Below are 57671 nucleotides of genomic sequence, written 5' to 3'. Positions count from 1 at the left end.
AGTAGCCAACGTTAGGCGCATCGTAGAACACAGCGTCAACGGCGCCTGACATAAGCGCCATGTACATGTCTGAACTGCCTGGGTAGGGCGTTACGCCGTCATTTTCGTCCAGCGTTTTCATCAGGTAGTCGTAGCTGGTGCTGCCGATCTTGGTGCCGATCTTCACACCTTCGAGGTCTGAAATTTCCTCGACTTTTCCATTGTCCTGGCGCACCAGGATGCGCAGGCCGGAGTCGTAATACGGATCGGAGAAATCAACGATTTCTTCACGCTCTTCGGTGATGGTGATCCCGGCAATGGCGATGTCCACGTTGCCCGTCTGCAGGGCAGGGATGATGCCGTTAAAGTCCATGGTGTTCAGGTCGATCTCAAAGCCGGCACGGTCTGCCACTTCGCGGATGATCTCCATGTCGAAACCGATCATCTCGCCGGTTTCCTGATCCATCATCTCGAACGGCACGAAGCTGGGGTCGGTGACGACGCGCAGGGTCTCTGCGCTGGCAGTGCCTGCGGCAACGGTAAGTGCCAGTGTTGCGCCAACCGTCTTAAGCCATTTGGTGCTCATACAATCTCCTGTTTTTACTTTTGTTGCCCGTGCACCCGGTGGAGTGCTCCAGAAATGCGGGCTGATCAAGCCTGTTCTTTCCGGGGGCGGTTTGTGGAACTGCAACCCTTACACTTTAGACCATCAGGCGGAGAAATGCAGAAAATCAAATGGTTGGAGGGGGAGCCCTCTCCCATGGAGGGAGAGGGTTTGGGGAGCGTTGGGGAAAGCAGCGAATCTTAAAACGCAATCTTCTCCCGCTCACCAATTCCCAGGTTTTTCCAGATACTCTGGCTTGGTTCCGCCTGGTTCAGGGTATAGAAGTGAAGCCCGGGCGCCCCGGCGGCAAGCAGTTTCGCGCACATTTCGGTGACCACTTCCTCACCAAACTTGCGGATGCTGTCGCTGTCGTCGCCGTAGGCTTCCAGCTGCTTGCGGATCCAGCGGGGGATCTCCGCACCGCACATGTCCGAGAAGCGGGTCAGGTTGGAGAAGTTGACGATGGGCATAATGCCCGGCACCACCGGAATGGTAACGCCCATCTTCTCCAGACGGTCGATAAAGTAGAAGTAGCTGTCCGCGTTGAAGAAGTACTGGGTGATGGCGCTGTTGGCGCCTGCTTCAACCTTGCGGGCGAAGTTTTTCAGGTCGTCTTCCGCGGTGCGGGCCTGGGGGTGGAACTCCGGGTAGGCCGCGACTTCAATATTGAAGGTATCGCCGCTGTACTCGCGGATAAAACTCACCAGCTCATTGGCGTAACGCAGTTCACCGGCGGCGCCCATGCCGGATGGCATGTCGCCTCGCAGGGCGACGATGCGGTTGATGCCGTTGTCGCGGTAAACATCCAGCAGCTCCGCAATGCTGTCGCGGGTGGCGCCCACGCAGGACAGGTGCGGCGCGGTGGACACGCCCCGTTTGTGAAGGTCCAGCACCGTCTGCACGGTGCGGTCCCGGGTGGAGCCGCCGGCACCGAAGGTGACCGAGAAGAAATCCGGGTCAACCTCGGCCAGCGTATTGCGCACGCCCTGCAGCTTTTCCCAGCCCTTGTCGGTCTTGGGCGGGAAAAACTCAAAGCTGAAGCGGCGTTTGAACTGTTTCTGGGTTTCCATGCTGCTACCTGATCAGTACTTGTAACTTTCCGGCTTGTACGGGCCTTCGACCGGTACCCCAATATACTTCGCCTGCTCAGGCGTCATCCTGGTGATCACGCCACCAAAGCCTTCCACCATGGCGCGGGCCACTTCCTCGTCCAGATGCTTGGGCAGAACCTGAACATAGATACCCTTTTCGCGGGCCTCTTCGGGAAGGTCGGCGAACTTGCGCTCGAACAGGTACATCTGCGCCAGCACCTGGTTGGCGAAGGAACCGTCCATGATCCGTGACGGGTGACCGGTGGCGTTACCCAGGTTCACCAGGCGGCCTTCGGACAGCAGGATCAGATGGTCGTTGGCGGCCTTATCGCGATACACCACGTGCACCTGCGGTTTGACCTCATCCCACTCCCAGTTCTTGCGCATGTAGGCGGTGTCGATTTCGTTGTCGAAGTGGCCGATGTTGCACACTACGGCGCCGCTCTTGATCGCCTTGAGCATGTTGGCATCACACACGTTCATGTTGCCGGTGGTGGTGACCAGCAGGTCGGTGTTCTGCAGCAGCGCCTTGTCCACGCCGGCTTCGGTGCCGGTGTTAACGCCATCCAAGTATGGCGACACCACTTCGAAACCGTCCATGCAGGCCTGCATGGCGCAGATCGGGTCGGCTTCGGTCACCTTCACGATCATGCCTTCCTGACGCAGGGACGCAGCAGAACCTTTGCCCACATCGCCGTAGCCGATGACCAGCGCTTTCTTGCCGGAAAGCAGATGGTCGGTGGCGCGCTTGATGGCGTCGTTCAGGCTGTGGCGGCAGCCGTACTTGTTGTCGTTTTTGGACTTGGTCACTGCGTCGTTGACGTTGATGGCCGGCACTTTCAACTTGCCGTCCCGCAGCATTTCCTGCAGGCGGTGTACACCGGTGGTGGTTTCCTCGGTGACACCGTGGCAGTTAGCCAGAATCTCCGGATACTTTTCATGGAGCAGGGCCGTCAGGTCGCCGCCGTCGTCCAGAATCATGTTGGGTTCCCAGCCCTCTACGTCGGCGCCAACGGTGCGTTCGAGGCACCAGTCGTATTCTTCGTCGGTCTCACCTTTCCAGGCGAAAACAGGGACACCACTCTCGGCAATAGCGGCGGCTGCCTGATCCTGGGTCGAGAAGATGTTGCACGATGACCAGCGCACTGTGGCGCCAAGTTCAACCAGTGTTTCGATCAGCACGGCGGTCTGGATGGTCATGTGAATGCAGCCCATGATGTTGGCGCCTTTCAGCGGCTGCTCGGTTTTGTATTTCTCACGCAGGGCCATCAGCGCAGGCATTTCGCCTTCGGCGATGTTGATTTCCTTACGGCCCCAGCCCGCGAGAGAGATATCGCGAACTTTGTAATCATCGAATTGCTTCAGTTTTTCTGCCGGAGTGCTCATGGTGTTCTCCCGTCGTATAAATAGTGGTGATGGTCGTGTGTACGACCGGTCTTCAAATCAAATACCAGCGGCATCCTTCAACAGGTCAGCCCGATCTGTCTTCTCCCATGGGAAGGCAGTAAACGTCTTGCCGCCAACCGTCATCTCCACCGGCTCACGCCCGAAGTGGCCGTAGGCCGCGGTGGCCCGATACATCGGGTGTAGCAGGTCCAGCATGTTGGTAATTGCATACGGGCGCAGGTCGAAGTGCTCGCGGACCAGCTTGATGATCTTGTCGTCGCTGATCTTCCCGGTGCCGAAGGTATTCAGGGAGATGGATGTTGGCTGCGCCACGCCGATGGCGTAGGACACCTGGATCTCGCATTTCTCAGCCAGGCCAGCAGCGACAATATTCTTGGCCACGTAACGGCCGGCATAGGCCGCGGAGCGGTCCACCTTGGAGGGGTCCTTGCCGGAGAAGGCGCCGCCGCCGTGACGGGCCATGCCGCCGTAGGTGTCGACAATGATCTTGCGACCGGTCAGGCCGCAGTCGCCCACAGGGCCGCCGATCACGAACTTGCCAGTCGGGTTGATGTGGAACTGGGTATCCTTGTGCAGCAACTCCGCCGGCAGAGCGTGCTTGACGATCAGTTCCATGACGGCTTCTTTCAGATCTGTCTGGGACACGTCTTCGTCGTGCTGGGTGGACAGAACAATGGCGTCGATGCCGGTGACCTTGCCGTTTTCATAGCGGCAGGTGACCTGGCTTTTCGCATCGGGGCGCAGCCATGGCAGCAAGCCGCTCTTGCGGGCTTCGGCCTGGCGTTGTACCAGACGGTGGGAGAAAGTGATCGGGGCCGGCATCAGCACGTCGGTTTCGTTGCTGGCGTAGCCGAACATCAGGCCCTGGTCGCCGGCGCCCTGGTCTTCCGGCTTCTGGCGGTCAACGCCTTGGGCAATGTCCACGGACTGCTTGCCGATGATGTTGATAATGCCGCAGGTGTCACCGTCGTAGCCCACGGTAGAGGAGGTGTAGCCGATGTCCTTGATCACGCCGCGCACCAGGTCTTCCAGATCCACCCAGGCGCTGGTGGTGATTTCACCACCGACGATAGCGACCCCGGTCTTTACCATGGTTTCGCACGCAACCCGGGCATGGGGGTCATCAACCAGAATGGCGTCGAGGACGGCATCGGAAATCTGGTCAGCCAATTTATCAGGGTGGCCTTCAGAGACCGATTCGGAGGTAAAGACGCTGTAATCAGACATAGGGTTGCTCCTCTGTGAGCGTTGCAAATTCGGGCCGGCAATGGATTTTTGATTGAAGCCGGCAGTTGTGATGTTGGTATCGTAAATCAGTTTTCAGAGTCTGCATATTTCTATATCAAAAAAAATTGATACAGTTTTGATTTCTGTCCTATGTGGACTCTGCGGTTTTCCAGAATTCTCTCACCTGCACCTGGAAGCCGTTTCTCAGCCCGATGAACAGCGACTCACCAGCAACCAGGCCTGCATCGGTGGCCCAACTGGTAAGCTCTTCCGGTTCAAAGCCCAGCCACAGATCGCCGCAGGCTTCCTTCGCCCAATCCTGGTCATGGCTGCACAGATCGCTGACGAACAGGCAACCTCCGGCGTTCATCAATGCTGAGGCATCGAGAAAAATGTCCGCGGGGCTGGGTACGTGGTGTAGGACCATGTTGGCCACCACCAGATCAAAATCGTCACCACGAGCCAACAGGTTGTCGGTGACACCTTCAATCAGATCGACATTGTTCAGACGTTCTTCGATGCAGGTACGGGTGGCCTTGGCCAGCATGTCGCGGGAGTTATCCAGTGCCACCACGTGCCTGCAGATCTTCGAGAGCACCGGCAGGAATGCACCTTCACCGGAACCGATTTCCAGGGCCGTTTTCCAGTCATGACGCTCGGAACGATTACGAATCAGATTCGCCACCGGTTCGGCATAGAGGTCAAACGCGGCAATGAGTTCCTGTTGCTCCCGGAATTTTTCGGCGTAACGGGAGAAGAAGGCCTGGGACTGGTCCGCGCGCTGATTGCGGATGGCTTCGATCTTTTCCTGCAGATGCTCAGGCAGCGGAATACGGTCCACGCTCTGGAAAACCTGGCGGATGGTCTGGTCCGTCAGCTTGTCGCTTTCGAGGTTCAGGGGGCGCCGGTAGAAAATGGCGTTGCCTTCCCGCTGGGGTTCCAGCAGTCCTGCCTTGTGCATCACCTTCAAATGATGACTCATGCCCGACTGGCGCATCTCGAAGAGCTGGCTCAGTTCCAGTACACCGAAGGTGTCCCGACGCAACACCCGCAGAATCTCCAGGCGTAACGGGTCACCGCTCGCTTTGAAGATCGGTGCCAGGGCGTCCACGGAGGACAGGTCAGTTGCAGGTGTGGTCATGGATGTCATGGGAAAGAAGTGTAGGCATGTCTTTCCGGGCAATCAACATCTATATCAAAATAAATTGATATAGATTTAGATCTGTTTGAAAAATCAGATAAAATTTCTGTGCAAAAATTCCGGCGTTGAAAACATCCGTAAAACTTCCATAAAAAGAGTGTCGCCGATTTGCCCCGGTGGTCACTAATCGGCGAAAATACGCGCCTTCTTTTTAACCGTTCACCTTTTGCCGACCAAAAACTGGAGAAACGTCAATGCCGTCTCGCACAGATCTCGCCAACGCCATTCGCGCGCTGAGCATGGATGCGGTTCAGAAAGCCAAATCCGGCCACCCGGGCGCTCCCATGGGTATGGCGGACATCGCCGAGGTCCTCTGGAACGATTTCCTTAGCCACAACCCGGCAAATCCCAATTGGGCTAACCGTGACCGGTTTGTGCTGTCCAACGGCCATGGCTCCATGCTGCAGTATTCCCTGCTGCACCTGAGCGGCTATGACGTCTCCATCGACGACATCAAGAACTTCCGTCAACTGCACTCCAAAACCCCGGGCCACCCTGAGTACGGTTATACACCGGGCGTTGAAACCACCACGGGGCCGCTCGGGCAGGGTATTGCCAATGCGGTCGGCTTTGCGCTGGCGGAGAAAACCCTGGCGGAGCAGTTCAACCGCCCTGGCCATAATGTTGTTGATCACTACACCTACGCCTTCCTGGGCGATGGTTGCCTGATGGAAGGCATTTCCCACGAGGTGTCTTCCCTGGCTGGCACATTGGGCCTTGGCAAGCTGATCATGTTCTACGACGACAATGGCATCTCCATCGACGGTGAAGTGGACGGCTGGTTTACCGACGACACACCCAGGCGTTTCGAAGCTTATGGCTGGCAGGTCATTCCCGAGGTTGATGGCCATAACCCGGAGGCCGTTCGCGCTGCGATTGAGGCCGGCCGGGCGAACACAACTCAGCCCACACTGATTTGCTGCAAGACCATCATTGGTTTTGGTTCCCCCAACAAGCAAGGCACCGAAGCCTGTCACGGCGCTGCGCTGGGTGAGGACGAAATTGCACTGACCCGCGAGAAGCTGGGTTGGAACCACGGTGCTTTCGAGATCCCGTCGGAAGTATACGGTGCCTGGGATGCCCGTGAAAAAGGCGCTGCCGCGCAGACCGAGTGGGAACAGGCATTTGCCGCCTACGAAAAGGCGGAACCGGAACTGGCCGCTGAGCTCAAGCGTCGTATGGCCGGAGAACTGCCGGCGGACTTCTCCGAGAAGGCCCAGGCGTATATTCAGGAGTGCCAGGACAAAGGCGAAACTGTTGCCAGCCGCAAGGCGTCCCAGAACACCCTGAACGCCTATGGCCCGATGCTGCCGGAATTGCTGGGTGGCTCTGCCGACCTGGCAGGCTCCAACCTCACTATCTGGAATGGCAGCAAGCCACTGACCAAAGAAGACGCCAGCGGTAACTACGTTTACTACGGTGTTCGCGAATTCGGCATGGCAGCCATTATGAACGGCGTCGCCCTGCATGGCGGCTTCGTACCTTACGGCGCTACCTTCCTGATCTTTATGGAGTACTGCCGTAACGCCGTGCGCATGGCCGCGTTGATGAAACAGCGCTCCATCTATGTGTTCACCCACGACTCCATTGGTCTGGGCGAAGATGGTCCTACGCATCAGCCCATCGAGCAGTTGGCGAGCCTGCGCACCACGCCTAATATGAGCACCTGGCGCCCGGCGGATGCCGTTGAGTCAGCGGTCGCCTGGAAAGCTGCCCTGGAGCGTGTCGATGGCCCGACTGCGCTGGTCTTTTCCCGTCAGGGACTGCCGCACCAGCAGCGTGATGCCGAGCAACTGGCCAACATCGCCAAGGGTGGCTACATCCTGTCAGACAGCGAAGGCACGCCGGACCTGATTCTCATCGCCACTGGTGGTGAAGTGGGGCTGGCTCAGGACGCGGCCGAAGCGCTGCGCCAGAAGGGTAACAAGGTTCGCGTGGTGTCCATGCCATCCACAGACACCTTCGACGCCCAGAGCGCCGCGTATAAGCAGGAAGTGCTGCCGCTCGAAGTGACCAACCGGGTCGCCGTCGAGGCCGCTATTGAAGATTACTGGTACAAGTACGTTGGCCTGGACGGCCGCGTGGTGGGCATGAGCACCTTCGGTGAGTCTGCGCCTGCCGGTGAGCTGTTCAAGGAATTCGGCTTTACGGTAGACAACATTGTCGCTGTGGCCGGGGAGTTGCTGGAAGCCTGATGAGCACCGCTGCACCGTATCGCATCGCCATCAATGGATACGGCCGTATCGGCCAGTGCGTCTTGCGTGCACTCTACGAGAGTCGTTTTCGCGATCACCTTCAGGTGGTCGCGATTAACGAGCTGGCGGACATCGATACCATTGCCCATCTCACCCGCTACGATTCCACCCATGGTCGATTCCAGGGTGAGATAAACGTTGAGGGCGATTCCCTGCTGGTAAACGGGGACCGTATTCGCGTCGTCCGTTGCGCCGAAGCATCGGAGCTGCCCTGGGACGAGCTGGGCATTGATCTGGTGCTGGAGTGCTCCGGTGCTTTCACCGACCGTGCGACGGCCGAGCAACACCTGAAGGCTGGTGCTGAACGCCTGCTGTTCTCACAACCAGCGGAATCCGATGTGGATCGCACCATTGTTTATGGCGTGAATCAGGACCAACTGGCCGAGTCTGATCGTATCGTGGCTGCTGCCTCCTGCACCACCAATTGCCTGGTGCCGGTTATCCAGGTACTTGATGACGCATTGGGGGTGGAGCACGGCACGACAACCACTATTCATGCGGCCATGAATGACCAGCCGGTGATCGACGCCTACCACCATCAGGACCTGCGCCGAACCCGCAGCGCCCTGCACAATATTGTTCCGGTCGACACAGGCCTTGCGAAGGGCATTGAGCGCTTGCTGCCTCACATGGAAGGCAAGTTCAGCTCGGTGGCCATGCGGGTGCCCACCATGAACGTGTCGGCAATCGACATGGTGGTGAATGTCAGAGAAAACACCTCGGTGGAGGCGGTGAACAACTTACTAAAAAACGCCGCCCATGGCCCGCTGAAACACATTCTGGGCTACACCGATGAGCTTCTGGCCAGCTCCGATTTCAACCACGACGCCCACTCCGGCATCGTGGACGGAGGCCAGACGCGCGTAACCGGCGGCACCATGGTAAAGGTGCTTTGCTGGTTTGATAACGAGTGGGGGTTCGCTAATCGGATGCTGGATGTCAGTAAACACTGGCTCTCCAGCCACTGACACATTTTTTGATCAGGGGATGAACAACGATGACTATCAAGAGAATGACCGATCTGGACCTCGCAGGTAAGCGGGTGCTGATTCGTGAAGACCTCAACGTACCGGTAAAGAACGGCGAAGTATCCAGCGACGCCCGCATCCGCGCCTCGCTGCCCACCATCAAGGCCGCAAAGGATGCAGGCGCGAAGGTCATGCTGATGTCCCACCTCGGCCGCCCGGAAGAAGGCGTTTACGACGAAGCCTCCTCCATGAGGCCGGTAGCCGACCACCTCAGCAAGGTTCTGGGCCAGGAAGTCCGCCTGATCACCGATTATCTCGAGGGCGTTGATGTAGCCGACGGCGAAGTCGTCCTTTTCGAAAACGTCCGCTTCAACAAGGGCGAGAAGAAAGACGACGAAGAGCTTTCCAAAAAGTACGCGGCCCTGTGCGATGTGTACGTGATGGACGCCTTCGGCACCGCCCACCGCGCCCAGGCCTCCACCCATGGTGTTGCCCGTTTCGCGCCCGAAGCCTGCGCCGGCCCGCTGCTGGCAGCAGAGCTCGAAGCCCTCGGCAAGGCCCTGGATAACCCGGCCAAACCCGTGGTTGCGATTGTCGGCGGCTCCAAAGTGTCCACCAAACTGGACGTACTCAACGCCCTGGAAAAAGTCTGCGACTCCATCATCGTCGGTGGCGGCATCGCCAACACCTTCCTGGCGGCCGCCGGTCACCCGGTCGGCAAATCCCTGTGCGAACACGACCTGATCGACACGGCCCGGGAAATCGCCTCCCGCGTTGAAATACCGCTGCCTGTGGATGTTGTGGTTGCCAGCGAATTCGCGGAAACCGCGACCGCCACCACGAAGAATATCTCCGACGTCAGCGATGATGACATGATCCTCGACGTTGGCCCGGAAACCGCTGGCCAGTTCGCCGAGCTGCTAAAAAGCGCCAAAACCATCCTCTGGAACGGCCCGGTTGGTGTTTTTGAATTTGATCAGTTCAGCAACGGCACCCAGTCCCTGGCGAAAGCCATCGCCGAAAGCGACGCCTTCTCCCTGGCTGGCGGCGGTGATACCGTTGCTGCCGTTGACAAGTACGGTGTGAGTGACAAAATCTCGTACATTTCCACCGGTGGCGGTGCTTTCCTGGAATTTGTGGAAGGAAAGACGTTGCCAGCTGTCGCAGTTCTTGAAGAGCGCGGCGTATAGCACAAGCTTGAATCGCAAGGAGGGCAGAGAAGCTCTTCCGGGACCGTAAAAAACAGGGATGTTTTTTACGAGCCTACAGGGACGTATTCACGGCGTGTCCCGGAAGAGCTTCTCGGCCCTCCGCAGCAGGCTCCAAACTAGGTAAGTCTGCCAAAGACATTGTTTAATAAACCAAGGAGACAACCCCAATGGCCCTGATATCGATGCGGCAACTGCTGGACCACGCCGCCGAGCATGGTTACGGTGTGCCGGCGTACAACGTGAACAACCTTGAGCAGATGCGCGCGATCATGGAGGCGGCCGACAAGACCGACTCTCCGGTGATTGTTCAGGCCTCTGCCGGCGCCCGCAAATACGCCGGCGCCCCCTTCCTGCGTCACCTGATTCTGGCGGCCATTGAAGAGTTTCCCCATATTCCGGTGGTTATGCACCAGGATCACGGCACCAGCCCGTCCGTATGCCAGCGCTCCATTCAGCTAGGCTTCAGCTCCGTAATGATGGACGGCTCCCTGGGTGAAGACGGTAAGACTCCTACCGACTACGAATACAACGTCGACGTCACCCGCCGCACTGTGGAAATGGCCCACGCCTGTGGCGTCTCTGTAGAAGGCGAACTGGGATGCCTGGGCTCACTGGAAACCGGGCAGGCCGGCGAAGAAGACGGTATTGGCGCAGAGGGCACCCTGGACCACAGCCAGATGCTGACCGACCCGGAAGAAGCGGCGGATTTCGTCAAGAAAACCCACGTGGACGCCCTGGCCATAGCCATCGGAACCAGCCACGGTGCTTACAAGTTCACCCGTCCGCCGACCGGTGACATCCTGGCCATCGAGCAGATTAAAAAGATCCATGCCCGCATCCCGGACACCCACCTGGTTATGCACGGCTCCAGCTCCGTGCCCCAGGAGTGGCTGAAGATCATCAACGAATACGGCGGTGAAATCCCGGAAACCTACGGTGTGCCGGTTGAGGAAATCGTTGAAGGCATCAAGCACGGTGTTCGCAAGGTCAACATCGACACCGATCTGCGCCTGGCCAGCACCGGCGCAACCCGTCGTTTCCTGGCCCAGAACCCGGCCGAATTCGACCCGCGTAAATTCCTGAAGGAAACCATGAAGGCGATGACGGAAGTCTGCGTCGCCCGCTACGAAGCCTTCGGCACAGCCGGCAACGCCAGCAAGATCAAACCGGTTAACCTTGAACGCATGTTTGAGCGGTATGCTTCTGGTGAGCTGGATCCCAAGGTTCGATAAGCCCTGGGGTTTGCCTCTGTAGCCCGCTGACATGGCGGGCGTGCAGCGGTGGCAGAGACTGTTCAGAAAACGCCCTTAAATACCTCCATCTAGGGCTTGGTTGCGCCATCCCTGGCGCTCCACATTTCTGAGCAGTCTCTCAGTGGCTATCGGTTCCAAAAATCCGGTTGATGGTTCCGTCCTGTTTCATGTCCTCCAGTGCCTCATCGAAGCGAGCAACCTCTTCCCCGATCGGTGACGACTTTGACAGACCAATGAAGAATGGAACCGCCTCGAACGGCCCCCGGTGGTGAGTGAGCTTTTTCCGCAGGTTCGGGCGGTCTTCAATGGCCGATTCACCGGCAACCCGATTGACAAAAAAGACGTCGATTCGCCCCAGAGCAAGCCTCAACAAATTGCTCAGGATGGTTGGGCCCGGGTCTACCTTCAGCCGGTATTCCTCAACTGCCTGGTCAAAGGCCTCTCCATAGTTGAATCCTTCCGTCAGCCCTATCCTCAAGCCCTGAAAGTCTTTGAATGTTCGGAAGTCTCGCTCAAAAGTACGGTCCTTCAAAGCCCAGACCACGTTGGCATCCTGGTGGATCGCCACGGTGAAATTCAGATATCGGGATCGATCCTTATTGCGGGTCAACAACATCACGCCATCGTATTTGCCTTCTTTAGCCCATAAGAGGCAGCGTTTCCAGGGCAAAAGCCTGAGATGCAACGTCATGCCCAGGCGTTGTTCCAGTTCCTCGAACAGTTCAACGGCCATGCCGGCTTTGGGTGGCATGCTGATTTCGCCGACGGTGTAGGGGGCCCAAGGGTCTTCGCAAAATCGGTAGGTGGGCTGACGCTGATCGTTAGCGGCAGAATGGAAGCTGAGAGCCGCAAGCAATGGCATCAGTATGGATCTGACGAAACGCCGTAATGTATGGGTCATGATGCCATCTGTTTTCTATATAGACCGATTTACCGCAAAATACGTTTTATCCTTTGGTGGAAAGTTTTTCAATCTCTGCGTAAATTTTCTCCGCCTCCTCCATCAACGTGCCATGGGTACGTAAGTCACCATTGCGCTGGGCATGCAGCGCCTTCTGAAGCTTGGCTTCGTATTCCTTCTGCAGTTTCTTCTTTGGATCGCCCTTCAGGAATCCCAGCATTTTTTCACCTGTTTTCATTGATGTGTCTGGGAGCTTACGCCAATTGGGCACGAAAGTTCACAAACGAGTCCCCGTCATACTAACGGTACTCGTCTGCCGGATTCTCAGTTTCAAAGAATTTCACCGGGCCGTTACAAAATCCGTACATGATTGCGTCACTCCGTGGTCCGGGTTTTGCTCTATAGTCAATCATAAGTCTGGACGGGCAGGCCGAGCCCTGCCGCCGGAATGTGTGATTCACACGTGTTGATGGAGCCCGTATGACCCCTCGTTTTCTGAAGGCGCTGGTAACGAGCCGCTTGCTGCGACCTGTTTTCCTGATTCTGATCGTTGCCGGTGTGGTGCAGGTCGCCATGAGCCAGTGGCTGATATCCAATCAGGTGGACAGCCTGGTGGAGACCGCCGGTTCCGCCCTTGAGGCCAGCAGCCGTGAAGTCAGTGGGTCGTTTGGTGACACGCGCGAAGACGTCCGTAATCGCCTGCAGCTCATGCAGCAGAGGACCACGGAAGAGTTGGCGGGTGAATTGACGCGCCAGCAGACGGCTCAGCAGGAGCGGGTGGCGAACAACGTTCGGTCGGCAGTGATGTCTGAAGCGCAGGGGCTGGCGGAGGTGCTGGCCGCGGTTGCCGCGCCGCTGATCTGGGATCGGGACGTGCCGCGGTTGACGGATCTCATTGAGCTGGCGGATGCCCGGGAGTCGGTTCTTTTTGCAGTCTATTACGATCAGTACGGGGAAAGGCTGACCCGTTATGTCGATCGCACCGATGATCGCGTACGCACCTTAATGGAGCAGGGGGAGGGCCGTGGTGCGGCAAATAAGGTCCTGGATGCGGCAAGCCGCGACCCCAACGTGGTGATTATCACCGCCGATATCAAACCTCAGGGCACAGCGATTGGTCAGCTGAAAATGGGGCTCTCACTGGAAGGGATCAACCGTGATCTCGCTGCTCTGGAAGAAGAGTTCAGTGAGACCATCACCGACAGTATCGACGCGCTGCGCCAGACTTTGGAGGCTGAGACCGGGGAGGTCAACCAGCGCCTGCAGCAACAGCTTGCCACCATGGGTGGAGACACGCAGGCACGTATTGATAGCACCGTGGAGGCACTGGACCGTGAGGCGGGGAGCCTTGCCTCCAATCTCTCATTCCTTGCCATCGGTTCTGTGGTTGTACTGATCGTTCTGGTGGCGGCCGTGCTCGGCGGCGGCCTTCTTCCCCGTGTGCTCCGGTTGAGTTCGGCGATCTGGCAGATAGCCGACGGTGAGGCCGATCTGACCCGACGGGTATCCCTCAAGGGCCGCGACGAACTGACGGAAATGGCACGGGGCATGAACCAGTTCATTGCGCGCATCCAGGAGTTGGTGTCAGAGGTAAAGTCGTCCGCCGAATCAGCCGCTGAGAGAGCCAGAGAACAAGGTCAGATCAGCCGCGATGCGGTATCGGCCGTTAATCGCCAGCAGCAGGAAGTGGCGGAGGTGTCGGAGACCATGTCGGCAATGTCGGGCAGCATTGCCGAAGTGGCTGACAGCGTCCAGGAAATAGCCGGTTCCGTCCAGAACGTAAACGCGGAGAGTGAGGCAACGGCATCGATTTCCCGTGATGTAAGAGGGCGTCTGGATCAGGTTGTTGCTAACGTGGAGCAGGCCGTCGCGGCGGTCAATGAGCTGAACAGCCAGAGTACGGAAATTGATTCCGTGCTCTCGGTAATCGGAGCTATTGCTGAGCAGACCAACCTGTTGGCGCTCAACGCTGCCATTGAAGCGGCGAGGGCGGGCGAATCCGGGCGCGGCTTTGCGGTCGTGGCCGATGAAGTGCGTACCCTGGCAAGCCGCACCCAGGAATCCACCACGGAAATTCAGGGCATTATTGATCGCCTTCAGCGGGGCAGCCGCCAGGCCGTGACCGTGATTGATCAGGTTTCGGGGCAGGTGGCGGAATCGTCCGCCGAATTCCGTCGCGCCGACGAGCACTTCGACCAGATCAACCAAATGCTGGGTAGTTTGCAGAAACGCGCGCTTGAGATTTCGGCGGTTGCGGAAGAGCAGAGCAGGAATGCGGGGGAAGTCAGCGTCAGCGTGACGGACATTGCCCGCCTGTCCGGTGAAACCGTTGACGCCATTGAGCGCTCAGATCAGGCCAGCGGGCAGATCGGGGAACTACTGGACACCCTGCAGGGCAAGGCATCCCAGTTTCGGGTATAAGTGCGCTCGGCGGCTCTACTCACAGAGCCGCGCACGGGCACGTCGATATTCATCACCAATTCGCCCGACAAGATCGCTGACCGATACAACATCGGTGATCTGGCTGACGCCCTGGCCGGCGGACCAGACGGTTTTCCAGGCTTTGGCTTCGTCGTCCACGGGCTTGAGCTTATCGCCGTAATTCAGCTCACCGGCCTGGTTCAGCTTATCCATGGGATAGCCGGCGGCTTCCAGACTCTGACGCATAAAGTTGGCGGGAATCCCTGACACCGCCGGTGTGTGGATAATGTCGCCGGATACCGCCTCGATGATCATGTTCTGATAGGCTGCTTCCGCCCGCGATTCGGTGGTATTGATAAACCGTGTGCCCAGATAGCACAGGTCCGCGCCCATGGCTTGAGCCGCCAGGAGGTCTTCGCCGTTGGAAAGCCCGCCGGCGAGCAGGATCACGCCATCGAACACCTCGCGGATTTCGTGCACCAGCACGAATGGATTAATGGTGCCAGCGTGGCCGCCGGCACCGGCAGACACCGCGATAATGCCATCCACGCCTGCTTCGGCCGCTTTGCGGGCGTGTTTCTGGTTGGTGACATCGTGGAAGACCAGGCCGCCGTAACTGTGCACTGCTTCAGTCACCTTGGTGGCGGCTCCCAGGGAGGTGATCACTATGGGCACCTGGTGTTTGACGCACAGGTCCAGATCGGCCTCCCAGCGCGGGTTCGTGCGATGAACGATGAGATTCACGGCGTAAGGCGCGGCTGTCTGGCCCGGATGGGTTTCCCGGAAGTCCTTCAGGCCTTCGTTCATCTGAATCACCCATTCCTCGAAGCCTTCGCTGGTGCGCTGGTTCAGGGCCGGGAAGCTGCCAACGATGCCCTGCTTGCAGCAGGCCAGCGCCATCTCCGGTCCGGAGATCAGAAACATGGGTGCCGCCACCAGCGGGAGACTCAGCGATGTCTTCAGGGATTCAGGTAAGGCCATGAGAATTCCTTAATTTTTGTTGGAACTTATGTAATGTATAAAGATCTTAGCGTGCTCATTACCGCATGAAAACGTCCACGAATGAATAAACAATAAGGAGCTCTACCATGGGCGAGGCAAAAAGAAGAAAAGAGACCGGCGCACCGCCGCCCAACAGGAAAAAAGATCGTAAGTCGTTGTATATCGGCATCAGTGTCATCGTTCTTGTTTTTGTTGCGGTGGGCGTCTTTTTCCTGACCGCGAGCCCGGCCCCCACCTCGGATGAGTTGCCGGTTGCCGGCCCCAATGCCGACCCGTTTCCTGCCCAGCTGGATCGCTTCGGCGTCTCCGTTGGTAACGAAGACGCGCCCGTGGTGGTGCGGGAGTTCGCAGACTACCAGTGCCCCGCCTGCGCGCGTTTTTCGGACGCCAGCCAGCAGTTGAAACAGGAATACGTGGAGTCCGGCAAGGTGCGGTTTGTGTACTTTGATCTGCCACTCCAGCAACACGACAACGCCATGCCTGCGGCCCAGGCAGCGCGCTGTGCCGGTGACCAGGACAGCTATTGGGTCATGCACGACAAGTTGTTCGACATGCAGACCGAATGGAGTGGTTCCAGCAGCCCGGTTGATACCTTTAGCCGCTACGCTGAGGACCTGGGGCTCGATGAGCGCCGTTTCAGCCGGTGCATGACGACAGATCTTCACGTCGAAGAAATCGAACAGAGCCGTCGAGTGGCCATGCAGCTTCGCGTTACCAGTACTCCAACCGTGTTGGTGGACAATATCCGCCTGACCCGCCCCGGATGGGGGCAGTTGTCGGCGGTGGTTGAGCGGGAGTTGGCCGGTTCCCAGCAATAATACGGCGACCGGTTCTCCCTGGAAAACTCCCGTACGGCGGGAGTTTTTTTAGTTGGGGTCGGGGAATTTCTCACAAAATGAATTATCATTCATGTGCCCTCAAAATCGACGGATAAACGCAAGAAGTTGAGGCTCTGGGGCAAGCCTTCATCAAGGAGCAAGTAGTGATGAATAAGATTGTTTTGGGTTCGGCCTTTGCCGTAATGGCTTCTTTTGCATCCGGTGCGGCTGCACAGGATTCCCTGGAAGGTGGCTATGTGGGCCTCAACTACGCCTTCGTAACCTACGAAGAAGATGGCATTTCTGAAGACTTTGACCTGGGCGCCCTGGTGGGCAAGGCCGGTGCGCAAATCAACCCGTACCTGGCAGCCGAGTTCCGTGCCGGTTTCGGCGCCAAAGACGACTCGACCAGTTTTAACGGTGTATCCCTGGATCTTGAACTGGATTACCTGGTGGGTGGCTACATGGTTCTGGGCCTTCCCAACGAAAGCCCCGTATACCCCTACGCCATTGTTGGCGTCACCAAGGGTGAACTGACGGCCTCCGCGAGCGGGTTTGGTAACTCTTTCAGTGACTCGGAGTCTGAGTCCGATATCTCCTACGGCGTGGGCGCCAACCTGAACATCAACAAGGATTTTCAGGTCAACGGCGAGTACATGCAGTACATCGATAAGGATGGCGCAGAAATTTCCGGCGTCTCCGTGGGTTTTGCTGTTCTGTTCTGAGCATAGCCTGATCACCCGGTGCCGCCTTTGGGGCGCCGGGCATTGTTAATGACGTCCCTGTAACCCCCCGTAATACTCTCCCTCGCCCGTATTCGTTAGAATGGCACCCTCACGCCCGTTGGCGATTATCAACCATGCTCCGGATTTACGGTCCGGCCCGCAGGAGAAACCAGACTCATGAGCCAGGATGTTGTTGTCTGTGCGCTTTATAAGTTCGCAGTCCTGAATGATTACAAAACCCTTCGTCAGCCATTGCTGGATCTGATGTTGGAGAAAGAGGTACACGGCACATTGCTGCTGGCCCGTGAGGGCATTAACGGCACCATAGCCGGCAGTCGTGAAGGTGTGGATGCCATTCGCGGCTGGTTGGAGGCTGATCAGCGGTTCGAAGGCATCGACTACAAAGAATCGTTCGTCGACATCCAGCCCTTCAAGCGGACCAAAGTGAAGCTCAAGAAAGAGATCGTCACCATGGGTGTGGAGGGCATCGACCCGAAACGGATCGTCGGCACCTATGTAGACCCGAAAGAATGGAATGATCTCATCTCCGATCCGGACGTACTGGTGGTGGACACACGCAATCAGTACGAAGTGGAGATTGGGACTTTCCAGAACGCCAGGAACCCGGCCACGGATACGTTTCGTGAGTTCCCGGAGTATGTCAAAGAGAACCTGGACCCTTCGAAACACAAGAAGGTGGCCATGTTCTGCACCGGCGGCATCCGTTGTGAAAAGTCCACGGCGTTCCTGAAGGAGCAGGGGTTTGATGAGGTCTACCACCTGAAGGGAGGTATTCTCCGGTACCTCGAAGAAGTCCCGGAATCACAAAGCCTGTGGCACGGAGAGTGCTTTGTATTCGATGACCGGGTAACGGTGAACCACAAGCTGGAACGGGGTGAGTTCGATCAGTGCCACGCCTGCCGCCGGCCGATCACCGAGGAAGACAAGCAGCGCCCGGAGTATGAGCAGGGCGTGAGTTGCCACCGTTGCATCGATTCGTTGACGGAGGAGCAGAAAGCCCGTTTTGCCGAGCGTGAGCGGCAAATGCGACTGGCGGAACAGCGGGGTGAAACCCATGTGGGCGGCGAAGCGGCACGTCTCATTGCGGAGCGCAAGGCCCGTAAAAAGGCAGAACGTGAGGAGCAGGCCCGCAAAAGTGCTATGGGGGAGCGCCGCGCGAAATCCTGACAGGAAACAAGGAGATTCCATGCAGTTCAGAGCAACCCTGGCGGTCGTCACACTGGCGGCATCGCCCATGGTTTTCGGCCAAGAGTTTGAAGAGTGGGAAGGCGAAGGGGAAGTCGGTGTGCTGATCACCTCCGGCAACACGGAGGAAACCAACGTCAACGGTCGTCTCGGGCTGAAACATGAGATCGCGGACTGGCGGAATACCGGTGATTTCCGTTCAACCTATTCAGAGACGGATGACACCACGACGGCCGAAAAATACAGCGCTGAAGTGCAGTCTGATTACAAATTCGAGGGCAGCCAGTACCTGTTCGTACGCGGAGCGTATGAAGACGACCGATTTTCCGGGTATGACTTCCAGTCCTCGTTGACCACCGGTTACGGTAACCGGGTCTGGCAACGTGGCAAACGCTCTTTTCTTGACCTGTCTGTCGGTGGCGGTTACCGGTTTAACCGGCTCGAGGAACCGGAAGCAGACGGCAATCAAGAGGAAGAAGAAGCCATCGCCCGGTTGGCAGGCAAGTTCGATTACGCTCTGTCCGATACAGCGTTGTTTCGTCAGAAGCTGAGTACCGAAATCGGTCTGTCAGAGAACAACACCATCAGTGAATCGGAAACATCCATACAGGCAACCGTTGTGGGTAACCTGTCCATGAAGGCCGCGTATCTGGTCCAGCATGTTTCCGACGAGCCGGAAGGGGCCGACGACACCGACACCCAGGTGTCTGTGTCACTGCTCTACGGATTCTGACCAGGCGTTATACCCGATTCCTGAGCCCCAGCTCATCCGGGTAGGGGGTCAGGTACTTCTGGCTGCTGAGGTAGTCCACCGGCTCCCGCCGCTGGGCCATCCGCAGCAGGGTCATCGGCACCACCAACGGTACTTCGCCCCGGTGGTAGGCGTCTACCTGCTCCATCAGTACCTGCCGGTCCTCGTCCGCCATGGAATCCCGCAGATAACCCATCAGGTGCTGCATGGCGTTCACGTGGGAACCCCGGCTGACCCGCTGGGTCATCGCTTCCATGAACGATGCGATGTATCGGTCAGCAATGTCTTTCAACGGCTCTGATTTCAGGTCGCCGAGCATTGGCCCCAACTGCCGATAGATCTTCTCGGAATGAGCCAGTAGCTGGAACTTGTGGCGGGTGTGGAACTCGATCAGTGCACGGGCGGTGAGGTTGTCGCCAGCCACGTTCTGCATCCAGTCATCGTAGGCAAATACTCGCTCTATAAAGTTTTCCCTCAACATGTCGTCGTTCAGGCGGCCCTCTTCTTCCACCGGCATCAGCGGGTAGCGACGAATCAGTGCCTCAGCAAACAGTCCCCGGCCATCCCTGCGGGTGACATTGCCATCTTCATTGTGCACCTTGATGCGCTCCATGCCGCAGCTGGGAGACTTGGCCATCAGGATGTAGCCCCGCAACTCCGCCAGAGTCGGTAGAACCTGGTCGATAAATCCCTGCATGGCATCCGTATGGTCCGCCGTGCCTTTGGTTTCGATCAGCTTCAGGCCGTCGTGATATTCACGCAGGTGAATGGCGGGCCGGGGCACACCGAGGCCCGCTTCCAGCTCCGGACAGATGGAACGAAACTCGAAATGGCGGGAAAGTACCTGGGTGCAGAAGCGGGAATGCTTGTGGCCGCCATCATGGCGAACTTCCTTGCCCAGCAGGCAGGTGCTGATACCAACGGGAATGCCTGTCACTGTCAGTCTCCGAATCGAAAAAGGTCTTTTAAAGTACGCTTTTCCAGTCTAGACCGATCATCTCCAATGTTAAAAGCGGCGTGATGAATCACTCAGCGGGAGGCTGATCGCGCCAGGGTCAGGGCGTAGATTTCCCGCATATCACGGGCAAACTGCTCGACGGAATAGTCCGCCGCGAACGCCAGTGCGTGCTCGGCCAGTTCCTGGCGCAGGGTGTCGTCTTCCAGCAATTGTTGCACATGGTCACACCACTGGTCCTGCTTTTCCGGCGTCTTGAAGCCGTTGTAGCCGTGGCGCACTACGTCTTCAATGCCACTGGAACGCACCGCCACCACTGGTAACCCGGCGGCCATGGCTTCCAGGATCACCATGCCCTGGGTTTCGGATTTAGAGGCGAACAGGAAGGCATCGCCCAGGTGATACCAGGTGGCCATATCGTCCGGCGGGATGGAGCCGACGAGTGTAAAGCAATCCTGAAGTCCCAGTTCATCAATGCGCTGCTGCAGTCGTTCGTGCTGGTGCCCTTCACCAATCATCAGAAACCGGAAAGGGCGGTCTGTCCGCCGACGAAGCTCCTCAATGGCATCGATCATGAAATCAATGTTCTTCTCGTTGGACAGCCGCGAGACGCTGACAAACACGGTCTCATTGCCGATGCCCAGGGAGTTCCGCAGTTTGCGAACGTCGCTGTCGTCCACTTCCTGGAACTTCTGGTACTCAATGCCCGTAGGCTGAACGAATGTGGGGCTTTTCACACCGATCATCCGCAGGTATTCCTCGGTGGAGTAGGTGGGCACAATCACGCCATCGCATTTGTTGGCGAAGCGTTTGATCAGCTCGTGGGAAATCAGGTTGCGGAACAGATTGCCCGGCAGCGGCACGAAGTGGGCATAGTGCTCCAGCCGGGTGTGGTAGGTATACACCGCCGGCACCTTCAGGCGCCGGGCCACGAACAGCCCCAGCGAGCCCAGCCAGATGGGGTGGTGAAGGTGAATGATGTCGGGTTTGAACGCTCTGACCTGTCGGCGGATTCTTGCCAGGAAGATGTTGGCAAGGCGGAACTCTCGTTTCTCCCCCATAGCCAGCAGGGAGGGCACTCTCACCACATTGGTCTCCTCGCGTGGCTGGTCGCGATAGCGGGGGCAAACGATGAGGATGATGTCCCCCAGGGTTTCCAGGCCTTTGCGCAGGCGTGCGATGGAGATGGGCACGCCGCCAATGAACGGCAGGTAGTTGTTGGTGAACATGGCCACCCGCAAGGGTTTCGACAGCCAGGGCTGGGGGTCCAGATCGTAGTCCGGATAGTAGTCTTTCGCCACGAAAATAGCGGTGTAAAGCTTGGTGCTGATCAGTACGAAAACTGCCACCAGCAGAATGAAGTTTACATAGCCCACATAAAACAGCGAGTAGATAAAGAACCACAGGGATTCCAGGGTACTCAATACAGGGTGTTGTCTCGCTTCCAGGCGCACCATCGAATGGCTGATTTCGCCGTCGTCGCTCACATCAACGCGCACATAGTGGTAAAAACTGGTGTCGTTGTTCAGAACCAGCCCGCCCGCTCCGCCGGTGGTGATGAAACGTGTATCACCCTCGACCTGATCCGCATACAGCGACAGGTTCGCTGAAAACACCATATCCACATCGTGCCGGTCGATGGCGTCCATCAGGGCGGTGCGGAACTCAGGGGGGTGCAGGAAATCATTATCCTGCTCGAAAGGGGCTTCCTGATCCGGGTGGAGCGGCGGGTGACCGATGAAGAGAAAGCGCAGCCGGTTGGGCTCCTGGCTTAACAGGTCATTGAGCCAGCGGATCTGCCATCGCCAGGGCGTCTTGCCGGTGCTGTCGAGGAAGATCAGGCGGGCGCCGCCGGCCTTGATGCTGAAGAAGTGAGGGCCGAAGTGGTCGTAAAACCGGTAACTGCCAAAGTTCTCGTACTCGTTTTCACCGAAGGTCAGCAGGTAGGGAATGTCCAGGTGGGTCAGCGAGCCCTGGATGGCCCGGTACTTGTCCTCGCCGCCGCCACTCACTGCGTTACCGGCGGACACCATAAAATCCACGCCGGACTGGTTGAGGGCCGGTATCATGCGTTCTTCGAAAACGCCCACGGAATTGTTGATGTTGCCCACGACCGCGAAACTGAAACCGCCATCATCAGAGAGCATGTCGTGAATGCGGGCGACCTGTTCCGTGTGCAGGGCCTCGAAATCCGGCTCGAACAGGTTCAGGTAGGCCTTGTACCCGATCAGCAGCACAACAATCGTCAGGCTGATGTAAAACAGCACTTTTAACGGGTGACGTCGTGTCATTGGGATGCCTTCCTGTTTCTCACCAGTTCCCGCTGCAGTATCACCAGGCCTGCCAGCATGCCGAGGTAGATGGTGATGAATCGCCAGCTAATGGTCACCAGTACCAGGTGGTTGGCCGTGAGTATGTCCCGGAAGAAGCTGCCGAACACCCCTTCCGAAATGCCAGACGCACCGGGTGTGGGTGAAAAGTACATCACAAAGGTGGTAACCACCAGTAGTCCCGTGCTCACCAGGTAGTCTACCTCGTAATCCAGTGCGGAGATCAGCAACGCGGGGAAACTGAATAGGCTGAGCAGGAACACAAAGGTAAACAGCACTGATAGCGCGACGAACTGTTTGGGGCCCCGGAGGTAGTCGCCGAAACTGTGAGAAAAACGCAGCATCTCCCGCTTGGCCTTGAACTGCCAGCGCTGATGCCGGCGTTCCCCGATCAGGTGAAACCGGTGCAGTGTGCTCAAGAGCCGGCCCAAGGGTGCAATCAGCCATCGGGTACGGAACAGCACCACCATGAAAAAACCGAGATACAGGAGAATCAACACAGCGAGCACCGGCCCCAGTTCTCCGACCAGGGGCTGGTTATCCAGGGCATTCAGAGTCAGCAGGAATACGGGGGTCAGCGAAAAGATAAAGATCACCGCGATTACGGTGCGGATGGTGGTGGCCGCCGTGGCGCGGCCGACCGGCACGCCATGGTGTTGGAGATACCAGATCTGCGCGAAGCCACCCCCAGTGGCCATGGGCGTCACGTTGGAGAAGAACAGGTTGATGAACACCAGCCGGAAAATCGCCGGGAAGGGCAGGCGGTGCCCCAGTGCCCGAAGGGTGAAGTGCAACCGCAGCCCGTCCGCCGCAAAGTAGACCACCAGCAGGGCAATGATGGAAACAAGCGCCTGAGGCGAGACCAGTCGGTCGTCGAAGGTTACGCTGCGCCCGGCGAACTGGTCGTACACTGCATAGAGCCCGGCGGCGGTCATGGCGATAAATATCAGGCTGAAAACAGTAAGCCTGCGCCAGGACGCGCGCTGCTGATAATCTTGATCCGGGATGTTGGTCATGGACTGCCCGCCGTTAAGAGACGGGCAGTTTACTGTTGGGGGCGGGGGGCTTGTCCAGTGTCTTGCTAGTGGCCATACACCATCATAGTGGTGTTTTTAATGGCAAAATCCGTGAACTGTACGGAGCCGATACTGGTGCCACCGACTTTGAACACTGGCATATCAATATCGGCCCGGAAGTCTACCTCATGGATGGAAAGGCCTTCCTTTCCAGACGCCGCGCTGGTGCCCCTGGACAGCTTCGCGGTGGCACTGGCCATCCCGAAGTGACCCAGGGTATCGTCGCCCCGGCGGTTGTGGATCTGCAGCCCTTCGATGCCAACGGCGGCAAAGTTGAATATTAGAATGACGTCGGCGGCATCCCAGTTGAGATTACCGTTGGTGATTTCAAAGTGGGTGTCGAGCTGCAGTTCCGAGCCAGACACCACGTTACCGTTGGCCAGCGTACGGGTATTGTTACCCTGGTTGCGGATCACCAGATCGGTGGGGCCGATATAACCCTGCAGCATGATATTGGAGAACAGGCTGGCAGTGCCGCCGGAGCCGGTTGCTTCAACACTGTCTACGGCCAGCTCGAAATCCACGGCCTGCAGGTAATCGTCCAGGCTGGTCGGGTCGCCGTAATCTGTGGCACCCAGGTGAATCACCAGGTCACCGCTATCGAACTGTTTGCCGTAACCACCACCCACGGCATAGCGGGCGAGGGCATCGGCCACATCCGGATTGGAGACATCCAGAAGGCCGGCGTCGGCGCGGCGGGCAATCTCGGAGAAGCCGTATTCAAGCACCTCATCCTGGCCGGCAATGTCCAGCGTCAGCTTGAGGTTGTCCAGCACTGTATCGTTCTGACCGGACAGGCGAATGCCATTGACGTTCAGCGAGCCTTCATCCGTCCAGCTCAGTCGGTCCATCTCAATCCTGGTTTCCATCTCGATGGTGACGCCAGTCTGGCCAGTGACGTTGCCCAGGGTACTGTCGTCCAGTGGGCGGAAGTCGGCCATCACCGGCAATGATAGACTGGCGGTCAGGCTCAGGGTAAAGAACCTGCGCAGGGCAGGTCTGAACGGTTTCAGGCGCTTGCGGGCGTTTCGACGTGTCATGGTGGCCCCGGATCGTTGTTGTTATGCCGGCTTCAGACCGGTCTCAGTCGTTGTGTAGCCGCAGGGGACAACCTGACCAGCGCAGCGGACTTAGGAGTTTGTTACAGACTGTTACGATAGGTGGGATAGGTAAGGGTGTCTGTGAGTTGAGTCACAGACTCGGTCAGGCCGAAGGGGCCAACGCCTGCTGGATCAGCGCCTTTTGATGGGCGCCGAATTCCGCGACCAGTGCCTCGGATTCACCGGCGTCCCGCGCCAGGATGGCATTCGTCAGATTGGTAAAGAAACGGCCGGTACGGTCCAGATCCTGCCGGTATCGGTCTGCACTCAGATAGTAAGCCCGGCTGACAGCGGGCTTGAAGTTGGTCAGAGCCTCCGTGAGGTAGGGATTGCCGACGACTTGGCAGCAGACGCCCATTACTTCAAAGCTCGCTTCCACAATGGCCGTGATATTGGCGTCCTTGCGCTGCATCTGGCCAGTGACGTGCCCAACCGCTGACAACAACGTGGTTTTGTCCTCTTCCCGCCAACGCTCACACAAACGCCGCGCCAGCATGATTAACAGGTGCATGTACACGTCATAGAGTTCTGAGGCATGCACCGCATCCAGCTTGGTGGCCGACGCACCCTTGCGCGGGGTGATCTCGATCAGGTGCCAGCGTTCCAGGGTATATAGGGCCTCTTTCACAGATGCCCGGCTTACCTTCAGTTCCGTGGCGGTCGTTGCCTCCTGCAAACGCTCTCCGGGTTTTATCTGCCCGGTCATAATGCGCTCGGCCAGATAGTTGGCAATCTGCTCGGCGAGGGTGTTGGGGACCTGGAAATCCATGGTTTAAAAGGCCTTATTATCGTCCAGACGCAAAAGTAGCACTATATTAATGGGCTGGCGGAAGAGTTGATACTGGGTTGCGAGAGAATTTGCCAGGAGGTTTAGGGACAGGCATTGCCGCTTGGATAACAGACTGAGTTGAACCTCGCTGTTTGTTTGCTTGGACGTAAACGCTGATTTGGTAGAAATCGTGTTTACCTGCTAGCTTAATTGTAGTGAATCGACTTTCAACTTGATGATAGTGATTATTCCGCTTCATGACTCTTTTCATGGAGGTCAGTGGAAAGTAATTGATTTATGAGTTGTTGCTTTGCTTCTTAATGAGAGAAGCAAAACAGTAAGGAGGCATGGATGAGCCCCACCAGATTTTTGTCTGTTCCGAACTTAGTCGTCGGCCTTGTAGCGATACTCTCGTTTTCAGCGAATTCCGCAGAATCACCTTTCCCCGACGAAATTGTCCAGCCTACCGAGCTAGGGGCGACGCCGCTACGCCTTGGGCGTGATTATAGCATCCTGGATCTTGGAAATATTTCCTCTGAAATGTCTGGCAGTCAAGTCGAGGCGTTGTTGGGGCCGCCTGCTGACCGTACCTCCCATGGCAACCTTTCCCACTGGCACTATAACGTCAACTTTCCCATCGCAGGCGGTGACAGTGAACTGGTCTGCCAATACAAAATCGTTTTCAGGCCTGATGGAACAGTCGAGTCGACTCACTGGCGCCGACACACGTGTGAGAACCTGGCTCAGACATTGACCGTCCCGCCACCGGCGGAGGCGAAGCCTGAACCGAAGGTACAGGTAGTAACTCTCTCCGCAGATATTCTCTTTGGTTTCGGCGAGTCGGAACTGACCTCCCAGGGCAAGGACCGTTTGCGAGAAGTCGCCGAAAACCTGCAGGCCGCCTATCAGAACCCGATGGTCACGTTGATTGGACACACGGACCGGCTAGGCTCATTCGACTCCAACATGGACCTCTCTCAACGCCGGGCTGAGGCGGTGCGCCGTCAGTTGGCGAAATCTGGCCTGAGTAATAGCGAAATGATCGCTGAGGGGCGAGGCGAGATGGAGCCTGTTGTGGTCTGTCAGACCGATCAAGTGGAAGAACTGAAACAATGTCTTCAACCGAATCGTCGAGTAGATATTGAAGTTTTTGAACGGCAAGTCGGCGACAGATCTTTATGAACATCGTGAGGAATAGAAGGTGCTACGAAGCGATTAATTGAGCTTTTTGCGGGTTTGTTCCGGGGGGAATATGCGTGACCTGACAACAGTGATGGTAACCAACAAGGAAACTGGTCAGAGCTCAGAAGTAGAGCTCGATGCGTTGGATAATCCGACTAACAGCGTAATAACGCTTTCGGTTGGCCCCGAGGAAATTGCGTCCATTGACACGGTGGCAGACGATTTGCTGGTCACCCTCACGTCGGGAGAGTCGATTGTCATCGAGGGGTTTTTCGCTCCGGGTGACGACCAGAGAAACGAATTGGTTCTCAAAGACTCCAGCGGTATTTTTTGGTGGGGGCAGTACGATTCGCCCTGGTCTGAGTTTTCCTTTGCCGAGATAACCGTTGATGAAGTTGCGAGTGCGGGTGCGGGAGATGGGTCCGGCTGGTGGCTGCTAGCGGGGATTGGCGGAGCTGCCGCGGTGGCCGGTGCAGTGGCTGTTGGATCATCTGGTGGATCCTCATCGGGTGACTCCGCAGGAGATGACGTTCCTCCTGACGTATCCCGGGCCAGCGTTAGCGATACTGGTGACCAGGTTAGAGGCGTTGCTGAACCGGGTAGCACCGTAATCGTCGCCTATGCCACCAGTGGTATCGAGCTGGGCCGGGCTACTGTCGGTGATGACGGGAGTTACAGTATCGACTTGGACGAGCCGCTAACCAACGGCGAAGTGATGGTGGTTACTGCGACCGATGAGGCCGGCAACGAATACTACCGGGCCACAGTGACTGCGCCTGACATGACAGCTCCGGATAGCCCGAGCGTCGACTTCAACGACGCTGGCAATGAAGTTAGCGGCACGGCCGAACCGGGCAGCGTAGTGACCGTCACCGATGGCAGCGGTAACGAACTGGGCAGCGCCACCGTTGACGATAATGGTCAATACCTAATCAGCCTGGATGAACCGTTGACCAATGGTGAGAGTGTTGAAGTCACCAGTACCGATGGGGCGGGCAACGTGTCTGCCCCGACCACTGCCACCGCTCCGCATATCCCGACGATTGATACGGCCACTGACGATACCGGTAGTGTGACGGGCGATCTACCGGCCGGATCGAGCACCGATGAGACCACGCCGATCTTGAGCGGTACTGCCGAAGCGGGCAGTACGGTGACAGTGTTCCTGGATGGTAATGCGATCGGTACAACGGTGACGGATAGTGGGGGGAACTGGAGTTTCGAAACACCGGCCCTGGCGGAAGGTGGCCACAACTTCACCGCCATGGCCACTGATGTGGCAGGGAACGAATCGCCTGTCAGTAGCACGTTCGAACTGACCGTAGACACAGTGGCTCCGAATGCACCGACGCTGGCGTTGGCGAACGACACCGGCACCGACGGCGATGGCGTGACCATCGACGGTACCGTCACGGTCGGTGGCCTGGAACCCGGAGCCTCCTGGTCGTACTCCACCGATGGCGGGGCCACCTGGAACGAAGGTGCCGGCAATGGCTTTGAGCTGCCGGCGGGCGAGTACGCCGAAGGGGAGGTACTGGCGCGCCAGACCGACGAGTCGGGCAACACCAGTGATGACGGCAGCCTGATTGGGGTGACCGTGGACAACACCAGCCCCGGTGGTGCGGACGGCACGGATGCGCCCACGCTGCTGATCCCCGAAGCGGACAACGGCTTCATCGGCAACGATGAGTTGGGCGATGGCATCCAGGCGGTGGTCAGCCTGACGGTGGGAACCGAGGAAGGGGACACCGTCAGGGTAACCCTGACCGATGGTAACGGGGTTGAGCACACGTTCGAACATCTCGTAACAGGCGCAGACCTGGCCGCCGGCGACGTTGGCCTGGACCTGACGGGCCCGTTTGCCGAAGGGCTGTCGAATGCCGTGGCGGAGATTACCGACGAGGCGGGCAATGCCTCGCTGGCCACCAACGAGGTCACGTTCACGCTGGATACGACGGTTCCGGAGGCCGGCGCTAACAGCATCGCCTTCGATGATGGTGGTGATGACGTGTTGGGTGCCGCCGACGCGAGCGCCGTCAGTCTGAACGGCCAGGTGGAAGCGGGCGCCACCGTTGACAGTATCGAGATCACCGACGGTGTCTCAGGCATCGTGACGGTCCCTGCGAGCGCGATCAGCGTCGACGGCAGCGGCAACGTCAGCGTGACAGGCCAGGACCTGAGCGGTCTGGCCGATGGTGAACTCACCGTGACCATGACGGTGACGGACGAGGCTGGCAACAGTGGCTCAGTGGCCAGCACCACCACGCTGGATCAGACGGCTCCGACCGTGGGCGTGAACCCCCGAACCACCAACGACACCACACCGGCACTGACCGGCACGGTGGATGACGCCAGTGCCGACGTCACCGTGACCGTGAATGGTAATGACTACAGCGCCACCAATAACGGTGATGGTACCTGGACCCTGGCCGACGACACATTGCCAGCGTTGGGTGCGGGGGATTACACCGTCACCGTAACCGCGGTTGATCCGGCGGGTAACGAAGGGTCGAACACCGGCACCCTCACCGTGGATACCTCCGTGCCGGCGGTGACCTTCGACAGGCTGTCCACGAACGACACGACCCCGGCGTTGAGCGGAACGGTGGACGATGCGGCCGCCGACGTCACCGTGACGGTGGACGGTAACGACTACAACGCCACCAACAATGGCGATGGCACCTGGACCCTGGCGGATGATCAGTTGCCGTCCCTGGCTGAGGGCGATTACACCGTTGAGGTAACCGCCACGGGTGCGTCGGGCAACGTTGGTAGCGTCAGCGGTACGCTGACGATTGATACCACGCCGCCGTCGGTCACCGTTGACCCGGCGGGGGATGGTGACCTGACCGGTACAGCGGAGCCGGGCAGCACGGTGAGCATTGACACGGATGGAGACGGCACGGCGGATTACACCCTCGAAGCCGATGTGGATGGCCGCTGGTCGGTGACGCCCGATGCGCCATTGGCCGATGGCACCGATGTGAGCGTGACGGCCACCGATGAAGCCGGTAATACCAGCGACCCGGTTACGATGACCGTGGACACGGTAGCGCCGAATGCACCGACGCTGGCGTTGGCGAACGACACCGGCACCGACGGCGATGGCGTGACCATCGACGGTACCGTCACGGTCGGTGGCCTGGAACCCGGAGCCTCCTGGTCGTACTCCACCGATGGCGGGGCCACCTGGAACGAAGGTGCCGGCAATGGCTTTGAGCTGCCGGCGGGCGAGTACGCCGAAGGGGAGGTACTGGCGCGCCAGACCGACGAGTCGGGCAACACCAGTGATGACGGCAGCCTGATTGGGGTGACCGTGGACAACACCAGCCCCGGTGGTGCGGACGGCACGGATGCGCCCACGCTGCTGATCCCCGAAGCGGACAACGGCTTCATCGGCAACGATGAGTTGGGCGATGGCATCCAGGCGGTGGTCAGCCTGACGGTGGGAACCGAGGAAGGGGACACCGTCAGGGTAACCCTGACCGATGGTAACGGGGTTGAGCACACGTTCGAACATCTCGTAACAGGCGCAGACCTGGCCGCCGGCGACGTTGGCCTGGACCTGACGGGCCCGTTTGCCGAAGGGCTGTCGAATGCCGTGGCGGAGATTACCGACGAGGCGGGCAATGCCTCGCTGGCCACCAACGAGGTCACGTTCACGCTGGATACGACGGTTCCGGAGGCCGGCGCTAACAGCATCGCCTTCGATGATGGTGGTGATGACGTGTTGGGTGCCGCCGACGCGAGCGCCGTCAGTCTGAACGGCCAGGTGGAAGCGGGCGCCACCGTTGACAGTATCGAGATCACCGACGGTGTCTCAGGCATCGTGACGGTCCCTGCGAGCGCGATCAGCGTCGACGGCAGCGGCAACGTCAGCGTGACAGGCCAGGACCTGAGCGGTCTGGCCGATGGTGAACTCACCGTGACCATGACGGTGACGGACGAGGCTGGCAACAGTGGCTCAGTGGCCAGCACCACCACGCTGGATCAGACGGCTCCGACCGTGGGCGTGAACCCCCGAACCACCAACGACACCACACCGGCACTGACCGGCACGGTGGATGACGCCAGTGCCGACGTCACCGTGACCGTGAATGGTAATGACTACAGCGCCACCAATAACGGTGATGGTACCTGGACCCTGGCCGACGACACATTGCCAGCGTTGGGTGCGGGGGATTACACCGTCACCGTAACCGCGGTTGATCCGGCGGGTAACGAAGGGTCGAACACCGGCACCCTCACCGTGGATACCTCCGTGCCGGCGGTGACCTTCGACAGGCTGTCCACGAACGACACGACCCCGGCGTTGAGCGGAACGGTGGACGATGCGGCCGCCGACGTCACCGTGACGGTGGACGGTAACGACTACAACGCCACCAACAATGGCGATGGCACCTGGACCCTGGCGGATGATCAGTTGCCGTCCCTGGCTGAGGGCGATTACACCGTTGAGGTAACCGCCACGGGTGCGTCGGGCAACGTTGGTAGCGTCAGCGGTACGCTGACGATTGATACCACGCCGCCGTCGGTCACCGTTGACCCGGCGGGGGATGGTGACCTGACCGGTACAGCGGAGCCGGGCAGCACGGTGAGCATTGACACGGATGGAGACGGCACGGCGGATTACACCCTCGAAGCCGATGTGGATGGCCGCTGGTCGGTGACGCCCGATGCGCCATTGGCCGATGGCACCGATGTGAGCGTGACGGCCACCGATGAAGCCGGTAATACCAGCGACCCGGTTACGATGACCGTGGACACGGTAGCGCCGAATGCACCGACGCTGGCGTTGGCGAACGACACCGGCACCGACGGCGATGGCGTGACCATCGACGGTACCGTCACGGTCGGTGGCCTGGAACCCGGAGCCTCCTGGTCGTACTCCACCGATGGCGGGGCCACCTGGAACGAAGGTGCCGGCAATGGCTTTGAGCTGCCGGCGGGCGAGTACGCCGAAGGGGAGGTACTGGCGCGCCAGACCGACGAGTCGGGCAACACCAGTGATGAGGGCAGCCTGATTGGGGTGACCGTGGACAACACCAGCCCCGGAGGCGCGGACGGCACGGATGCGCCCACGCTGCTGATCCCTGAAGCGGACAACGGCTTCATCGGCAACGATGAGATGAGCGATGGCATTCAGGCGGTGGTCAGCCTGACGGTGGGAACCGAGGAAGGGGACACCGTCAGGGTAACCCTGACCGATGGTAACGGGGTTGAGCACACGTTCGAACATCTTGTAACGGGCGCAGACCTGGCCGCCGGCGACGTTGGCCTGGACCTGACGGGCCCGTTTGCCGAAGGGCTGTCGAATGCGGTGGCGGAGATTACGGACGTGGCGGGTAACGCCTCATCGGATAGCAATGAGATTACGTTCACGCTGGATGTGGATCCCCCGGATGCTCCAACGATTGATTCCGCCACTGACGATACCGGCAGTGTGACGGGTGATCTACCGACCGGATCGAGCACCGATGAGATCACTCCGATCTTGAGTGGTACTGCCGAGGCAGGTAGTACGGTGACAGTGTTCCAGGACGGTAACGCGATCGGTACGACAGTGACGGATACCGGGGGTAACTGGAGCTTTGAAACACCGACCCTGGCTGAAGGTGGCCACAACTTCACGGCCACAGCGACGGATGCGGCAGGGAATGAATCGCCAGTCAGTACCACGTTCGACCTGACGGTGGACACGGTGGCCCCAAATGCGCCGACACTGTCGCTGGCGAACGACACAGGCACAGACGGCGATGGTGTGACCAGCGATGGTACGGTCACGGTCAGCGGCCTGGAACCTGGAGCCACTTGGTCGTATTCCCTCGACGGAGGGGCGACCTGGAGCGAGGGCACAGGCAATGGCTTTGAACTCCCGGCGGGTCAGTATGCCGAAGGAGATGTGCTGGCGCGCCAGACGGATGCGCCGGGCAACACCAGTGGTAACGGCAGCCTTATCGGGGTGAATGTGGACACCACGGCTCCGGTTGTTGGCGATGCCCTTAGTGCTGTTTCGGAAGAGGGCCTGCCGGGTGGCGAGCCGGATAATACCGGTACGCCTGATGACACAGGGAACTCCGCGACCGTGGGCGGCACGTTGTCTATCACGGAGGACACCAGCATCTCCGAGGTCACGGTTATCGAGCCTCCACCGGTTACCTCCGGCGGGGAGGCCGTGTCCTGGCAGGGCGCGTTCTCGGGAGACACCTATACGTTGACGGGTTCAACTGTCAGTGCTGGTACCGTTGCTACCCTGACGCTAACAACGGCGGGCGCATACAGTTTTACGCTGGAGGCGCCGCTGGACCACCCCGGTGACAGTGTTGAAGATGTCCTGACATTGAACTTCGGCGTCAGTATGACCGATGCCGCTGGCAATACCAGTAACGAGGGCGCGCTGGCCGTGAATGTCGAGGATGACATGCCGGTGGCGGCAGACCCGGTGTTATTCAATATCACTTCTGCACCAACGACGGAGAACGGTTCATTTGTCGAGTCGTTTGGCGCCGATGGTGGGCATATTTCCTCGGTAACGGTTGATGGCTATACCTTTGAACTCGACTCGGCAACCAATTCGGTGTCGGCGAGTGGGACCACTGATAGTGTCCTGACGTTTTCTTCGGAGGACTACAACACCACCACTGGAGAACTCACGGTCCAAACCGTTAAAGGTGAGTCGTTGGTGGTCAATATGTTTGATGGTAGCTATGAGTACACGCACACAGGCGTTTCTCAGTTGCCGGTTGAACAAATGGTCGGCCCAGAGGTGTCTTTGGGCGATTCGAATAGCCTCCTGGGATTGGTTGGCGCAGATGCATTGAATCTGATCAATTTCAGCGAGCAACAAGCTTTTGCTGCAACCGATGAAAACAATGACATTGAGTCAGTTACCCTTAGCTTTACCGTTCTCAGCGTTAATTTGGGGCCCTCAGGTTTTCGGGGGGCGGAGGATCTGGCTGACGAGTTCGGCTTCTCCATAGAAACCGACGATCTTGGCGCATTGTTGGGGCTGACCGCGTCTATGACAATTTCAGCCGCGGACGGAGGCGCCCTCGATAACCAGCAGCTCAACGAGTATCTGGGATCCGTTTATTTCACAAGTCCGGTTCTTAGCGTGGGCGTAGCGCCGACGCTCTCTATCGAAGCGACTGATTCCCAAAATAACACGGTGAGTGAGAGCAGTAGCGATCTGTTGGCACTCAATCTGCTGAACGATAACTCGCCCGATTATCTGTTCGAAGGGGATGGTGGAAATAACTCTCTGACTGGTACCGAGGGCTCAGATCGTTCTTATGGCTACGCTGGGAATGACAGTCTCAACGGTCTTGGTGGCTCGGACATCCTGCGTGCCGGCGCTGGCGACGACACGCTCGATGGGGGCGACGGCAACGATATTCTGATCGGTGGCGCCGGCGCCGATACCCTGACGGGCGGCTCTGGTCGTGACGTGCTCCGCTGGGAAGACGGTCATCAAGGGGTAGCTGGTACGCCAGTGGTAGATACCGTGGCCGACTTCAACTTCGTATCGGTGGCCGCCGATGGCGACATACTCGACTTAACGGGTTTGTTGCAGGGCGAAGGTCGGATTGGCTCGAATCCTGGCAACCTGGCGAATTATCTGCATTTCGCTTTTGATGGTACGAATACCACGATCTCTATTAGCAGCACCGGAGGGTTTCTCGGGGGCTTTAATGCTGCAGAGGTTGATCAGGAAATCGTGGTGGAAGGCGTTGATCTGATAGAGGGCGCTGCTACCGATCAGGACGTGATTGCCGCTCTGCTCAACCAGGGTAACCTGCTTGTGGACGAAGCCACGGCTGATACTGACCTGGTAGGAGGGACGACCACGGTTACCGCGGGTGTTTCGGACAACGATGGCGACACGGCTGATACCCAGGTGGAGTTTGACAGCACTGGTGGTACACCACCGGCGCCATCGCCAGGCCAGCCTGCTCCTGTTGTTCAGGTCGACACCTCCGCGTTGCTGGGCGTCGTTGGCGTGGAAGCGCTTGGTCTGTTTAACCTCAATAATCAGGATTTCACTGCGGTGGATGCGGGGGGCAAGCTTCGCTCCGTCGAAGTGGCCTATCAACCAATACTCAGCGTCAACCTTGACGAGCAGAGTTTGACGGCATCATCGCAACTGGCCGATGAGCTTGGACTGCAGTTTCGTGTGGAGAACGATCCAGGCTTGCTGGGCTTGGTCGCTCCCTCGTCCGTGCTGACCATCACGGCGGCCGATGATGGCGACATCGACAACTTCGCAATCAATGAACTCCTGGCCACCGTACGTTTCGAGAATGGCCAGTCCCTTCTGGGGCTTGATATCGATGTGCAAGCAGACTTGCTGGCTGCCACTAGCATCACGGCCACCAATGCCGACGGCCTCACCGACTCTGCCTCGCTTGGCCAGTTGACCTCGGTCGATGTTCTCAAAACGCTTCTGGGCGCCGACGAAATCATCGAGGGTGGCGACGGTAACGATACGCTTATTGGCTCAGGAGAAGGCGAGCGCCTGTATGGCTACGACGGAAGTGACGATCTCTATGGCGGGGGCGGGAACGACCTTATTCGGGGAGGTTCAGGTAATGACACGCTGAATGGTGGCGATGGCAGCGACACCCTGATAGATGGATCCGGCCAGGACACCTTTAATGGAGGTAACGGTGATGACTTTATCTGGGCGACCAGTGATCAGTTTGCGGCAGTTGATGGGGGCGACGGCTTCGATGAGCTGATGCTTGATGGGGGGATCAATCTGGACATGACCGATCCCGGTACGGGGCCTGTTTCGGGAATAGAGCAGATTGATCTGGGCCAGAGTGACGGCTCCAGTACCCTGACGCTTGATAGCGCTGAGCTTATCGAACTGACGGACGAAGACAACACACTGATCGTTCAGGGCGACGAGCAGGACACCCTGAATATCGGCAGTGAGAGTTGGGTTGAGGGTGCTTCGGTCGTGCGTGGTGGTGTGACTTACTCCGAGTATTCGCTCAATGACGCCACTCTATTGGTGCAGGATGGTATTAACGTGGAGGTTTCTTGACGCCCGGACGGAGCTTTTGCTCGTTGCTCGTAGGCGTGGCCTTCATCGGGCTGGTGACGCCATTACCCTCGGAGGCCATAAGTCTGGAAGAGGCGGTATACCGAGGAATGCTTAACCACCCTTCCGTTGCCGCAGCCCGTGCCGAAGTTGAAGCAGCCGGTATAAACCTTGATATCGCTGTTGATGGGTACTGGCCGACGGTACAGGCCAGCGCCGGTCCAGAGAATAGCTTGTGGGGTGAAATCGGTTACGAAGTTACTGCACGCCAGACGCTATACGACTGGGGAGAGGTTAACTCCCAGGTAGAGGGCGCGTCAGCGGTGGAGCGCCAGAAGCTGGAGGCTCTCAAGATTGCGAGTGCCGAGGCAGCTCTGGACATCATTGAGGTTTACCTGGATGTGCTGCTCTACGAGTCACGAGCAGAAGCAGTGAAACGTCATATAACGCGGCTGGGGCAACTCGCGGAGCTCAGCCATGATCGTAGCGAACTGGGTTACGTAGGTCGGTCCGAGGCGGGGCGGGCGGAGCTGGAACTGGCCCGTGCTCGGGAACAACTGGCTGTTGAAAGGGGGGCGCTGGCAGACGCCAAATCGCAGTTTCGCGAGCTTGTCGGCTATGCCGCCGAAGATCTTTCTCAACCTGATCCGAAAGCCATCATTGGCCATTTGCGGCGCTCCGGAGAGCTGGATAAAGCCGTGGCCGAGGCGCCGGAGTACCGGCGGGTCCGCGAAGAAGTTGATGAGGCAATCGCCCGGCGTGATGAGTCCCGTGCAGCGCTGAAGCCCCGTCTCAACCTGGAAGGCTCATTGATGCGTCGCGAGATTGGTGGCCGTATGGAAGAGGACGCGGTGATCGCCCTGCGTTTGCGCATAGATACGTTTCAAGGACTCTCCAATTTTCGTCGCGTGGAGTCGGCAGGCCGTCAGGTTGAGGCCGCGAGGTGGGAACAAAGGGCGACACGCCGGGAACTGCGTCGGGAACTTACCGCCTGGTTCGAGCAACACGAGGTCCTTGGCTGGCGACTTGAATCTCTTGAGGTGCAGCTTCGTCGCGCTGAAGAGGTTGCTGAGGCATATCACGAACAGTTCGAGGCTGGGCTTCGGGACATTGAAGATTTGCTCCCTATTCAGCGAGACATGTTTGATACCGAACGACAGATCCATGAAGTCGAGAGCCAGAAGGTCCGTCTTCAATATCGCGTCGCTTCTCGGCTGGGCCGATTGGATGAGGTATTGAGCTCAAAGGTCGATGACGGAAACGAAGCGCTATGACAAGGAAGCAGGAACAGGTGCAGCGTCCGGAAGACCCCTTGAGGGAGGGATTGGTGGTGCTTTGTCGGCAGCTCGGTGTGACGGCCACGGTGGCTGAACTGGGTGATGGCCTGGCGCTTGAAGAGGGGCGGCTGCCATTGGCGCTCGTCTCGCGGGCGCTGCATCGGGTTGGGGTCGAGGGGCGGGCTTTGGCGTTGCCTTTCGAACAGATGGATTCTCGCCTTCTGCCAGCTTTGTTGATTCAGCGTGACGGCAGTACGGCGCTGTTAGTGGAGTGGCAGGAAGACGACGCGGTGATCCTGGTGCCTGAGAGCGGCGGTGGCCAAGAAAAGGTAACCCGGGACTCTTTGGCGCACTATTACGCTGGCAGCGCCATTGTCGCGCGGAAGGCCTATAGGCCCGACCAGCGAGCGGGCGATTTCGCCCGAGCACAGGACGAGCATTGGCTTAAGGAGCCGTTAAAACGGCGTTGGCGCACCTGGGTTGAGGTAGGCGTGGCGGCGCTGATGGCAAATGTGTTGGCCATATCAACGGCGATCTTCGCCATGCAGGTCTATGACCGGGTCGTGCCTACCTCCGCTTACGATACGTTATGGATCCTGGCTAGTGGTGTGGCGTTGGCGGTGGTGATGGAGTTCATGTTGCGCAGTCTGCGCGCCCACCTGCTGGATGTAACCGGTAAGGGGTTGGACCTTCAGCTCTCGGGGCTGTTGTTCGACCGGGTGATGCAACTCAAGTTGGCCGCTAAACCTGGCTCCACCGGCGCCTTCAGTTCCCAGATCCGTGAGTTTGAGGGAGTCCGTGAGTTCTTTACCTCCTCGACGGTTGGAGCGATTAGCGACATGCCTTTTGTCGTTCTGTTCCTCGGCGTTATTGCCTACATCGGTGGGCCGTTGGTCTGGGTGCCGCTGGTTGCCGTGATACTGATGGTGTTGCCGGGGCTCTTGGCTCAAGGGCATCTGGCCAAGCTTTCCCGACAGAATCTGAGCGAGGGCGCCGTACGTCAGGGCGTGCTGCTGGAGTCTATAGAAAACCTGGAGACGGTCAAAGCGACCAGGGCTGAGGGGCGCAATCTCCGGCTTTGGGAGCACCTCTCAGCGGATCTCGCTGAGGTAGGCGTTCGGGTGCGCCGGCTTTCATCGATGCTTGGCTACGGTGCCATCATGGTGCAGCAGCTTTGTTACATCGGCGTGGTCATGGTCGGTGTATACCAGATTGGTGCTGGCGAGATGACCATCGGTGCGTTGATTGCGTGCACCATTCTGGCTTCGCGTACGGTTGCACCAATGGCTCAGGTGGCCGGCATTCTCACGCGGTGGCAGCACGTCAAAGTGGCCATGGAGGGGCTCGATGAGCTGATGAACGCGCCGGTAGAGCGTCCGGCGGGACGCGCCTTCGCACACAAGCCTTCGCTGAAGGGCCACTATCAACTGGAAGACGTAACCTTGCGCTATGAGGAAGAGGCTCCAGCGGCGTTGGCCATTTCATCGTTGGAGGTGCATGCCGGCGATCGTGTGGCTCTGCTGGGCGGAAACGGGGCTGGTAAATCATCGCTACTGCGCCTGATGGCCGGGCTGACCGATCCGGATGGTGGGCGTGTGGTTCTGGACGACGTCAATCTGGGTCAGATAGAGCCGGCAGATCGCCGACGAGCGATCGGATACCTGCCTCAGGATGTCGGATTGTTCTATGGCACCCTGCGTGAGAATCTCCTTCTGGACAACGCCGCCCATGATGATGCGACTCTGCATACTGAACTGGAAGCTGTGGGCCTGGGGCCTTTCGTGCGCCGTCATCCGCTGGGCCTGGATCTACCCATTCAGGGCAGTGGTAGTGTCTCAGGTGGTCAGCGTCAGGCAATCGGGCTGGCGCGCCTGTTGCTTCAGGATCCCCGTATCGTACTGATGGATGAGCCAACATCCGCCTTCGACCAGGCCAACGAAAAGCAGATTATTGATTACCTGCAGCATTGGCTGGAGGGACGAACTCTGGTGGTGTCGACACACAAACGGGCACTGCTGTCATTGGTGGGTCGTGCTGTGGTGCTGCGGGATGGCCGGGTAGTGATGGATGGCCCGGTGGGGGCGGTGGTTGATGGCAATCTGGTGCGAGCACCTAAGCGGGATGCCGTGGAGAAGAGTGAGGGCCAGGATGGCTAGTCGGGATACTCAAACACTGCGCATTCTGAATGAACTGGGTGATACAAAGGTTAGCCGTCACTATCGGGCCAGCCATCCGATACTTTGGTTCAGTCTATTGGTCATTGCGGTGTTCATTGGTTGGTCGGCCTGGGCGGAGGTTGACGAAGTCACTCGTGGTGAGGGGCAGGTCGTGCCTCTTAGCCGCATGCAGACTATTCAGAGCCTGGATGGCGGTATTCTGGCCGAGCTTATGGTACGCCGCGGTGATCGTGTGGAGCGGGGGCAGCTCCTGGTGCGCCTCGACGATACGCAGTTCCGGAGCGCCTACCTCGAGATCGCCAGTCAGATCGCCGTATTGCGCGCATCCATTGCACGATTGAAAGCCGAGGTGCTGGAGAAGAGTGACATTGATTTTCCCGAAACACTGGATCCTGAAGGCGAACTGGTCCAGTCAGAACGAGCGTTATTTCATGCCCGGCGTGAGCGGATGCGTGAGGCGGAGCGATCAATCAACAAGGAAATGAGTCTGGCGCGCCGACAGCTGGAACTGGTAGAACCGTTGGTCGAGCGACGTTCTGTCAGCGAAATGGAGTCTCTGAAACTGGGCCAGACCATTGCCGGCCTGGCCGGACGGCTGGCAGAGCTGCGCAACACTTATGTGCAGGATGCCTACACCGAACTGTCCGCCAAACAGGCGGAGGTGAGCTCCCTTGAACAGAAGTTGATGCAGAGGCGAGATAAGCTTGAACGTACGAACATATACTCCCCGGTGCGAGGCAGAGTTAATGACATTCTGATCAATACCGAGGGTGGGGTGATTCGGCCCGGTGAGCTGATCATGGAAATCACACCTATTGAGGGGCAGTTGCTGATTGAGGCCAAGGTGAGGCCTCAGGATGTCGCCTTTGTGGCACCCGGCATGCCTGCCAGCGTGAAAATTACAGCTTATGACTACACCATCTATGGTGACCTCCAAGGTGAAGTAGAACAAATCAGTGAAGACACCATCGAAGAGGAAACGCCACGGGGTAAGGAAGCCTTCTACGAGGTGCTGATTCGCACCGAGAAGGCTTATCTGGAGCGCAACGGTATAACCTTGCCGATCCGCCCGGGCATGGTGGCACAGGTTGACATCCAGACGGGCAAGCGCACCCTGCTGAGCTATCTTCTGAAACCGATTATCAAGGCGCGCTTATACTGAGACGTAAGCGCACCAAGGGCTCCGGGAAAGTCGAAGAAAACCGTGCGTTGTCCTGCCATACTTGGTGAATTTCCGCCTATTCATTTCTAATGTCTAATATCGACGCTTCCCCGAAGATTGATATACAAGCTGCTATCCTATGATGACGTCAAAGGATCAAACGTCCCGACGCTAATCCAACAAAAACGAGGTGAGCAACATGCGAAAGCTATTTCTGGCACTGGGCGCGACCGCGCTGATCGGTGTTTCTCCGGCACAGGCGGATACCAATCTCTCCATTGCCACGGGCGGCACCGGTGGTACCTATTACCCTCTCGGGGGTGGCCTTGCGGAGTTGATCAGTCAGCATATTGAAGGGTACAGCGCAGTTGCCGAAGTCACCGGTGCTTCGGTTGAGAACATGGGGCTGGTTCATCGTCAGGATTCGGATCTGGCGATTGCCCTGGCAGACACCGTCCATCAGGCCTATAACGGTGGCGAACGTTTCAATGGCAACAAGCTGGATGTGCTGGCCATTGCCTCGCTTTATCCGAACGCGGTTCAGATTGTCACCCTGGCGGACTCTGGCATTACGTCGCTGGCAGACCTGGCTGGCAAGCGTGTGTCGGTTGGTGCGCCGGGCAGCGGTACCGAAGTGAACGCCAAGGCCCTGCTGGAAACCAACGGCATGAGCTTCGACGATTTCGACGAGCGTGGCCTGAACTTCAATGAATCTGCAGATGCCATTCGCGATGGCGACATCGACGCCGCGTTCTGGAGTGTTGGCCCGCCAACAAGCTCTATTGTCAGCCTTGCCACCACCCGTGACATTGCACTGATACCTCTCTCCGAGAAGGAAACCGCCAACGCCAGAGCAGAAGTGCCGGTGTTTGCGCCCTACAAGTTGCGTTCCGGTACCTACGAGGGTGTCGATACGGATATTTCAACGATCGGCATTCCCAACGTCCTTACCGTCAATAGCGCCATGTCGGAAGATCTTGCCTACAAGATCACCAAGCTGCTCTTCGAAAAGGTAGAGGCCCTGAGGGCGATCCATCCGGCCGCTGACGACACCACCGTGGAGTTCAGCCTGGATTCCACACCCATTCCTCTCCATCCGGGTGCCATTCGCTATTACGAGGAAATAGGTGCAGAAGTGCCGGAGGCACTGCGCCAGTAATTGGGAATCCGTCGTTATCATTCGTCGGTTCATGGTTTGCAGGGTCTGTTGCCTGCTCGCGTCACTGCTGTGGGGATTATGGCCCACAGCAGTCGGCGCCCAGAGCAAAGCGGTCTGGCAACTGTCGGTGTCTGATACCAGTCAGACGTCGCTGGTGCAGCTCGGCCTGCCCGAGGGCGGGCGGTGGTGCCTGATCTGGAATCACTCGGTGCAGGGGTTTCCTGTGACGGACTGCTTTCGCATGGAAGCGGACCAGTTGATTCTGGACAGTAGCCACACACCGGACTTTGCAGCCGGCCTTGGCCATACCCGTGGCCGGGGCACACTGACGTCGGATGACGACCACGGCTACCGCATCGTCGATATGCAGGTGCCCATACCCAATAATCGTCTCTCGCTGCGCGTTGGCGCCTTGTCGGTGAATCACCGCATTGAGGTGGATTCGCGCGTGGTGAGTCTAAGCCGTCTGGCAGCTGACAAACTCGTTGAGATTCGAGTACGGCCTGCAGGGGATAAAGGAAGCACGCTTCAATGAGTCAAGAAACGGCCATCTACCTGAAAACCAATGGCGCATGGCAGCCGACCAGAATGAGCGGGCCCAGGGCACTGCTCTGGCTGATCGCACTGATTGGTATCGGCCTATCGCTGTTTCAGCTATACAGCGCCGGTATTCAACCGCTGGGACTGTTCTATCAACGGGGCATTCACCTGGCGTTGGTGATGATGCTGTGCTTTCTGCTGTTTGGGCCCCGGCCTGGCCGACCGCGCGGCGCCATAACGGCGTTGATTGATACCGGATTTTTGATAGCCTCGGGCGCATCCGGTTTCTATCTGGTCTGGTTCCTCGATGAGATTACCGGCCGGGCCGGGTTCTGGAACCAGACCGATATTGTCATGGCCTGGGTATGCACCATCACCTTGCTGGAGGCCAGCCGCCGGGCGGTAGGCACCGGGCTGACGGTGATCGGTGTGATTGCAATTCTCTACGCGATGAGTGGCCAGCGTGGGCCGCTGTCGGAGCTGGGGGAATGGCTGCCGGGCATTCTCAACCATCGCGGCTACTCCCTCGACCGTATCGGTGCCCAGCTGTATCTGGGGCAGGAAGGGATTTTCGGCCTGCCGTTGGGCGTTGCTGCTACGTTCGTGTTCATCTTTGTGCTGTTCGGCGCCATGCTGGAAGTAACCGGCGCAGGCCGCTTCTTCATCGATCTGGCTTTTGCGGCGACGGGCCGTCAGCGCGGCGGCCCCGCCAAGGCTGCGGTTCTGGCCTCGGCCAGCATGGGGTCCATCTCAGGCAGTGCCATCGCCAACGTGGTAACCACCGGCGCGTTTACCATTCCGCTGATGAAGAAACTGGGTTTTCGTCCGGCCCAGGCGGGTGGCATTGAAGCCGCAGCCAGTACCGGTGGCCAGATCATGCCGCCGCTGATGGGCGCCGGCGCCTTCCTGATTGCGGAATACACCCGTGTGCCGTACCTCGACATTGTAAAAGTCAGTGTGTTTCCGGCCCTGCTGTATTTCGCCACGGTGTATCTGCTCGTTCATATCTGCGCGGTGAAGCAGGGCATGAAAGGCCTGCCTTCCAGTGATCTTCCCCAGCTCCGGGAAGTGATGGCTTACGGCTGGTACTTCCTGTTGCCGATCATCATGCTGGTGTACCTGCTGGTGATGGGCATCTCCCCCATGCGGGTCGGGTTTTATGCCGTGGTCGGCATCATTGGTATCGCCGGGCTGAACGGCCTGTACCTTGCCTATAAACAGGGGCGGGCGGACAACCAGCTTGGAAAAGCCCTGACGCATGCGCTGCGTGAAGGCGTTGTAAAACTGCTGCAGGGCCTCGAACTTGGTGCCCGCAACGCGGTTCCCGTCAGCATTGCCTGCGCCATTGCCGGCATTGTGGTGGCGGTGGTCGGCCTGACCGGGCTGGGCCTCAAGTTCTCATCAATGATGATTGCATTCGCCGACGGCAACATTCTGATGGCGCTGTTCCTGGTGGTCATCGCCAGCCTGATTCTGGGCCTGGGGCTGCCGGTAACGGCCAGCTACATCGTACTGATCGTGCTGGTGGGGCCCGCGTTGACCAACGAGTTCGGTATCCCGCTGTTGGTCGCTCACCTGTTGGTGTTCTGGTACTCCCAGGATTCCAACGTCACGCCGCCTGTGGCGCTGGCCGCCTTCGCGGGGGCGGCGATCGCAGGCAGTAAAACCATGGAAACCAGCGTACAGGCCTGGAAGTTCGCCAAGGGCCTTTACCTCATTCCGCTGTTCATGGTGTTCAACCCCGTGATCATCGAAGGGGGGCCGTTACCACTGGTTCTCTGGAACGGCTTCATCGCCATACTCGCCCTTGCGGCCTTTGCAGCGGCGCTCGAAGGCTTTCTGTTCACTCACATGAAACCCTGGATGCGACTGGCATTGAGTGGTGCGGTGATCGCAATCTTTTATCCAGACCTGCAAGTGGAAGTCGCAGGTGTGGTCGCGATGCTGGTATTGCTGACCATGAATTACTGGCACCGACGCCGGGAGCTGCATGGGGCCGGAGCCCCCGAAACAGAGGGGCAATCACAGTGAGATAGCGCGATTGGGGCTGTATTGATAAATGCAGTGATTAAAAAGTACCACGGTTTTCTTGACGACTGTTATATTGTAGGACAATAATGCAGTTAACAAGAAGCGATCGCCCAGATCGAAAGCAACAGCCGATGAGGGAAAACACGTGAGTACGAAACCATTAGTCCTGAGCACCGAGTCCGCCCGCCGGAAAGTGCTGCTGACACTCAAGAAATACAGCTACCTGATCGCCATGCTGCCCCTGGCCCTGCCGCCCCTGTTGTTGGCGGCCGGGCAAGCCACCGGATGGATCAACCTGTTCGCCTGGGGCGTACCGGTGGTCGTCTTCGGCATCATCCCCATCCTCGACCTGCTGCTGGGCAAAGACGCCCTCAACCCGGACGAGGAAGCCGATACCCCACGCATGAACACCGAACGCTTCTACAAGTTCATCACCCTGGGCTGGGTTGCCGCCTTTGCGGTGTTGCTGGTGTGGAGCATGTTCGTGCTGGCGTCCGGCCTGTTCAATGTGGCCGGTGGCATCGGCTGGATCTTCTCCGTCGGCATCGTTGGCGGCCTGGGCATCAACGTTGCCCACGAACTCATCCACAAAGACGGCAAACTCGAAACCTGGGCCGGCGGTTTCCTGCTGTCACTGGTCAGCTACGCCGGCTTCAAAGTCGAACACCTGCGCGGCCACCACGTTCACGTCTCCACCCCGGAAGACGCCTCGTCGTCGCGCTACAACCAGTCCCTCTACAACTTCCTGCCCCAGGCCTATGCCCGCAACTTCATCAACGCCTGGAAACTGGAAGCCAAACGCCTCGAGAAAAAAGGCCATAGCGCCCTCAGCTGGCGCAACGAACTCATCTGGTGGTACAGCATCACCGCGCTGGCCTTCACGGCCTTCACCGTCGCCTTTGGCTGGCTCGGCGCCGCGTTCTTCCTCGGCCAGAGCTTCATCGCCCTCAACCTGCTGGAAATCGTCAACTACCTCGAACACTACGGTCTCCACCGCCGCAAACTCGAAAACGGCCGCTACGAACGCACCGGCCCGGAACACAGCTGGAACTCCAACTACTTCCTCACCAACGTCTTCCTGTTCCACCTCCAACGCCACAGCGACCACCACGCCTGGGCGAAACGCCGCTACCAGGTCCTCCGCCACCACGAAATAGCGCCCCAGCTCCCCGCCGGTTACGCCGCCATGGTCGTCCTGGCCATGATCCCGCCACTGTGGAAAAAGGTGATGAACCCGAGGGTAGAGGCGTACTACGAAGGCGAAGAACACCAGTTGGCATGAGTTGAGTCGAAACAAATACAGGAGGCACACGCCTAAAGGCGTTACCTGGAAAGTCAGATCGGTCCGAGCGGGTATGCCCCTCCCAGACCGTGCATTGCCAGGGATGGCAATGCCGAGCCCCCATGGATGGGTTAACGGCGTGTCTGGGAGGGGCATACCCGCTTGGACCAGCCCCCCCAACCATGCAATCAAAAAAGTTTCCAAGGCCCCACAGGTTTTGTGTCTCTGACTGTGGGGCCTTTTTTTGCCCTTGAAATTTCCCCGCAACGCACGCAAGTATAATGGTTGAATCCTGAACCCATAAAAGGGAGCTCCCATGCCCAAACACTTCGAACAAGCCCCCGGCCTGCACGAAGCAACCGTCCCCGAAACCGAAGGCTACGTCTTCAACCAAACCATGATGCGCATCAAAGACCCCGAGCGCTCCATGGACTTCTACACCCGGGTAATGGGCATGCGCCTCGTCAGAAAACTCGACTTCCCGGAAATGAAATTTACCCTCTACTTCCTCGCCTACCTCGACGACCGCCAGGCCAACATGGTCCCCAACGACGACGCTCACCGCACCACCTTCATCTTTGGCCGCGAAGCCATGCTCGAACTGACCCACAACTGGGGCACCGAAAACGATGAAGAGTTTGGCTACCACAATGGCAACGACGAGCCCCAGGGCTTTGGCCACATCGGCGTAGCGGTGCCGGACGTTTACAGCGCCTGCGATCGCTTTGAAAAACTGGGTGTGGACTTCGTCAAGAAGCCGGACGACGGCAAAATGAAGGGCCTGGCGTTCATCAAGGACCCGGACGGCTACTGGATCGAAATCCTGCAGCCGAACATGCTCGAAAAGCAGCGCCGGGTAGAAGAGGAAGAGTAAAACGCCTGGCTCGGCGTTATCAGGCAGTGTCGGGACGACTCCCGGCACTGCTGCGAGAGGCCACGATCACCGCCGCCGTCAGAATCAACGCCCCGGCAATACCGATCATCCCCAATTCCTCACCCAGAATTACCCAGGCAAGCATGGCCACGAACAGCGGCTCCAGGGTCACGATAATGCTCGACAGAGTAGCCGGTGTTGTCTTCATACCGCTGAAGAAACTCACATACCCCAGGCAGGTCGGCACAATACCGATGTAGGCCACCATCAGCCATTGTGAAATGCCCAGGCTCTGTAGCCCGTCAAAACCACCACTCAGCGCAACGACAGGCAGCAGGATCAGCGCGGCGGTAAAAAAGCAGATGAACGCCGTGGTGAACACCGGAGTACCGGTGGACGTGTGCCGGCTGGTCAGCGTAAACCCGGCATACACCAGCGCCGCCAGAACCGCCACCAGGATGCCACCCAGGCGAAGATGGCCAGCACTGTCCATGTCACTGATCACCAGCATTGCGGTGCCGGCAATAGCGGCGGCCAACGCCAGCATTGTCACCACGCCCGGTTTCTCGCCCAGCAGCGGCGCCGCCATGATGGCGACAATCACGGGTGCCAGGCACAGGGCAATCAGCGTTGCGATACCTGCGCCGGTCATATCCACGGCCAGCAGGTAGCTGCCCTGATAGACCGCCTGGAAGAAGCCCAGGGCCACAAGCGGAACCAGAGCTTTATGGGTGAACTTTGGCGGAGAGGTTGCACTTCGAGCGAGTGCGCGCTGCTCCTTCAGCATCAGCCCAAAGAAGAAGGGTAAAGCGACCGCCAGGCGCAGGAAACCCAGTGTCACTGCCTGCAGGTCGGAGCCGGAAAACAGGAATTTTGCCACGATACCCGTGGTCGCCCAGAGCAGGGCGGCCAGGGCAATCAGTAATGCGCCTCGGATCATTCAATAACCAGTACGATGAGTTCCTTGGGACCGTGAACACCGTAAGCGAGAGTTTGCTCGATATCAGCGGTCTTCGAAGGCCCGGAGACTAACAGCGCATTGGTTGGCATGCCAGCGGCCCAGTTCTGGGATTGCATGGCATCGTGGAACGTGGTGTACAACTCACTGGCCTTCAGGATCGCAATATGGATGGGCGGCACCAGGCTCATCAGCCGGGGCTCATCCGCCGTCGGCCAAAGAATCAGTGACCCGGTTTCGGCAATGCCGCCGCGGGTAGAGGTGATGCCGGCGTCCACCTCATTGAACAGTGCTTCCTGCCAGCTTTCGATGGGCTCGTCGTACACCAGCAGTTGCGGCAGGTCCTCGCGGTTTTGGGTGGCGCTTCTCAGGGCCTGGCCGATCTCATGTTCCTTGGCAATCAGCAGGGTCTGGGCGCCGCGGCTCTGAAGGATTTCAGCCAACCGGTCAATCCAGCCGGATTCCGTGGTGCGATGCACTTCGCCGTGAACCGATTCGATGGTCCTTTCGAACATGTCCAGCCGTTCAGCGGTGCTCCAGTCCGGACGATCAAGCACTGAAAAATCGCATTCCGGGGCCGTCAGTTCACCGCCGGTGCGGTTACGCAGGCGCTGGAGAATGGCGTCTCTGGAACTCATTGGCCACGCTCCTTCATCCGTTCGTGCAGGGTTTTGGGCGCCAGTTTTGGCGCGGTGCGGTATTGAGTCCAGGCGCCAATCTTGCCTGGCTGCAGCTTGCGGAATCGTGCGCCCAGGCTTGTGCCCAGGCGATAGAGGCCGGGTTTGGCATGCATCCAGCTCCAGCCCTTCCAGATCATGGCTTCCACGCCACTGCGCTTGGCACCGTGGCCGCGCACCTTGGCCGGATGCAGCTTGTCCCCGTCAACGGATTCCTGGCGCAGCCGCACCAACAGGTCCGGAATCGGGATCTTCACCGGGCAGACTTCGCCGCAGGCGCCACACAGGCTTGAAGCCGTAGGCAGGTGACGGCCCTCATCAAGGCCCACCATATGCGGCATCAGGATTTTACCGATGGGGCCGGGATAGGTGGTGCCATAGGTGTGGCCGCCCACCCGCGTATACACCGGGCAGTGGTTCATGCAGGCGCCGCAGCGGATGCAGCGCAGGGTGTCCAGCAGCTCGTCATCCTGATAGATGGTGGAGCGGCCATTGTCCACCAACACCACGTGAACCTCTTCCGGGCCGTCCATCTCGTTGGCCTTGCGGGGGCCGGAAATCATATTGAAGTAGGTGGTAATGTGCTGGCCGGTGGCGGAACGGGTCAATAGCGCCAGCAGGGCAGTCACGTCTTCCAGGTTGGGCACCACCTTCTCAATGCCGGTCACGGCAATGTGGCAGGGCGGTACGGTAGTGGTCATACGGCCGTTGCCTTCGTTTTCCACCAGGCACAGGGTGCCGGTTTCGGCCACCGCAAAGTTGACGCCGGAAATGCCCACGTCGGCATTACGGAACTTTTCCCGCAACTGCAATCGGGCATTCGCAGTCAGGTATTCCACGTCGTTGGAAAGGTCGGTGCCGGTTTTGTCGTGCAGCAGTTGGGAGATCTCGCCAGTGTTCTTGTGAATCGCCGGCATGATGATGTGCGAGGGTGTTTCTTCCGCCAATTGCACAATGTACTCGCCAAGGTCCGACTCCAGCGCCTCGATGCCCTGTTCCTCAAGGTAATGGTTCAGCTCCATTTCCTCAGAGACCATGGACTTGCCTTTGATCGCCGTCTTGGCGTCCCGCGCCACGCAGATGTCGCGCACGATACGGCAGGCTTCATCACCGTCGGTGGCCCAATGCACAGTAATGCCGTTCTCGGTCAGCTTCTGTTCCAGTTGCTCCAGCAAATCCGGCAGGCTGGCCAGGGCCCGCATGCGAATGTTGGCGCCCAAGTCCCGAAGGGTTTCCAGGTCCCAACCTTCAAAGGCGGATTTGCGCTTGGTCATCAGGCCGTCCATCGCCTTGCGGAAGTTCTGGCGAACCTGCGGGTTGTGGATGGCCGCCCGGGCGCGCGGGTGGAACTCTTTCACATCGATGTGGTGGGCGGAATGGTGTGAAGAGCCGTGTGCTGTCTCGCTCATGACTGTTCACCTCCACTGCTGGTGCGTTCCCAAAGGAAACTCAGAATGTGCTGGCCGGTCACCGGCTTCTGGTTTTTCTCAGCGTACCCGGCGATGTTCATCAAACATCCGCAGTCCGTGGTGACAAACTCTTTGGCGCCGGTGTCCACCAGGGTGTCCACTTTCTCGCTGACCATGGCCCCGGAAATTTCCGGATGGCGCACCGCGAAGGTACCGCCAAAGCCGCAGCATTCCTCCGCTCGAACCTGTTCTACCAGGTTGACGTTTTTCAGTTGCCCCAGCAGTTTGGGGCCGACTTCCGCCACACCCATTTCACGGCGGGCGGAGCAGGAGGTGTGCATGGCTACGGTGGTGGGCTCACCCAGGTCGTCCAGTTTGATGTGGCACACGTTCACCAGAAAGTCCGTCAGTTCCCATACCCGCCCGGCAATTTCAGCGGCCGCGACTTCATCGGAGGTGTCCTTGAACAGCGCCGGGTAATGCTTGCGCATCATGCCGCCACAGGAACCGGAGGGCACCACAATCGGCCAGTCTTCCGGAAACAGCCCGAGTTGGGCGTGGGCGACTGCGCGGGCTTCGTCGTGATAGCCGGAGGTGTAGGCAGGCTGGCCACAGCAGGTCTGGTCTTCAGGGTAGATGACCTGAATGCCTTCCCGCTCCAGCAACTGGATGCCGGCCATGCCCGCGTCGGGATAGAACATGTCGACCAGGCAGGTGCCGTAGAAATAGACCTTGGAAGGTTTGGCCGGGTAAACCTTGATGGGATCAACCATAGTGCCGTCGCTCGCGATTATTATTGTCTCTCTGAGCCACAATAATAGGGCGGGGCCCTGGTAGTTGCCAGGCGACTTTATGGGGAGTCTGCGTGCTCGGAAAACGGGTGGGGTGGTAGCTGGTGACTTGGGAGCGGGCAGTGGCAGCCGGCCACTGCCCGAATAGCGTTATTCGACCGTCAGGCGCTCGGCGTTCTTTTCAACCGTGCGCTCACCAATGCCCTTGACGTTGGTCAGGTCGTTGCTGGACTGGAAAGGACCGTTGGCATCGCGATAGGCCACAATCGCTTCGGCTTTGCTCTGCCCGATGCCGTTGAGACTGGCCAGGGTTTCGATGTCGGCGGTGTTGATGTTGATGGTGGCGGGTTCAGCGTGGGCGAAACCGGTGAACAGGCTGAACAGAAGGACCATCATGGCGATAAAGGGGGTGCGTTTCATGCTTGCGTTGCTCCTGAGAGTGATTTTACGTGTCTGATTATTCGTCAGGACGTAAAAGCGGCGGAGCTGGTTGAATAGAAAAGACGGTAACCGGCGGGATGGGGAAGTGCACGGACAGGAACACATTCCTTATGCTCCTGAGCCCGTGGCTGACCCCATGCCTGATCCTTCAGGCTGCGCAACATCCTGTGCGCGTCTTCCCTGTTGTTCGTCCCTGCTGCCCTGATTCCCTGGGCAACTCCCGATCCCTGGAGTTATCTTCCCTGAGCCAGCTTTCCTTGCCAGCTTCTCATCCTTGACGTTAACCATTCTACATGGGAGCCATTCTCAAGAAATCGGACATTCGCTCCCTTATCTGTGCGATATCTCTTACAGATTTGTAATCAAGCGGACAGGTGAAGGTTGAACGTATGTTCATGCATTTTCTGGATTTTCCCGTTTACAGCTCCGGTGCACGATTAAGGGTCTGGAGCACCAGAGTTGACCATTCTGTTGCCCCATTTTTTGACAATAACCGGAGGCCAGTTGGCATCAGAATAAAAACAATATTTAAAACAACAGGTTATTTTTTAAGTTCATAGAATTGCAGGTTTGTGGGTTTGGCGCATCGTAATAGTGCGCTTAGCGGAGTGGCGATTCATCGTGGTGCATTACTGCTGGTTCGAAAGCCCGGTAAGTGGTTATCAAATGTCATTTAACTGACTGAAAAATAAGGCGTGTTTTTCATTCTGGAACAGCTGATGCAGAGGTGTTGGTGCATTTTGGGGCAATAACACCAATCAATCCGAAAAGGATGCACAACATGACGATTAGAAAACACGTGAAACTGGGCCTGTCAGCACTGGCTCTCTCAATGTCTCTTAACGCAGCGGCCGCCGAAGATCCCATCAAGGTCGGCATCCTCCACTCCCTCTCCGGCACCATGGCCATCAGTGAAACCGTGCTGAAAGACACCGTCGAAATGCTCATCGCCAAGCAGAACGCCGAAGGTGGGGTTCTGGGCCGTGAACTGGAAGCGGTCGTGGTTGACCCTGCCTCCAACTGGCCGCTGTTTGCCGAAAAGGCCCGTGAACTGCTGGCCCAGGAAAAAGTGGACGTGATTTTCGGCAACTGGACGTCTGTTTCCCGTAAATCCGTACTGCCGGTGGTTGAGGAGCTTAACGGCCTGCTGTTCTACCCGGTTCAGTACGAAGGTGAAGAATCTTCCGAGAACGTTTTCTATACCGGTGCCGCTCCCAACCAGCAGGCCATTCCTGCGGTGGACTACCTGATGAACAACATCGGTGTTGAACGCTGGGTGCTGGCCGGTACCGACTACGTTTACCCGCGCACCACCAACAAAATCCTTGAGACCTACCTGATGGACCAGGGCGTGGCCAAGGAAGACATCATGATCAACTACACGCCTTTCGGTCACTCCGACTGGCAGAACATCGTGTCTGACATCAAGCGCTTCGGCTCCGCTGGCAAGAAGACCGCCGTGGTCTCCACCATCAACGGCGACGCCAATGTGCCGTTCTACCGTGAACTGGGTAACCAGGGCATCTCCGCTTCCGACATCCCGGTAGTGGCGTTCTCCGTGGGTGAGCAGGAGCTTTCCGGTATCGACACCGGCCCGCTGGTTGGCCACCTGGCGGCATGGAACTACTTCATGAGTGTGGACAGCGATGCCAACTACGACTTCATCGACCAGTGGATCGAGCACACCGGCAACGAAGAAGCCGTCACCAACGACCCGATGGAAGCTCATTACATCGGCTTCAACATGTACATCGAAGCGGTGAAGAAAGCCGGCACCACCGACGTGGATGCGGTCAAAGACGCCATCGTCGGCGTGAGCGTACCGAACCTCACCGGCGGCTACGCCACCATGATGCCCAACCACCACATCACCAAGCCGGTGCTGATTGGTGAAATCCAGGACAACGGCCAGTTCTCCGTGGTCTGGGAAACCCCGTCTACCGTGGCTGGCGATGCCTGGTCTGACTTCCTGCCGGGTTCCCGTGACCTGATTGCCGACTGGCGCAAGCCGATGTTCTGCGGAAGTTTCAACACTGCAACCGGCAAGTGTGGCGCCTCCGCTGGAGAAATGGCGGCTGAAGAAGCCGAATAAGGCATAGCAGCCAACAGCGCAATACAGACAACCGGGAGCGGCGATGCTGCCCCGGTTGTCGCCCCCGCAACTCGCTTTCAACCGACAGGACACCATCATGAGCATCCTTCGATCGCTCACATTGCTGCTTATCGCCCTGGTTTCCGTGCTCTCGCTTCCGGCCTCCGCCCAGGAAGACGACCCCGGAACGGCCTTGCTGAATAACCTTGCAGAAGCGCCCGCCAGCCGCGTTGAAGAGGCCATCAATGCCATCGTCAGCAGCGGTGATGAAAGAGCCAGGGGCTGGCTCGAAGCTTATGGCAACAACCGCCTGAGCCGGATAGACGACACCGGCCAGGTCGTGATCGTACTGAACAACCGGGGCCGGGACTGGGAAATCGCCAACCCGCTGACCGGAGAGAACATGGGCGAAATGTCCCGCCGCGAGCTGGACCGAATCGCCATCAATAACCGGATACGGGGCCAGCTTGAGGGCATTCTTGCCATGCTGGACCTGAACGCCGCAGACCCTGACGTGCGTGAAGCCTCCGCACAGGACATGATGGGCAAAGTGGACGCTTCCCTGGTCGAGCCGCTGCAAGCGCAGTTGGAACGGGAAGAGAACGCCTCGGTGCGCAACCGCATTGAAGAGGCACTGGCCATTTACAGGGTGGGTGAGGGTAATCTTGAGGCCGTGGACGTGCTGGCCGGCAGTCTACACCCCCGGGCCCGAGCTGCCCTGAACGAAGCCGTGCGCAGCGATAATCCGGCCCTGGCCGACAAGGCCGAGCAGGCCCTCGGCACCATTGAACAGAAACTGAAACTCAACCGCGCCGCCGAAACGCTCTATTTTGGCCTCAGCCTGGGTTCCGTGCTGGTACTGGCCGCCATCGGCCTGGCCATCACCTTCGGCGTGATGGGCGTGATCAACATGGCTCACGGCGAGCTGATCATGCTGGGTGCCTACACCACCTGGGGCATGCAGCAACTGTTGCCGGGCCAGCCTGGCCTGGCGCTGATCCTCTCGATTCCCGCCGGCTTCCTGGTGGCGGCCACTGCCGGCATCATCATCGAACGCAGCGTGATCCAGTTCCTCAAGGGCCGCCCGCTGGAAACCCTGCTGGCCACCTTTGGTATCAGCCTCATCCTGCAGCAACTGGTGCGTACCGTAATCTCGCCCCAGAACCGCACCGTGGTAACACCGGACTGGATGAGCGGCTCGCTGGTGATCAACGACGCGCTCTCCCTGACCCTGAACCGCCTGTACGTACTGGCGTTCGCACTGATCGTCTTCGCCGCGCTGATGATGATCATGCGCAAAACCCGCCTCGGCCTGGAAGTGCGTGCTGTCACCCAGAACCGCGCCATGGCACGCTCCATGGGCATCCGCGCCACCCGTGTGGACATCATGACGTTTGCCCTGGGCTCTGGTGTTGCCGGCCTGGCCGGTGTGGCGCTGTCCCAGCTCACCAACGTCGGCCCCAACCTGGGCCAGAACTACATCATCGACTCATTCATGGTGGTGGTGTTCGGTGGTGTGGGCAACCTGTGGGGCACGCTCATCGCCGGGCTGTCGCTGGGCACCATCAACCAGTTGCTGGAACCCTGGGCTGGTGCCGTACTCGCGAAGATCATTGTGCTGGTCTTCATCATCCTGTTCATTCAAAAACGGCCGAAGGGGCTCTTCCCCCAGAAAGGCCGGGCTGCGGAGGGTTAAGGTATGTGGTTGACTCAACCCTTGCGTGAACGATCCACGCAGATTTTCCTGGGCGTTCTGTTTGCAGCCCTGGCCATCGTGACCTTCCTTCACGTGGCCATGCCAGAAGACAGCGCCCTGTATGTCAGCGCCTACACCGTGACACTGCTGGGCAAATACCTGTGTTACGCCTTGCTCGCGGTGGCTGTGGATCTGGTGTGGGGGTACCTCGGTATCCTCAGCCTGGGCCATGGCGCCTTCTTTGCCATCGGCGGATACGCCATGGGCATGTACCTGATGCGGCAGATCGGCGATCGCGGCACCTACGGCGATCCCATCCTGCCGGACTTCATGGTGTTCCTGAACTGGCAGGAACTGCCCTGGTACTGGCTCGGGTTCGACATGGCCTGGTTTGCCTTCATCATGGTGCTGCTGGCCCCGGGCTTGCTGGCGCTGGTGTTCGGCTTCCTCGCCTTCCGTTCGCGGGTCACCGGCGTGTACCTGTCCATCATCACCCAGGCGCTGACCTTCGCGCTGATGCTGGCGTTCTTCCGCAACGAGATGGGCTTTGGCGGCAACAATGGCCTGACCGACTTCCGCGACATCCTCGGCTTCAACCTGCGTACCGACGCCACCCGTTTGGGGCTGTTCATCGCCACCGGCATCGCCCTGGCCATTGGCTATGTGATCTGCCGCGGCATCGTTACCAGCAAACTGGGCCGGGTCAGCATCGCCTGCCGTGACGCCGAAGCCCGCGCCCGATTCCTGGGCTACCGGGTGGATCGGGTGCAGCTGTTCGTGTTCGTGGTCTCCGCCATGCTGGCGGGTGTGGCTGGCGCCTTGTACGTGCCCCAAGTGGGCATCATCAACCCCAGCGAATTCTCGCCGCTGTTTTCCATTGAGGTGGTGGTGTGGGTTGCCCTTGGCGGCCGCGCAACGCTCTATGGCGCGGTGATCGGCGCGGTACTGGTGAACTACGCCAAAACCGTGTTCACCGGCGTGATGCCGGATGCCTGGCTGTTCGCCCTGGGTGGCCTGTTCGTGCTGGTCACCGTGTTCCTGCCCAAGGGCATCGCCGGCCTGCTGGCCAGCCGCCGCAAGGGCAAACAGGATGAACAGGACACCCCAACCGCCCCATCCACCACGGAGGCGACCGCATGAGCATCATCGAGGAGCTTTCCAACCGCGACCGGGTGTTCGAATTCCTGACCCCGGCGGTCTCCCCCGTGGACACCCGCCACGGGCCGATCCTCTACATGGAAGACGTCAACGTGAGCTTCGATGGCTTCCGGGCCATCAACAACCTCAACATGACCATCGACGACGGCGAACTGCGTTGCATCATCGGGCCGAACGGCGCGGGCAAAACCACCATGATGGACATCATCACCGGTAAAACCGCCCCGGACACCGGTTCGGTCTGGTTCGGCAGCCGTCACAACCTGCTGACCATGAACGAGCCGGAAATCGCCACCCTCGGCATCGGCCGCAAGTTCCAGAAGCCCACCGTGTTCGAGGCCTTAACGGTGTTCGAAAACCTCGAACTGGCCATGGCCACCGACAAGCGGGTGATCCCCACACTGCGGGCCGCCATGAAAGCGGAGTTTCGCGAGCGCATCGACGAAGTGCTGGAAACCATCGGTTTGCAGGAGCTGCGAAACCAGCTGGCGGGCATCCTCTCCCACGGCCAGAAACAGTGGCTGGAAATCGGCATGTTGCTGATGCAGAAGCCGCGCCTGCTGCTGGTGGACGAACCCGTCGCCGGCATGACCGAGCAGGAAATGGAACGCACCGCCGAACTGCTCACCAGCCTCGCCGGCAAGCAGTCGGTTGTGGTGGTGGAGCACGACATGGGCTTCGTGCGCTCCATCGCCCGTAAGGTCACCGTATTGCACCAGGGCAGCGTGCTGGCGGAAGGCAGCATGGACCAGGTCTCCAACGACCCGGAAGTGATCAAGGTGTATCTCGGGGAGGAAGCCTGATGCCAACTGAAAGCCAAATGCTAAAGATCGAAAAACTGAACCAGTTCTACGGCGAAAGCCACACCCTGTGGGAGCTGGAGCTGGACGTGCCCAAAGGCCAGTGCACCTGCGTGATGGGCCGCAACGGCGTGGGCAAAACCACCCTGATGAAATGCGTGATGGGGGAGGAAAGCACCAGCAGCGGCAGCATCCAGTTTGATGGCGGCACCGAACTGACCAAACAGAAACTGGAAGAGCGCTCTCGCCTGGGCATCGGATACGTGCCGCAGGGCCGGCAGATTTTCCCGTTGCTGACCGTGGAAGAAAACCTGCGCACCGGCCTGGCCGTGCGCAAGGACGGCAGCAAGAAAATCCCCGAGCGCATCTACGAACTGTTCCCCGTGCTCAAGGAAATGAAAAACCGCCGTGGCGGCGACCTCTCTGGCGGCCAGCAGCAACAGCTCGCCATCGGCCGCGCCCTGGTGATCGAGCCTCAGTTGCTGATCCTCGACGAACCCGGCGAAGGCATCCAGCCCAACATCGTCGCCCAGATCGGCGAAGTCATCCGCCGGTTGATCAAGGAAGACGGCCTGACGGTGTTGCTGGTAGAGCAGAAACTGCCCTTCGCCCGCAAATACGCCGACCGCTTCGCCATCATGGACCGCGGCCGCCGCGTCGCCGAGGGCGAGATTGCCGAGCTGTCTGATGAACTCATCAAGAAGCACCTGACGGTATGACCGCCTACGAATCGATCGCCCTCAACGCTACCGACGCGGTTCACGACTCCGGCCACCGCTTCGACGCGGACCGGCGCTGGGCCGCCACCCTGGACCTGGCCTTCGACGCCAAGCAGGAGCAGGGCGCGCAGGTTACCCGCATGACCCGCACCCGGTTCAAAGGGCCGTTGCGGGTACAGCGACCGTTCTACCCGGAAGGCAAAACCGGCTGCTGCCACGTGTACCTGCTGCACCCGCCCGGCGGCCTGGTCAGCGGCGATGCCCTGAATATCAATGTGTCCGTCGGCAGTGGCGCGCACACCCTGGTGACCACCCCGGCGGCGGCAAAACTCTACAAAGCCGACCGCAACGGCGTCGCCTGGGCGCAGCACACACACCTGAACGTCGCCAACGGCGGCATCCTCGAATACCTGCCCCAGGAAACCCTCGGCTTCAACGGCTCCCGGGGCGAGCAGACCACCACTATCGACCTGGAAACCGGCGCCAAATGCCTGGGCTGGGAAATCCTCGCCCTGGGCCGCCCGGCCAGCAACCTGCCGTTCGTCACCGGCCACATGGAGCAACGCTTCAGCCTGAGTATGAACGGCAAACCGCTATGGCTGGAACGCCAACTGTTAGACCCCACCCACACCCGTTTCCAAGGCAAATGGGGGCAGGGCGGCGCCACCGTTCAGGCCACCTTGTGGGCCGTCGGTCTGGAAGAGGAAGCCGGCGCAATAGAAGCCATCCGCGAACAACTGCCGGCTTCAGCCCACTGGGCCATCACACGCCGGCGTGGCGTTGTGTTGTTGCGGTACCTGGGTAATGAAAGAAACGAAGCCTGGGATGTTTGCCAGCGGGCCTGGGAGGTACTTCGACCTCTGTTGGCCGGCCAGTCCGCGGTTGTTCCGCGGATCTGGTTGACTTGATGGTTGGTGCGGGAACAGGGCGGGGCGAACCGTCCGGGGCAC

43 protein-coding genes (1 of these 43 running past the window's edge) are annotated in these 57671 nt (G+C 58.8%); 25 read left to right on the top strand and 18 right to left on the bottom strand.

Going from position 1 to position 57671, the window contains the following annotated elements:
- From ACTRWH_RS13190 to ACTRWH_RS13170, 5 genes are all read right to left on the bottom strand, one after another.
- Positions 1 to 565: the 5' portion of a transporter substrate-binding domain-containing protein gene (locus tag ACTRWH_RS13190; RefSeq protein WP_075194435.1), read on the bottom strand. Its footprint begins 194 nt before the window's first position; the window shows 565 of its 759 coding nt (coding positions 1-565); it begins with the start codon at positions 563 to 565; its stop codon lies off the left edge, out of view.
- Positions 566 to 783: 218 nt separating this feature from the next.
- Positions 784 to 1653 carry a methylenetetrahydrofolate reductase [NAD(P)H] gene (gene metF / locus ACTRWH_RS13185; RefSeq protein WP_041334077.1) on the bottom strand — a complete coding sequence of 290 codons (870 nt, stop codon included), beginning with the start codon at positions 1651 to 1653 and terminating at the stop codon, positions 784 to 786.
- A 12-nt stretch (positions 1654 to 1665) separates the two neighbouring features.
- Positions 1666 to 3060 (bottom strand): adenosylhomocysteinase, encoded by a 1395-nt coding sequence (gene ahcY, locus ACTRWH_RS13180; RefSeq protein WP_462826492.1) that lies wholly within the window; start codon positions 3058 to 3060, stop codon positions 1666 to 1668.
- Positions 3061 to 3117: 57 nt separating this feature from the next.
- Positions 3118 to 4308: a methionine adenosyltransferase gene (gene metK / locus ACTRWH_RS13175; RefSeq protein WP_434049631.1), complete on the bottom strand. Its 1191-nt coding sequence runs from the start codon at positions 4306 to 4308 to the stop codon at positions 3118 to 3120.
- A 148-nt stretch (positions 4309 to 4456) separates the two neighbouring features.
- A complete protein-coding gene (locus ACTRWH_RS13170) occupies positions 4457 to 5458 on the bottom strand; it encodes a metalloregulator ArsR/SmtB family transcription factor (RefSeq protein ID WP_136633559.1) in 1002 nt (333 codons plus the stop codon).
- A gap of 245 nt (positions 5459 to 5703) precedes the next feature.
- Here ACTRWH_RS13170 and tkt point away from each other — a divergent pair, with 245 nt between their 5' ends.
- The 4 genes from tkt to fba all read left to right on the top strand — a co-directional run bounded on the left by tkt (position 5704) and on the right by fba (position 11175).
- Positions 5704 to 7704, top strand: coding sequence for a transketolase (gene tkt / locus ACTRWH_RS13165; RefSeq protein ID WP_085679308.1), 2001 nt, complete (start codon positions 5704 to 5706; stop codon positions 7702 to 7704).
- The gene (gap, locus tag ACTRWH_RS13160) at positions 7704 to 8732 is read left to right on the top strand and encodes a type I glyceraldehyde-3-phosphate dehydrogenase (RefSeq protein WP_462826491.1); all 1029 of its coding nucleotides are present in this window, start codon (positions 7704 to 7706) and stop codon (positions 8730 to 8732) included. Before tkt ends, gap begins: the two co-directional genes overlap by 1 nt.
- Positions 8733 to 8761: 29 nt before the next feature.
- The gene (locus tag ACTRWH_RS13155) at positions 8762 to 9922 is read left to right on the top strand and encodes a phosphoglycerate kinase (RefSeq protein ID WP_462826490.1); all 1161 of its coding nucleotides are present in this window, start codon (positions 8762 to 8764) and stop codon (positions 9920 to 9922) included.
- Positions 9923 to 10110: 188 nt separating this feature from the next.
- Complete coding sequence (gene fba, locus ACTRWH_RS13150; protein ID WP_085679317.1) at positions 10111 to 11175, top strand: class II fructose-bisphosphate aldolase; 1065 nt, start codon at positions 10111 to 10113, stop codon at positions 11173 to 11175.
- Positions 11176 to 11314: 139 nt separating this feature from the next.
- Here fba and ACTRWH_RS13145 read toward each other — a convergent pair whose 3' ends face one another.
- Together ACTRWH_RS13145 and ACTRWH_RS13140 are read right to left on the bottom strand one after the other, a co-directional pair.
- Positions 11315 to 12097, bottom strand: a complete 783-nt coding sequence (locus ACTRWH_RS13145; RefSeq protein ID WP_199480779.1) for a substrate-binding periplasmic protein — start codon at positions 12095 to 12097, stop codon at positions 11315 to 11317.
- Positions 12098 to 12143: 46 nt separating this feature from the next.
- Positions 12144 to 12317 carry a DUF6435 family protein gene (locus tag ACTRWH_RS13140; RefSeq protein ID WP_151983155.1) on the bottom strand — a complete coding sequence of 58 codons (174 nt, stop codon included), beginning with the start codon at positions 12315 to 12317 and terminating at the stop codon, positions 12144 to 12146.
- 260 nt (positions 12318 to 12577) lie between these two features.
- On the opposite strand from ACTRWH_RS13140, the gene ACTRWH_RS13135 reads away from it, so the two are divergent.
- The gene (locus ACTRWH_RS13135; RefSeq protein ID WP_462826489.1) at positions 12578 to 14518 is read left to right on the top strand and encodes a methyl-accepting chemotaxis protein; all 1941 of its coding nucleotides are present in this window, start codon (positions 12578 to 12580) and stop codon (positions 14516 to 14518) included.
- 15 nt (positions 14519 to 14533) lie between these two features.
- Here ACTRWH_RS13135 and ACTRWH_RS13130 read toward each other — a convergent pair whose 3' ends face one another.
- Complete coding sequence (locus ACTRWH_RS13130; RefSeq protein ID WP_091642953.1) at positions 14534 to 15499, bottom strand: NAD(P)H-dependent flavin oxidoreductase; 966 nt, start codon at positions 15497 to 15499, stop codon at positions 14534 to 14536.
- Between the two features lie 107 nt (positions 15500 to 15606).
- Here ACTRWH_RS13130 and ACTRWH_RS13125 point away from each other — a divergent pair, with 107 nt between their 5' ends.
- From ACTRWH_RS13125 to ACTRWH_RS13110, 4 genes are all read left to right on the top strand, one after another.
- A complete protein-coding gene (locus ACTRWH_RS13125; protein ID WP_462826488.1) occupies positions 15607 to 16338 on the top strand; it encodes a thioredoxin domain-containing protein in 732 nt (243 codons plus the stop codon).
- A gap of 167 nt (positions 16339 to 16505) precedes the next feature.
- A complete protein-coding gene (locus ACTRWH_RS13120; RefSeq protein ID WP_228211016.1) occupies positions 16506 to 17063 on the top strand; it encodes a porin family protein in 558 nt (185 codons plus the stop codon).
- Positions 17064 to 17240: 177 nt separating this feature from the next.
- The gene (gene trhO / locus ACTRWH_RS13115) at positions 17241 to 18251 is read left to right on the top strand and encodes an oxygen-dependent tRNA uridine(34) hydroxylase TrhO (RefSeq protein ID WP_151982957.1); all 1011 of its coding nucleotides are present in this window, start codon (positions 17241 to 17243) and stop codon (positions 18249 to 18251) included.
- A 19-nt stretch (positions 18252 to 18270) separates the two neighbouring features.
- Complete coding sequence (locus ACTRWH_RS13110; protein ID WP_126811704.1) at positions 18271 to 19002, top strand: DUF481 domain-containing protein; 732 nt, start codon at positions 18271 to 18273, stop codon at positions 19000 to 19002.
- Positions 19003 to 19009: 7 nt separating this feature from the next.
- Here the strand turns inward: ACTRWH_RS13110 and ACTRWH_RS13105 are convergent, their stop codons facing one another.
- The 5 genes from ACTRWH_RS13105 to ACTRWH_RS13085 all read right to left on the bottom strand — a co-directional run bounded on the left by ACTRWH_RS13105 (position 19010) and on the right by ACTRWH_RS13085 (position 25250).
- Positions 19010 to 19957 (bottom strand): DUF1722 domain-containing protein, encoded by a 948-nt coding sequence (locus tag ACTRWH_RS13105; protein ID WP_462826487.1) that lies wholly within the window; start codon positions 19955 to 19957, stop codon positions 19010 to 19012.
- 92 nt (positions 19958 to 20049) lie between these two features.
- A complete protein-coding gene (locus ACTRWH_RS13100) occupies positions 20050 to 22266 on the bottom strand; it encodes a glycosyltransferase (protein WP_085679343.1) in 2217 nt (738 codons plus the stop codon).
- Positions 22263 to 23321, bottom strand: a complete 1059-nt coding sequence (locus ACTRWH_RS13095) for a lysylphosphatidylglycerol synthase transmembrane domain-containing protein (RefSeq protein WP_136633093.1) — start codon at positions 23319 to 23321, stop codon at positions 22263 to 22265. Before ACTRWH_RS13095 ends, ACTRWH_RS13100 begins: the two co-directional genes overlap by 4 nt.
- Positions 23322 to 23386: 65 nt before the next feature.
- Positions 23387 to 24421, bottom strand: a complete 1035-nt coding sequence (locus ACTRWH_RS13090; RefSeq protein ID WP_227665086.1) for a DUF6160 family protein — start codon at positions 24419 to 24421, stop codon at positions 23387 to 23389.
- Between the two features lie 163 nt (positions 24422 to 24584).
- A complete protein-coding gene (locus ACTRWH_RS13085) occupies positions 24585 to 25250 on the bottom strand; it encodes a GntR family transcriptional regulator (protein ID WP_462826486.1) in 666 nt (221 codons plus the stop codon).
- A gap of 351 nt (positions 25251 to 25601) precedes the next feature.
- Between ACTRWH_RS13085 and ACTRWH_RS13080 the strand changes: the two genes are divergently transcribed.
- The 10 genes from ACTRWH_RS13080 (at position 25602) to gloA (ending at position 45980) form a co-directional block, all read left to right on the top strand.
- On the top strand, positions 25602 to 26432 hold the full coding sequence (locus ACTRWH_RS13080) for an OmpA family protein (protein WP_462826485.1): 831 nt from the start codon (positions 25602 to 25604) through the stop codon (positions 26430 to 26432).
- 70 nt (positions 26433 to 26502) lie between these two features.
- Positions 26503 to 35481, top strand: a complete 8979-nt coding sequence (locus ACTRWH_RS13075; protein WP_462826484.1) for an Ig-like domain-containing protein — start codon at positions 26503 to 26505, stop codon at positions 35479 to 35481.
- On the top strand, positions 35478 to 36752 hold the full coding sequence (locus ACTRWH_RS13070) for a TolC family protein (RefSeq protein ID WP_198324906.1): 1275 nt from the start codon (positions 35478 to 35480) through the stop codon (positions 36750 to 36752). The genes ACTRWH_RS13075 and ACTRWH_RS13070 overlap by 4 nt, the downstream gene beginning before the upstream one ends.
- Positions 36749 to 38911, top strand: coding sequence for a type I secretion system permease/ATPase (locus ACTRWH_RS13065; protein ID WP_085679368.1), 2163 nt, complete (start codon positions 36749 to 36751; stop codon positions 38909 to 38911). Before ACTRWH_RS13070 ends, ACTRWH_RS13065 begins: the two co-directional genes overlap by 4 nt.
- Positions 38904 to 40094 carry a beta-barrel domain-containing protein gene (locus ACTRWH_RS13060; protein WP_462826483.1) on the top strand — a complete coding sequence of 397 codons (1191 nt, stop codon included), beginning with the start codon at positions 38904 to 38906 and terminating at the stop codon, positions 40092 to 40094. Before ACTRWH_RS13065 ends, ACTRWH_RS13060 begins: the two co-directional genes overlap by 8 nt.
- 199 nt (positions 40095 to 40293) lie before the next feature.
- On the top strand, positions 40294 to 41253 hold the full coding sequence (locus ACTRWH_RS13055; RefSeq protein WP_462826482.1) for a TAXI family TRAP transporter solute-binding subunit: 960 nt from the start codon (positions 40294 to 40296) through the stop codon (positions 41251 to 41253).
- A 127-nt stretch (positions 41254 to 41380) separates the two neighbouring features.
- The gene (locus ACTRWH_RS13050) at positions 41381 to 41788 is read left to right on the top strand and encodes a DUF1850 domain-containing protein (protein WP_052479571.1); all 408 of its coding nucleotides are present in this window, start codon (positions 41381 to 41383) and stop codon (positions 41786 to 41788) included.
- Positions 41785 to 43824 carry a TRAP transporter permease gene (locus ACTRWH_RS13045; protein ID WP_269399693.1) on the top strand — a complete coding sequence of 680 codons (2040 nt, stop codon included), beginning with the start codon at positions 41785 to 41787 and terminating at the stop codon, positions 43822 to 43824. Before ACTRWH_RS13050 ends, ACTRWH_RS13045 begins: the two co-directional genes overlap by 4 nt.
- Before the next feature lie 145 nt (positions 43825 to 43969).
- The gene (locus ACTRWH_RS13040; RefSeq protein WP_269399692.1) at positions 43970 to 45106 is read left to right on the top strand and encodes an alkane 1-monooxygenase; all 1137 of its coding nucleotides are present in this window, start codon (positions 43970 to 43972) and stop codon (positions 45104 to 45106) included.
- A gap of 316 nt (positions 45107 to 45422) precedes the next feature.
- Positions 45423 to 45980, top strand: coding sequence for a lactoylglutathione lyase (gene gloA, locus ACTRWH_RS13035; RefSeq protein ID WP_007155583.1), 558 nt, complete (start codon positions 45423 to 45425; stop codon positions 45978 to 45980).
- Positions 45981 to 45999: 19 nt separating this feature from the next.
- Here gloA and ACTRWH_RS13030 read toward each other — a convergent pair whose 3' ends face one another.
- The 5 genes from ACTRWH_RS13030 to ACTRWH_RS13010 all read right to left on the bottom strand — a co-directional run bounded on the left by ACTRWH_RS13030 (position 46000) and on the right by ACTRWH_RS13010 (position 50235).
- Positions 46000 to 46920, bottom strand: a complete 921-nt coding sequence (locus ACTRWH_RS13030; RefSeq protein WP_462826481.1) for an EamA family transporter — start codon at positions 46918 to 46920, stop codon at positions 46000 to 46002.
- Positions 46917 to 47576 (bottom strand): LUD domain-containing protein, encoded by a 660-nt coding sequence (locus tag ACTRWH_RS13025; RefSeq protein WP_462826480.1) that lies wholly within the window; start codon positions 47574 to 47576, stop codon positions 46917 to 46919. Before ACTRWH_RS13025 ends, ACTRWH_RS13030 begins: the two co-directional genes overlap by 4 nt.
- Positions 47573 to 49024: a LutB/LldF family L-lactate oxidation iron-sulfur protein gene (locus ACTRWH_RS13020; protein WP_228211004.1), complete on the bottom strand. Its 1452-nt coding sequence runs from the start codon at positions 49022 to 49024 to the stop codon at positions 47573 to 47575. The genes ACTRWH_RS13025 and ACTRWH_RS13020 overlap by 4 nt, the downstream gene beginning before the upstream one ends.
- Positions 49021 to 49797, bottom strand: coding sequence for a (Fe-S)-binding protein (locus ACTRWH_RS13015; protein ID WP_041335553.1), 777 nt, complete (start codon positions 49795 to 49797; stop codon positions 49021 to 49023). The genes ACTRWH_RS13020 and ACTRWH_RS13015 overlap by 4 nt, the downstream gene beginning before the upstream one ends.
- A 168-nt stretch (positions 49798 to 49965) precedes the next feature.
- Positions 49966 to 50235: a ComEA family DNA-binding protein gene (locus ACTRWH_RS13010; RefSeq protein ID WP_041335550.1), complete on the bottom strand. Its 270-nt coding sequence runs from the start codon at positions 50233 to 50235 to the stop codon at positions 49966 to 49968.
- Between the two features lie 802 nt (positions 50236 to 51037).
- Here ACTRWH_RS13010 and urtA point away from each other — a divergent pair.
- The 6 genes from urtA (at position 51038) to ACTRWH_RS12980 (ending at position 57629) form a co-directional block, all read left to right on the top strand.
- Positions 51038 to 52348: an urea ABC transporter substrate-binding protein gene (gene urtA, locus ACTRWH_RS13005; RefSeq protein WP_036209057.1), complete on the top strand. Its 1311-nt coding sequence runs from the start codon at positions 51038 to 51040 to the stop codon at positions 52346 to 52348.
- A 97-nt stretch (positions 52349 to 52445) separates the two neighbouring features.
- The gene (urtB, locus tag ACTRWH_RS13000) at positions 52446 to 54044 is read left to right on the top strand and encodes an urea ABC transporter permease subunit UrtB (protein WP_462826478.1); all 1599 of its coding nucleotides are present in this window, start codon (positions 52446 to 52448) and stop codon (positions 54042 to 54044) included.
- 3 nt (positions 54045 to 54047) lie between these two features.
- Complete coding sequence (gene urtC, locus ACTRWH_RS12995) at positions 54048 to 55184, top strand: urea ABC transporter permease subunit UrtC (RefSeq protein ID WP_462826477.1); 1137 nt, start codon at positions 54048 to 54050, stop codon at positions 55182 to 55184.
- Entirely contained in the window at positions 55181 to 56005 is an 825-nt protein-coding gene (gene urtD / locus ACTRWH_RS12990) for an urea ABC transporter ATP-binding protein UrtD (protein WP_336146536.1), read from the top strand. Before urtC ends, urtD begins: the two co-directional genes overlap by 4 nt.
- 17 nt (positions 56006 to 56022) lie before the next feature.
- A complete protein-coding gene (urtE, locus tag ACTRWH_RS12985) occupies positions 56023 to 56721 on the top strand; it encodes an urea ABC transporter ATP-binding subunit UrtE (protein ID WP_036210205.1) in 699 nt (232 codons plus the stop codon).
- A complete protein-coding gene (locus ACTRWH_RS12980) occupies positions 56718 to 57629 on the top strand; it encodes an urease accessory protein UreD (protein ID WP_462826476.1) in 912 nt (303 codons plus the stop codon). The genes urtE and ACTRWH_RS12980 overlap by 4 nt, the downstream gene beginning before the upstream one ends.
- The last annotated feature ends 42 nt before the right edge of the window (positions 57630 to 57671 follow it).

The sequence above is a fragment of the Marinobacter sp. G5_S1_61_S3 genome, from assembly GCF_054968585.1.
This window is presented reverse-complemented; position numbering and strand designations above follow the sequence as displayed.

Bases quoted from the DNA above. Each gene is read 5' to 3' on its own strand.
- metF (WP_041334077.1), bottom strand. From the start codon at position 1,653: ATGGAAACCCAGAAACAGTTCAAACGCCGCTTCAGCTTTGAGTTTTTC.
- ahcY (WP_462826492.1), bottom strand. From the start codon at position 3,060: ATGAGCACTCCGGCAGAAAAACTGAAGCAATTCGATGATTACAAAGTT.
- metK (WP_434049631.1), bottom strand. From the start codon at position 4,308: ATGTCTGATTACAGCGTCTTTACCTCCGAATCGGTCTCTGAAGGCCAC.
- ACTRWH_RS13170 (WP_136633559.1), bottom strand. From the start codon at position 5,458: ATGACATCCATGACCACACCTGCAACTGACCTGTCCTCCGTGGACGCC.
- tkt (WP_085679308.1), top strand. From the start codon at position 5,704: ATGCCGTCTCGCACAGATCTCGCCAACGCCATTCGCGCGCTGAGCATG.
- gap (WP_462826491.1), top strand. From the start codon at position 7,704: ATGAGCACCGCTGCACCGTATCGCATCGCCATCAATGGATACGGCCGT.
- ACTRWH_RS13155 (WP_462826490.1), top strand. From the start codon at position 8,762: ATGACTATCAAGAGAATGACCGATCTGGACCTCGCAGGTAAGCGGGTG.
- fba (WP_085679317.1), top strand. From the start codon at position 10,111: ATGGCCCTGATATCGATGCGGCAACTGCTGGACCACGCCGCCGAGCAT.
- ACTRWH_RS13145 (WP_199480779.1), bottom strand. From the start codon at position 12,097: ATGACCCATACATTACGGCGTTTCGTCAGATCCATACTGATGCCATTG.
- ACTRWH_RS13140 (WP_151983155.1), bottom strand. From the start codon at position 12,317: ATGCTGGGATTCCTGAAGGGCGATCCAAAGAAGAAACTGCAGAAGGAA.
- ACTRWH_RS13135 (WP_462826489.1), top strand. From the start codon at position 12,578: ATGACCCCTCGTTTTCTGAAGGCGCTGGTAACGAGCCGCTTGCTGCGA.
- ACTRWH_RS13130 (WP_091642953.1), bottom strand. From the start codon at position 15,499: ATGGCCTTACCTGAATCCCTGAAGACATCGCTGAGTCTCCCGCTGGTG.
- ACTRWH_RS13125 (WP_462826488.1), top strand. From the start codon at position 15,607: ATGGGCGAGGCAAAAAGAAGAAAAGAGACCGGCGCACCGCCGCCCAAC.
- ACTRWH_RS13120 (WP_228211016.1), top strand. From the start codon at position 16,506: ATGAATAAGATTGTTTTGGGTTCGGCCTTTGCCGTAATGGCTTCTTTT.
- trhO (WP_151982957.1), top strand. From the start codon at position 17,241: ATGAGCCAGGATGTTGTTGTCTGTGCGCTTTATAAGTTCGCAGTCCTG.
- ACTRWH_RS13110 (WP_126811704.1), top strand. From the start codon at position 18,271: ATGCAGTTCAGAGCAACCCTGGCGGTCGTCACACTGGCGGCATCGCCC.
- ACTRWH_RS13100 (WP_085679343.1), bottom strand. From the start codon at position 22,266: ATGACACGACGTCACCCGTTAAAAGTGCTGTTTTACATCAGCCTGACG.
- ACTRWH_RS13095 (WP_136633093.1), bottom strand. From the start codon at position 23,321: ATGACCAACATCCCGGATCAAGATTATCAGCAGCGCGCGTCCTGGCGC.
- ACTRWH_RS13090 (WP_227665086.1), bottom strand. From the start codon at position 24,421: ATGACACGTCGAAACGCCCGCAAGCGCCTGAAACCGTTCAGACCTGCC.
- ACTRWH_RS13085 (WP_462826486.1), bottom strand. From the start codon at position 25,250: ATGGATTTCCAGGTCCCCAACACCCTCGCCGAGCAGATTGCCAACTAT.
- ACTRWH_RS13080 (WP_462826485.1), top strand. From the start codon at position 25,602: ATGAGCCCCACCAGATTTTTGTCTGTTCCGAACTTAGTCGTCGGCCTT.
- ACTRWH_RS13075 (WP_462826484.1), top strand. From the start codon at position 26,503: ATGCGTGACCTGACAACAGTGATGGTAACCAACAAGGAAACTGGTCAG.
- ACTRWH_RS13065 (WP_085679368.1), top strand. From the start codon at position 36,749: ATGACAAGGAAGCAGGAACAGGTGCAGCGTCCGGAAGACCCCTTGAGG.
- ACTRWH_RS13060 (WP_462826483.1), top strand. From the start codon at position 38,904: ATGGCTAGTCGGGATACTCAAACACTGCGCATTCTGAATGAACTGGGT.
- ACTRWH_RS13055 (WP_462826482.1), top strand. From the start codon at position 40,294: ATGCGAAAGCTATTTCTGGCACTGGGCGCGACCGCGCTGATCGGTGTT.
- ACTRWH_RS13045 (WP_269399693.1), top strand. From the start codon at position 41,785: ATGAGTCAAGAAACGGCCATCTACCTGAAAACCAATGGCGCATGGCAG.
- gloA (WP_007155583.1), top strand. From the start codon at position 45,423: ATGCCCAAACACTTCGAACAAGCCCCCGGCCTGCACGAAGCAACCGTC.
- ACTRWH_RS13030 (WP_462826481.1), bottom strand. From the start codon at position 46,920: ATGATCCGAGGCGCATTACTGATTGCCCTGGCCGCCCTGCTCTGGGCG.
- ACTRWH_RS13025 (WP_462826480.1), bottom strand. From the start codon at position 47,576: ATGAGTTCCAGAGACGCCATTCTCCAGCGCCTGCGTAACCGCACCGGC.
- ACTRWH_RS13020 (WP_228211004.1), bottom strand. From the start codon at position 49,024: ATGAGCGAGACAGCACACGGCTCTTCACACCATTCCGCCCACCACATC.
- ACTRWH_RS13015 (WP_041335553.1), bottom strand. From the start codon at position 49,797: ATGGTTGATCCCATCAAGGTTTACCCGGCCAAACCTTCCAAGGTCTAT.
- ACTRWH_RS13010 (WP_041335550.1), bottom strand. From the start codon at position 50,235: ATGAAACGCACCCCCTTTATCGCCATGATGGTCCTTCTGTTCAGCCTG.
- urtA (WP_036209057.1), top strand. From the start codon at position 51,038: ATGACGATTAGAAAACACGTGAAACTGGGCCTGTCAGCACTGGCTCTC.
- urtB (WP_462826478.1), top strand. From the start codon at position 52,446: ATGAGCATCCTTCGATCGCTCACATTGCTGCTTATCGCCCTGGTTTCC.
- urtC (WP_462826477.1), top strand. From the start codon at position 54,048: ATGTGGTTGACTCAACCCTTGCGTGAACGATCCACGCAGATTTTCCTG.
- urtD (WP_336146536.1), top strand. From the start codon at position 55,181: ATGAGCATCATCGAGGAGCTTTCCAACCGCGACCGGGTGTTCGAATTC.
- urtE (WP_036210205.1), top strand. From the start codon at position 56,023: ATGCTAAAGATCGAAAAACTGAACCAGTTCTACGGCGAAAGCCACACC.
- ACTRWH_RS12980 (WP_462826476.1), top strand. From the start codon at position 56,718: ATGACCGCCTACGAATCGATCGCCCTCAACGCTACCGACGCGGTTCAC.